The sequence below is a fragment of the Sedimenticola hydrogenitrophicus genome (assembly GCF_029017505.1).
Taxonomy (GTDB): domain Bacteria; phylum Pseudomonadota; class Gammaproteobacteria; order Chromatiales; family Chromatiaceae; genus Sedimenticola; species Sedimenticola hydrogenitrophicus_A.
Genome location: NZ_JAQGEI010000008.1, coordinates 113,868 through 155,333, shown reverse-complemented (window position 1 = coordinate 155,333; position 41,466 = coordinate 113,868). Strand labels below are relative to the sequence as shown.

The 41,466-nt window shown below is 61.5% G+C and carries 36 protein-coding genes (1 of these 36 cut by a window edge); 15 read left to right on the top strand and 21 right to left on the bottom strand.

All coding sequences use genetic code 11. From position 1 onward, the window contains the following. Positions 1-36: 36 nt before the first annotated feature. Positions 37-1,314 carry a nitrous oxide reductase family maturation protein NosD gene (gene nosD, locus O9K64_RS06980; RefSeq protein ID WP_275097352.1) on the bottom strand — a complete coding sequence of 426 codons (1,278 nt, stop codon included), beginning with the start codon at positions 1,312-1,314 and terminating at the stop codon, positions 37-39. Positions 1,315-1,737: 423 nt separating this feature from the next. On the opposite strand from nosD, the gene O9K64_RS06975 reads away from it, so the two are divergent. The 3 genes from O9K64_RS06975 to prsT all read left to right on the top strand — a co-directional run bounded on the left by O9K64_RS06975 (position 1,738) and on the right by prsT (position 6,920). Beyond that, positions 1,738-2,460 (top strand): SDR family NAD(P)-dependent oxidoreductase, encoded by a 723-nt coding sequence (locus tag O9K64_RS06975; RefSeq protein ID WP_275097351.1) that lies wholly within the window; start codon positions 1,738-1,740, stop codon positions 2,458-2,460. A 7-nt stretch (positions 2,461-2,467) separates the two neighbouring features. Next, on the top strand, positions 2,468-3,979 hold the full coding sequence (locus tag O9K64_RS06970; protein ID WP_275097350.1) for a B12-binding domain-containing radical SAM protein: 1,512 nt from the start codon (positions 2,468-2,470) through the stop codon (positions 3,977-3,979). Positions 3,980-4,142: 163 nt separating this feature from the next. After that, on the top strand, positions 4,143-6,920 hold the full coding sequence (gene prsT, locus O9K64_RS06965; protein WP_275097349.1) for an XrtA/PEP-CTERM system TPR-repeat protein PrsT: 2,778 nt from the start codon (positions 4,143-4,145) through the stop codon (positions 6,918-6,920). A gap of 61 nt (positions 6,921-6,981) precedes the next feature. Here prsT and O9K64_RS06960 read toward each other — a convergent pair whose 3' ends face one another. Together O9K64_RS06960 and pepN are read right to left on the bottom strand one after the other, a co-directional pair. Then, complete coding sequence (locus tag O9K64_RS06960; RefSeq protein ID WP_275097348.1) at positions 6,982-7,989, bottom strand: zinc transporter ZntB; 1,008 nt, start codon at positions 7,987-7,989, stop codon at positions 6,982-6,984. A 102-nt stretch (positions 7,990-8,091) separates the two neighbouring features. Continuing rightward, positions 8,092-10,728, bottom strand: coding sequence for an aminopeptidase N (gene pepN / locus O9K64_RS06955; protein WP_275097347.1), 2,637 nt, complete (start codon positions 10,726-10,728; stop codon positions 8,092-8,094). A 342-nt stretch (positions 10,729-11,070) separates the two neighbouring features. On the opposite strand from pepN, the gene grxC reads away from it, so the two are divergent. From grxC to fusA, 4 genes are all read left to right on the top strand, one after another. After that, entirely contained in the window at positions 11,071-11,355 is a 285-nt protein-coding gene (gene grxC / locus O9K64_RS06950; RefSeq protein ID WP_275097346.1) for a glutaredoxin 3, read from the top strand. Next, positions 11,352-11,744 carry an RNA-binding S4 domain-containing protein gene (locus O9K64_RS06945; RefSeq protein ID WP_275097345.1) on the top strand — a complete coding sequence of 131 codons (393 nt, stop codon included), beginning with the start codon at positions 11,352-11,354 and terminating at the stop codon, positions 11,742-11,744. Before grxC ends, O9K64_RS06945 begins: the two co-directional genes overlap by 4 nt. A 266-nt stretch (positions 11,745-12,010) precedes the next feature. Then, positions 12,011-12,454, top strand: a complete 444-nt coding sequence (locus tag O9K64_RS06940) for a hypothetical protein (protein WP_275097344.1) — start codon at positions 12,011-12,013, stop codon at positions 12,452-12,454. Between the two features lie 376 nt (positions 12,455-12,830). Beyond that, positions 12,831-14,888, top strand: coding sequence for an elongation factor G (gene fusA, locus O9K64_RS06935; protein WP_275097343.1), 2,058 nt, complete (start codon positions 12,831-12,833; stop codon positions 14,886-14,888). 393 nt (positions 14,889-15,281) lie between these two features. Here fusA and O9K64_RS06930 read toward each other — a convergent pair whose 3' ends face one another. From O9K64_RS06930 to dsrA, 14 genes are all read right to left on the bottom strand, one after another. Continuing rightward, the gene (locus O9K64_RS06930) at positions 15,282-15,605 is read right to left on the bottom strand and encodes a HesB/IscA family protein (protein ID WP_275097342.1); all 324 of its coding nucleotides are present in this window, start codon (positions 15,603-15,605) and stop codon (positions 15,282-15,284) included. Between the two features lie 119 nt (positions 15,606-15,724). Next, on the bottom strand, positions 15,725-17,119 hold the full coding sequence (locus O9K64_RS06925) for a cobyrinate a,c-diamide synthase (RefSeq protein WP_275097341.1): 1,395 nt from the start codon (positions 17,117-17,119) through the stop codon (positions 15,725-15,727). A gap of 257 nt (positions 17,120-17,376) precedes the next feature. After that, complete coding sequence (gene nrfD, locus O9K64_RS06920; protein WP_275097340.1) at positions 17,377-18,582, bottom strand: NrfD/PsrC family molybdoenzyme membrane anchor subunit; 1,206 nt, start codon at positions 18,580-18,582, stop codon at positions 17,377-17,379. Between the two features lie 19 nt (positions 18,583-18,601). After that, positions 18,602-19,375 (bottom strand): sulfate reduction electron transfer complex DsrMKJOP subunit DsrO, encoded by a 774-nt coding sequence (dsrO, locus tag O9K64_RS06915; protein ID WP_275097339.1) that lies wholly within the window; start codon positions 19,373-19,375, stop codon positions 18,602-18,604. A gap of 2 nt (positions 19,376-19,377) precedes the next feature. After that, a complete protein-coding gene (locus O9K64_RS06910) occupies positions 19,378-19,911 on the bottom strand; it encodes a sulfur reduction protein DsrJ (protein ID WP_275097338.1) in 534 nt (177 codons plus the stop codon). An 8-nt stretch (positions 19,912-19,919) separates the two neighbouring features. Beyond that, positions 19,920-21,875 (bottom strand): NAD(P)-binding protein, encoded by a 1,956-nt coding sequence (locus O9K64_RS06905; protein WP_275097337.1) that lies wholly within the window; start codon positions 21,873-21,875, stop codon positions 19,920-19,922. A gap of 87 nt (positions 21,876-21,962) precedes the next feature. After that, positions 21,963-23,507: a sulfate reduction electron transfer complex DsrMKJOP subunit DsrK gene (dsrK, locus tag O9K64_RS06900; protein WP_275097336.1), complete on the bottom strand. Its 1,545-nt coding sequence runs from the start codon at positions 23,505-23,507 to the stop codon at positions 21,963-21,965. 53 nt (positions 23,508-23,560) lie between these two features. After that, positions 23,561-24,280 carry a respiratory nitrate reductase subunit gamma gene (locus tag O9K64_RS06895; RefSeq protein WP_275097335.1) on the bottom strand — a complete coding sequence of 240 codons (720 nt, stop codon included), beginning with the start codon at positions 24,278-24,280 and terminating at the stop codon, positions 23,561-23,563. Positions 24,281-24,639: 359 nt separating this feature from the next. Further along, positions 24,640-24,972, bottom strand: coding sequence for a TusE/DsrC/DsvC family sulfur relay protein (locus O9K64_RS06890; RefSeq protein WP_275097334.1), 333 nt, complete (start codon positions 24,970-24,972; stop codon positions 24,640-24,642). A 213-nt stretch (positions 24,973-25,185) separates the two neighbouring features. After that, positions 25,186-25,494, bottom strand: coding sequence for a sulfurtransferase complex subunit TusB (tusB, locus tag O9K64_RS06885; RefSeq protein ID WP_275097333.1), 309 nt, complete (start codon positions 25,492-25,494; stop codon positions 25,186-25,188). A 12-nt stretch (positions 25,495-25,506) separates the two neighbouring features. Next, positions 25,507-25,896 (bottom strand): sulfurtransferase complex subunit TusC, encoded by a 390-nt coding sequence (gene tusC / locus O9K64_RS06880; protein ID WP_260291327.1) that lies wholly within the window; start codon positions 25,894-25,896, stop codon positions 25,507-25,509. Between the two features lie 16 nt (positions 25,897-25,912). Further along, positions 25,913-26,305, bottom strand: coding sequence for a sulfurtransferase complex subunit TusD (tusD, locus tag O9K64_RS06875; protein WP_260291328.1), 393 nt, complete (start codon positions 26,303-26,305; stop codon positions 25,913-25,915). A 26-nt stretch (positions 26,306-26,331) separates the two neighbouring features. After that, positions 26,332-27,405 carry a dissimilatory-type sulfite reductase subunit beta gene (gene dsrB / locus O9K64_RS06870; protein WP_260291329.1) on the bottom strand — a complete coding sequence of 358 codons (1,074 nt, stop codon included), beginning with the start codon at positions 27,403-27,405 and terminating at the stop codon, positions 26,332-26,334. A gap of 102 nt (positions 27,406-27,507) precedes the next feature. Further along, the gene (gene dsrA / locus O9K64_RS06865) at positions 27,508-28,752 is read right to left on the bottom strand and encodes a dissimilatory-type sulfite reductase subunit alpha (protein WP_275097332.1); all 1,245 of its coding nucleotides are present in this window, start codon (positions 28,750-28,752) and stop codon (positions 27,508-27,510) included. Positions 28,753-29,419: 667 nt separating this feature from the next. On the opposite strand from dsrA, the gene O9K64_RS06860 reads away from it, so the two are divergent. From O9K64_RS06860 to O9K64_RS06845, 4 genes are all read left to right on the top strand, one after another. After that, positions 29,420-29,596 (top strand): sulfur relay protein DsrC, encoded by a 177-nt coding sequence (locus tag O9K64_RS06860; protein WP_275097331.1) that lies wholly within the window; start codon positions 29,420-29,422, stop codon positions 29,594-29,596. Between the two features lie 29 nt (positions 29,597-29,625). Continuing rightward, positions 29,626-30,330: a hypothetical protein gene (locus tag O9K64_RS06855; protein ID WP_275097330.1), complete on the top strand. Its 705-nt coding sequence runs from the start codon at positions 29,626-29,628 to the stop codon at positions 30,328-30,330. Positions 30,331-30,343: 13 nt separating this feature from the next. Further along, the gene (gene cas6 / locus O9K64_RS06850) at positions 30,344-31,003 is read left to right on the top strand and encodes a type I-MYXAN CRISPR-associated protein Cas6/Cmx6 (RefSeq protein ID WP_275097329.1); all 660 of its coding nucleotides are present in this window, start codon (positions 30,344-30,346) and stop codon (positions 31,001-31,003) included. Between the two features lie 280 nt (positions 31,004-31,283). Further along, positions 31,284-31,628, top strand: coding sequence for a TusE/DsrC/DsvC family sulfur relay protein (locus tag O9K64_RS06845; RefSeq protein ID WP_275097328.1), 345 nt, complete (start codon positions 31,284-31,286; stop codon positions 31,626-31,628). A 343-nt stretch (positions 31,629-31,971) separates the two neighbouring features. On the opposite strand, the gene O9K64_RS06840 is transcribed toward O9K64_RS06845, so the two are convergent. From O9K64_RS06840 to glgP, 3 genes are all read right to left on the bottom strand, one after another. Continuing rightward, positions 31,972-32,637 carry a potassium channel family protein gene (locus O9K64_RS06840; RefSeq protein ID WP_275097327.1) on the bottom strand — a complete coding sequence of 222 codons (666 nt, stop codon included), beginning with the start codon at positions 32,635-32,637 and terminating at the stop codon, positions 31,972-31,974. Further along, positions 32,634-34,106, bottom strand: a complete 1,473-nt coding sequence (locus O9K64_RS06835; RefSeq protein WP_275097326.1) for a TrkH family potassium uptake protein — start codon at positions 34,104-34,106, stop codon at positions 32,634-32,636. The genes O9K64_RS06840 and O9K64_RS06835 overlap by 4 nt, the downstream gene beginning before the upstream one ends. A gap of 77 nt (positions 34,107-34,183) precedes the next feature. Beyond that, positions 34,184-36,697 carry an alpha-glucan family phosphorylase gene (gene glgP, locus O9K64_RS06830; protein ID WP_275097325.1) on the bottom strand — a complete coding sequence of 838 codons (2,514 nt, stop codon included), beginning with the start codon at positions 36,695-36,697 and terminating at the stop codon, positions 34,184-34,186. Between the two features lie 253 nt (positions 36,698-36,950). On the opposite strand from glgP, the gene O9K64_RS06825 reads away from it, so the two are divergent. The 4 genes from O9K64_RS06825 to soxZ all read left to right on the top strand — a co-directional run bounded on the left by O9K64_RS06825 (position 36,951) and on the right by soxZ (position 40,506). Next, positions 36,951-37,505, top strand: coding sequence for a hypothetical protein (locus O9K64_RS06825; protein ID WP_275097324.1), 555 nt, complete (start codon positions 36,951-36,953; stop codon positions 37,503-37,505). Positions 37,506-37,737: 232 nt separating this feature from the next. After that, positions 37,738-39,183, top strand: coding sequence for a M48 family metalloprotease (locus tag O9K64_RS06820; protein WP_275097323.1), 1,446 nt, complete (start codon positions 37,738-37,740; stop codon positions 39,181-39,183). Positions 39,184-39,635: 452 nt separating this feature from the next. Next, complete coding sequence (soxY, locus tag O9K64_RS06815) at positions 39,636-40,112, top strand: thiosulfate oxidation carrier protein SoxY (RefSeq protein WP_275097322.1); 477 nt, start codon at positions 39,636-39,638, stop codon at positions 40,110-40,112. Between the two features lie 79 nt (positions 40,113-40,191). Next, positions 40,192-40,506: a thiosulfate oxidation carrier complex protein SoxZ gene (gene soxZ, locus O9K64_RS06810; RefSeq protein ID WP_275097321.1), complete on the top strand. Its 315-nt coding sequence runs from the start codon at positions 40,192-40,194 to the stop codon at positions 40,504-40,506. Between the two features lie 97 nt (positions 40,507-40,603). On the opposite strand, the gene O9K64_RS06805 is transcribed toward soxZ, so the two are convergent. Next, positions 40,604-41,466: the 3' portion of a hypothetical protein gene (locus O9K64_RS06805; RefSeq protein WP_275097320.1), read on the bottom strand. 76 nt of this gene lie beyond the right edge of the window; only the last 863 of its 939 coding nucleotides appear in the window; its start codon lies beyond the right edge, outside the window; its stop codon occupies positions 40,604-40,606.

Sequence of the window (41,466 nt, the reverse complement as noted above, 5' to 3'; positions counted from 1 at the left end):
TAAAACGAACCGCATCAATCGGCTGGCGCGGCACCCTCAACAGAGGCCGCAGGCGCCGACGCCCGGCTCCCCCGGGCGCTCCACCAGCCGCTCATCGCCGCGCTGGAAACGGGGAGTGTCATCCCGCACCAGCAGCCGGGGCTCGGTGAACGGCGCCAGCCGTTCGAGAAAGTCCAGCAGGCTGAAGGTCGGAGTGGCGATAAAGAACTGGGTACTGGGATAATCCAGCCATAACTGGTCGGCGAAGGCGTACAGCCGGTACGGGGTGTCGCCGGTACCGTCCCGGTCGCGGTCGAAACCGGCATAGTCGCTCCAGAAATTGCCCTGCCAGCGATTCTTCATGGCGCCGCCGCCGTTACGCACCGCCACCGGGATGTAGTTGTCGTGGAAGCGGTTGCCGGACAGCCGGTTGCCGCCCCGGTCACTGAGAAAACGGATCCCCACGGCGTTATAGGCGAGCAGATTGTCCCGCACCCGGTTGGGCTGCGTCTCATCTTCCGGCGACAGATCCAGGGCGATGCCGATGGTAACATTGAGTATCCGGTTGCCCTCGATCACGGCGTTGGAACTCTCCTTGAGCCCGATGCCAACACCGGTCACGTCGCGGATCTCCGCCACCAGGTTATCCTCGATCACCAATCCGTTCGCCTTGAGGGCGAAAATTCCCGCCTCATTGCCGACAAACCGGTTGTCGCTGATCCGGATATCCCGGGAGTTGACCACATGCAGCGAATAACGGCCGCCGGTCACGGTGTTGTCGCTCAGGCTGTTGTCGTGGGAGTCGAGCACGATCAGGTCGCGGGCATCCTCCACCCGGTTCTGCAGTACCTGGTTGCCGCTGCTGTACCAGATGCGGATGGCATCGCCGCGCTGCGCCACCTCGTGTGGCTTGGAGCCGATACGGTTGCGCCTGACGATGCCGTGTTCGGACTGATGCAGGACGATACCGAACAGGACATCATCCACGCTATTGTCCTTGATCACATTGAACCTGCCCGAGACCCGGATGCCGGCATCCAGCTCGTTATGCCGGTCACCCGACCCGGTGATACGCAGATTGCTCAGGCGGGCGCCGTCGGCCTCGATGGTCACCACCGTGCCCTGCCCGCCACCGTCTATAATCGCCTGACCGCCGCCGTCAATGGTCAGCGGCTTGTCGATCAGCACCGGGCCATCGTAGCGGCCCGCCGGCAGTTGCAGGGTGGCGCCGGGCCGGGCCGCATCGATCAGCGGCTGCAGCGGCGTGCCCGCCGCCAGGGAGAGCGGCAGCAAGAGGCAGTAAAGCGACAGGCACTGGGCAAAGCGACGCGGCAAAGGTAACCTCTCAGGCCATGGGCTCCGCTGACACAAGCCCCGGGGGTTTGTCAGACTTGAGGGAAGGGAGCGGCGCAGCATAGCAGTCGATGTTAAAACATTATTTGATATGAGTTAATTCTACTTTGTCAGCTTGACTCGGACCGGCTTCCTCAGGGCTTTCGGGGGGAACGATTCCAAGACCGTCGGCGGCAGGAGGAGTGGTACAGGGATGTACCGTTTACGGAGCCGAGGATGCCATGCCGCCGCCGAGCCCCCAGGGATGGGTTTACGGCGTGTCTTGGAATCCTTTCACCCGGAAGCTCTCCGCACAGCACCAGAATCTGACAAAGTAGAATTAAGCGGCTTGGCAGCGGACACCGGAGAGAACCCGGCAGCGACCGGCCGTTCCCACAAGATGCGATTTGATATGGGTGAAACAGCATGAGCAGAACAGTATTGATCACCGGCAACAGCAGCGGACTGGGACGCGGCCTCAGCGAGGCCTATCTGGAGCGAGGCTGGGAGGTGTATGGCGTCAGCCGTCGCGGCTGTCGCGACCTCACCGGCAAGCTCCGGGATATCCGCTGTGACCTGACCGATTACGCGGCGGTGCCGCTGGCCCTGGAGACCCTGCTGATGGGCATCGGCCACCTGGATGTGGTGATTCTCAACGCCGGTATCCTGGGCCGGGTGCAGGACATGGCCGACACCAGCCTGGCGGATATCCGGCAGGTGATGGATGCCAACGTCTGGTCCAACAAGGTGCTGCTGGACTGGCTGCTGGGGTCGGGCATCCGCATCGACCAGATCGTGCTCATCTCCTCCGGAGCGGCGGTCAACGGCAATCGCGGCTGGGGCGCCTACGCGATCTCCAAGGCGGCCCTCAACATGCTCACCCAGCTCTATGCCCACGAGTTCCCCCACAGCCACCTCAGCGCCCTGGCGCCGGGACTGGTGGATACCGCGATGCAGGACGTGCTGTGCGATCCGGACCAGGTGGATGCCGGCCGGTTCCCCTCGGTGACCCGGCTGCGGGCCGCCCGCCATACCGCCGACATGCCGTCACCCGGCGAAGCGGGCCGGCGCATCGCCGACGCCATCCCGGGCCTGAAGCGACTGCCCAGCGGCAGCTTCAGCGACCTCCGCAGCCTCGACCAGGGCTGATCGGCCGATGCCGGAGATCATCCTCGCCACCCTGAATGCCAGGCATATCCACGCCTCGCTGGGGCTGCGCTACCTGTACGCCAACCTGGGTGACCTGCAGCCACGCGCGGCGATCCGCGAGTTCACCATCGACCCCTGGCCGATCGATATCGCCGAGCGCCTGCTGGCCGAGCGACCGCGCATCATCGGCCTCGGCGTCTATATCTGGAACGCCGAACGCAGCCGCGAACTGGTGGCCCTGCTCAAGCAGGTCAGTCCCGAGACCCTGATCGTACTGGGCGGACCGGAGGTGAGCCACGAATGGCAGGATCAGCCGATCGTCGCCCAGGCCGACTATCTGATCACCGGCCAGGGCGACCTCGCCTTCGCGAGGCTGTGCGAACGGTTGCTGCGCGGCGAGCGGCCGGCGCAGAAGGTGATCGAGGCGCCACCGCCCCCGCTCGAGTCGCTGCAGCTGCCCTACGCCTACTATACCGAGCAGGATATCGCCCAGCGGCTGATCTACGTGGAGGCCTCGCGCGGCTGCCCGTTCAAATGCGAATTCTGCCTCTCGGCCCTGGACCGGAGCGCCCGCCCGTTCACCCCGGACAGCTTCATGCAGGCCCTGGAGCAGCTCCATCAACGGGGCGTCAGGCATTTCAAGTTTGTCGACCGCACCTTCAACCTCAATCCGCAGCGCAGTGTCGCCCTGCTGGAGTTCTTCCTGGAACGCCTGGATGAGCGGCTGTTCCTCCATTTCGAGGTGATCCCGGATCATCTGCCGCAACGCCTGCGCGACACCCTGAGGCGTTTTCCGGCCGGCTCACTGCAGCTGGAGATCGGCATCCAGAGCTTCAATCCGGAGGTGCAGGGATTCATCAACCGCAAGCAGGACAACGAGCAGAGCCGGGCGAACCTGCAGTGGCTGAGGACCGAGACCCGGGCCCACCTGCACGCCGACCTGATCATCGGCCTGCCCGGCGAGGACCTGGAGAGCTTCGCCCGCGGCTTCGACCAGCTGGCGGCCCTCGCCCCCCATGAGATCCAGGTCGGGGTGCTGAAACGGCTCAAGGGCTCCCCCATCATCCGCCACAGCGAGCCCTACCGCATGCGCTACAATCCGGCCGCCCCCTACAATGTCCTGAGTACCGACCGGATCGACTTTCCCACCATGCAGCGGCTCAACCGCTTCGCCCGCTACTGGGAGATGATCGCCAACTCGGGGCGTTTCCGGCAGACCCTGCCGCTGCTGCTGGGCGAGCAGCCGTTCGAGCGTTTTATGCGCTTCAGCGACTGGCTGTTCGACACCACCGGACAGGTCCACCGCATCGCCCTCAAGCGGCTGTTCGAACTGCTGCACGACGCCCTCACCGGGCCGCTGTCGGTGCCAGCAGCACCCGCAACCCAGGCACTCGAAGCGGATTTCAGCCGCTCCGGCATCAAGGGACGCCCGGCATTCCTGCCGCGTCAATGCGGTCGCGTGGACGACGCGGCCGCGGCGCGCGACCGGCATAGCGCACGTCAGGCACGGCACCACTAAGGGCTCGCGCAGCCCCGGGGTGTTGGTGTATTTGGTGTATAATGACTCCCTAGTGCGTCCTCTCACCCCTGCACGCACAACCCTCCGGCAGGGAACGAATCAGACAGCCTGCGGATCAACAATCAGAACAACGATTCGCATCGACAATAAGGAAGGTCGTCCCATGAAGCAAATCCGTACTCCTAGGACCCGTGCAAGAATAAGCGCCTGCATGCTCCTGCTCACCGCCTCACTGCTTCACGCGGCGACCACGGAAGAGTATATCAAGGAGGCCGAGGCCTACCTGGAAAAGGGCGAGGCCCGGGCGGCGGTGATCCAGCTGAAAAACGCCCTGCAGGAGAACCCCGCCAGCATCGAGGCACGCCTGTTGCTGGGCCGCATCTATCTGCAGGCCGGTAACGGGGCCTCGGCGGAAAAGGAGTTCGAACGGGCCAAGCGACTGAACGCCGCGAAGAGCTACTGGGAACTGCCGCTGGCCCGCGCCTACCTGATGCAGGGCAAGTTCCAGGAGGTCCTGGACAACCTTCAGGAGGAACCCGGCAGTTCAGTGGAAAACCGCACCGTCATCTGGCTGCTCCGGGGTGACGCCTATCATGGCCTGCGCCAGTATGCGCAGGCGCGTGACGCCTACACCACCGCCAGCCAGCTCAATCCCCAATCGCAGCAGGCGATGCTTGGGCTGATCATGAGCGATATCGCCGAAAACCGCCGCGACGAGGCGATGAGCAACCTCGACGCCCTGCTCGCAAACCACCCGGAAAACATCCCCGCCCGGGTGATGCGCGGCGAGATCCAGCAGCTGACCGGTAACCCGGATCTGGCGCGTGCCGATTTCGACCAGGTACTGGAGCAGCAACCGGGGAATATCCGAGCGCTGCTGGGCCGGACACAGATCAACCTGACCGGCGGCGACGTGGCGCAGGCAAAGGCCGACATTGAAAAACTGGATACACTGGTGCCGCGCCACCCCCAACTGCTCCATATGCGCGGCGCCATCGCCCTGCTGGAACGGGACCTGGACAAGGCGGAGACCCTGCTCCAGCAGGCCCTCAGCGCCAGCCCGGAGAGTCTGCCGACCCTGACCCTGCTGGGCGCGGTGAGCTTCTACAAGGGAAACTACGAAGCCGCTAACCGGCATCTCTCCATGGCGCTCAAGGCGCAGCCGGCGCTGCTGCCGGCGATCAAGCTGCTGGCCTCGGTGCAACACAAAATGAAACGCCCCGACGCGATCGTAAAACTGCTCGAGCCGGCACTCGAACGCTATCCCAACGACGCGCAGCTGATGGCCATGCTCGGTACCGCCTATATGCAGGTGAAACGGTTTGAGGAGGGTTCGGCGCTGATGAGCCGGGCCATCGAGATCAAGCCGGACCTGGCGGCCTACCGCACCCAGCTGGCGCTCGGACTGATGGCCCAGGGCAAGAGCGGCGAGGCGATCGAGCAGTTGGAGAACACCATTGAGATGGAGCAGGAGTTTATCCAGGCGGATGTCCTGCTGGTGCTCTCCCATCTGCACAAAAAGGACTACGCCAAGGCGCTGACGGCGAGCCGGGCGCTGGAGGAGCGGGCGCCGGAAAATCCGGTGGGTTACAACCTGAGCGGCCTGGCCTATATGATGTCGGGTGACGAAAAACAGGCGCGACAACGCTTCCGCAAGGCCCTGGAGATCGATCCGAACTTCATCACCGCCGAGACCAACCTGGCACGCCTGGCGGTGCAGCAGGGTGACCTGGCGCTGGCCCGGCTGCATTACCGGAACGCACTGAAAAAGTCGCCCCGGAACACCACCGTATTGATGGGGCTGGCGGATATCGCCCGACGCGGCGGCGACCCCGAGGAGATGCATGCGCTGCTGGAGCAGGCCCATAACGGTGAACCGAAAAGCCCCAACCCCGGACTGATCTCGGCGCAGGCCTATCTGGCGGAAGATAAACCGCTCAAGGCCCTGCGCATGACCAGCCAGCTCTCCGCCGCCTTCCCCGACGATCCCTCGGTCCTGCTGGTCCACGGCAAGACCCAGCTGGCGGCGGGCGATGCGATCAATGCCGTCACCACCCTCCGGCGACTCACCGAGCAGACACGAAACGTCGAGACCCTGCAGTTGCTGGGCAACGCCCAACAGGCGGCCGGTCAGCGGGACGAGGCCCGCCGGAGCTACCAGCAGGCGCTACGGGAGAAGCCGGGATTTACCCCGGTAGTCATCAGCCTGTTCACGCTTGAACTGAGCGCCGGACGGCATGAGGAGGCCCTCACCCATGCCAAATCTATCCAGCGGGCACTGCCGGACAATCCCCTCGGTTATGAGTTCGAAGGCACCACCCATGCCATGCAGGGGCGGAACGAACAGGCGATCGCCCTGTACGAGAAGGCCTATCAAATGCAACCCAGCGACCGGCTGGCGATACCGCTGGCACTGCAGTATGCCCATGCCGGCAATGCCCCGCGCGGCCTGGAACTGCTGCGCGAATGGGCAACAAAAGAGCCCGACAACCTGAAGACCCGGCTCACTCTCAGCGGCATGCTGCTGGAGCAGGGGCAGCCGGAAGAGGCGATCCGGGGCTACGAAGCGGTCCTGCAGGTCGACGAAAACAACCTGGTGGCGCTGAACAACCTCGCCTGGATCTACTCGACCCGGGGAGACCGGCGGGCCGTCGACCTGGGCAAGCGCGCCTACGATCTCGCCTCCACCCGCCCGGAGATCGTCGATACCTATGGCTGGATCCTGGTGCAAACCGGCGACCTTGGCAAGGGATCAGAGATTCTCAAGCAGGCCGCGGAGCTGAGTCCCGAGCATCAGGAGATCATCTATCACCTGGGCTTCTCCCTGCATAAACAGGGCAACCGCAGCGAGGCGGAGGCCACCCTGAAACGGGCCATCGCCATTGACGACAGCAGCGAACTGGCACAGTCCGCCAGGCAACTGCTGGAGAGTATGCGCTAGGCGGACGGCGGCGGGAGTTTCAGCCGGGAAGGCACGGCCTTCCCGGCGCCGATGCTTCAACTCAGAACCAGCGCCGCCAACGAAAGAACAGTAGCAGCCCCACCGCCACCAGCAACATGCCGACCACCACCAGCGGAAAACCGAGCGAGCTTTCGGCGCCGGGAATCCCACCCACGTTGATCCCCAGCAGGCCGGTAACGAAGGAGAGCGGCAGGAAAATGGCGGCGATCACCGAGAGGATGTAGATGCGCTGATTGGTCTGCTCGGTTAGGCTGCTGACCAGGGACTCGTGCACCACCCCGGCACGCTCCCGCGCCGCATCCAGGTCCTCCACCAAGCGGGTCAGGCGATCGGCCGCCTCGCGCAGGTATAGCAAGTGTTCACCCGACAGCAGCGAGACGCGTTCCGTCGACAGCCGGTTGAGCGCCTCCCGTTGCGGGGCAAGGAAGCGCCGCAGGGTGATCGCCTGGTGGCGGATACCGGCCAGCTGCTCCCGCTGTGCCGGCCCCGCGGCGGTCACTACCGCCGCTTCCAGGTCATCCACCCTATCGTACAGCTCATCGATCACCACCCCCACCCGATCGAGCAGCAGGTTCACCAGCATGACCAGAAAATCACCCGGTGATTCGGGGCCGCCGCCGCGCCCGATCAACGCACGCAGGTCATCCAGCGACAGCAGCCGCCGCAGCCCCAGGGTGTAGATCCGCCGCTCACCGATCCACATCCGCAGACTGACCATATCCTCCGGTTCCGCCCCGGGGTTGAGATTGACGCCGCGCAGGAAAATCAGCAGGCCGTTATCGGTCGGCACACAACGCGGACGGGTCTCCGCCTGCAGCAGCGCCTCGACGGTCAGTTCCTGTAGCCCACTGTGCTGATACATCCACTCCTGTACGCTGGGCCGGGAATAGTCAAGATGCACCCACAGCCACTCGGGGTCCGCCGGAGGCGTGTCTGCGACCTGCCCCCAGGCAACCTGCCGGCCACCGCCCTGCCCGTCCAGCAGCCAGCTTTGGCTTGCGTCCTCCAGCGCTTGCGTGTCGTCAACCGCGGACGGTTCATCACTCATGTTCTGGCACCTGTGGTTCTTGTTGTTCTGATACCGCTGATTGCAGGATAGCATGACGCCGCCCACCCGGCCGCACGCCGGGGAAGCGGGGCGGCGGCGAAACTACTGTTCCAGGCTTTTCGAGGCGACCTCGAACACATCCCGGGAGACCCCCTCGGCCTTGAGGATGCGCTCCAGCTGTGCCTGCATCAGCTGCTGGCGGGCCGGGTCATAGCGCCGCCAGCGGGCCATCAGGCGTACCAGGCGCGAGGCCACCTGCGGATTGAGTCCGTCCAGTTCCAGCACCCGGTCCCCCAGGAAACGGTAACCGCTGCCATCGGCGGCGTGGAAACACACCGCGTTACCGGAACAGAAGGCTCCGATCAGGGCGCGCACCTTGTTCGGGTTGGCGATGGAGAAGGCGGGGTGCTGCAGCAACGCCTGGACCTGTTGCAGGGTGTCGCTACGCTTGGAGAGCGCCTGCAGGCTGAACCACTTGTCCAGCACCAGCGGATCGTCCCGCCACTGCCGATAAAACGCTTCCAGCAGCTGCGCCGTCTCCGGGGTGTCCCGGTCGGCCAGCAGGGCGAGTGCGGAGATCACATCGGTCATGTTGTTGCCGGTCCGGTACTGGTCGACACAGCGTTGCCGGATGGACTCCTCCTCCAGCTGCATCAGGTAAGCGAGGGCGAGATTGCGCAGGCTGCGGTGGCCGATGGAGGCGGCGTCCGGCCGATAGGTTCCGCTCACCGCATGGGCCTGGTAGACCGCCAGCAGCTCCTCGCGCAGTTCACCGGCCAGGGTGGTTTTGAGCCGCTCCCGGGCACGGTGGATGCCCTCCACGTCCACCACCGCCATCTGGTCCCCCAGATAGCTCTCGGACGGGAGCGTCAGCACCTCGGTCAGCAGCGCCGGATCGGTCGCGCGGTCGCTCAGCGCCGCACGGAACGCCTCGATGAAGCCCGTCGGTACGGCGCCGTCGGGATCGGCCACGCCCTGCAACAGCACGCGCTGGGCCAGGGTCTGGGCGGCATCCCAGCGACAGAAACCGTCGCTGTCATGGGCCATCAGGAACATCAGCTGCTCGTCGCTGTAGTCGAATCGCACCTTCACCGGCGCCGAGAAGCTGCGCAGCAATGAGGGTACCGGGGCCTCGGGGAGATCTTCAAACAGGAACCGCTGGCGGCGCTCGCTCAGCTCCAGCATGCGGGTGCCCTGGACGGTGTCGGTTTCCCCCGCCAGCCGCAACCCCATATCGCCCCCCCGGCTGTCCAGCAAGCCCACTGCCAGCGGGATCAGGAACGGTGCCTTGTCCGGCTGGCCGGGGGTGGCCGGGCAGTGCTGTTCGACGGTCAGGCTGTAGGTCCGCCGGCCGGCATCGTAGTCGCCCTGGATGCTCAACTCCGGCGTGCCGGCCTGACTGTACCAGCGCTTGAACTGGCTGAGGTCGCGCCCGCCGGCATCCGCCATGCACTGCACGAAGTCATCGGTGGTGACCGCCTGTCCGTCGAAACGCTCGAAGTAGAGATCGGTGCCGCGCCGGTAGGCCTCGGGGCCCAGCAGGTTGGCCTGCATGCGTACCACCTCGGCACCCTTTTCATAGACGGTCACGGTATAGAAGTTGTTGATCTCCATGTAGGAGTCGGGACGCACCGGATGGGCCATGGGGCTGGCATCCTCGGCGAACTGGTGGGCGCGCAGCAGCCGCACGTCCTCGATCCGCTTCACCCCGCGGGAGCCCATGTCGGCGGAGAACTCCTGATCGCGGAACACCGTCAGCCCCTCTTTCAGGCTGAGCTGGAACCAGTCGCGGCAGGTGATGCGGTTGCCGGTCCAGTTGTGGAAATACTCGTGGGCGATCACCGACTCGATACCCTGGAAATCCCGGTCGGTGGCGGTGGCCGGGGAGGCCAGCACATACTTGGAGTTGAAGATATTCAGCCCCTTGTTCTCCATCGCCCCCATGTTGAAGTCGTTCACCGCCACGACCATATAGATATCCAGGTCGTACTCGCGGCCGTACTGCCGCTCATCCCAGCGCATGGCCTGTTTCAGCGAGGCCATGGCGTGATCGCACTTCGCCACATTCTCCGGCTCCACGTAGATGCGCAGCGCCACCTCCCGTCCCGACGGCGTGGTATGGCTCCCCTCGATGGCGCGCAGATTCCCCGCCACCAGGGCGAACAGGTAGGCCGGCTTGGGGAACGGATCGGCCCAGGTGACCTGGTGCCGTCCCTCATCGAGCTGGACCGTCTCAAGCGGATTACCGTTGGAGAGCAGCACCGGATAGCGCGCCTGGTCGGCGATGATGGTGGTGGTAAAGCGGCTCATCACGTCCGGCCGGTCGAGGAACCAGGTGATCTTGCGAAACCCCTCCGCCTCGCACTGGGTACAGAACATGGCGCCCGATTTGTACAGCCCCTCCAGGGCGGTGTTGTGCTGCGGGCGGATGCGCACCTCGCTCTCCAGCACGAACCGGTCCGGCACCCCCGCTACGCTAAGCCCCTCGTTATCCTGGACATACTCCGTGGAATCGAGCGGCCGACCGTCGAGGGCGAGGGTGAGCAGTTCCAGCTGTTCACCGTGCAGCCGCAGCTCCGCGGGGCGGCCTTCGGCGGCCGGATTTCTGCGCAACTCCAGCCGCGAACGCACCCGGGTCTCCTCCTCACCCAGTTCAAACCGGAGATGGACCTGATCGATGAGAAATTCCGGGGGCTGGTAATCCTTCAGGTAGATGGTGTTGGGGGTGTCTCTGAGCATGGCGTTCCCTTCTGGCTGTGCGTAACAACTGTCGCTGCAATAGATCAGGATTCTATCCTACTATTCAACCCCGGGTGGAATAGCGGTATTTAGCCCGAATCTTTCACAAATTTGCACAGATCTCGCTTGTCTCTTGCTTCCACAAGAAATATTCCCTCAGTCGGCCGTAGTCACTGATACGCCGCTCCTTCGGGAATTTCCTTGTAAAAACAATATCCGGCGCGATCTCGGCACAAATTTATGAAATCTTCGGGTTAGGCATATCATGCATACGCACTCGCTAGACCCCCCTTATGGCGCTTGGTACGATAGCCCAAATCCTCTGCAATTTAGAGACTGAACATGCCAAAAATCGTGCTGTACACCACCGCCATCTGTCCCTACTGCATGCGTGCCAAATCGCTGCTCAAGCGCAAGGGGGTGGAGTTTGAAGAGTTTCGCATCGAGGGCGACCGCGAGCGTATGCGCGAGATGATCCAGCGCAGCCGCCGCAACACCGTGCCGCAGATCTTCGTCGACGACTACCATGTGGGCGGCTATGACGACCTGGCCGAACTGGATGTGATGGGCAAGTTGGACCCGCTGCTCGGTCTGGAGCCACAGGGCGAGCCGGACGTCATCACATGACCAGCCCGGAGATGCGCCTGGACAAATGGCTCTGGGCGGCGCGCTTCTTCAAGACCCGAAAACTCGCCATCGAGGCGATCAACGGCGGCAAGGTCCACCTCAACGGCCAGCGCACCAAACCGGGTAAATGCATCACCATCGGCAGCCGGCTCACCATCCACAAAGAGTCCCTGGAGTGGCAGATCGAGGTCCTGGAACTGCCGAAACAGCGCCGCCCGGCCAGCGAGGCGATCCATTTCTACCGGGAAGACGAGGCCGGCCGGGAGCAGCGGCTGCGGCAGATTGAGGAGCAGCGTCTGTTGCGGGCCGCGGCGCCCCGTCCCGCCGCGGGCAAGCCGAGCAAGCGCGACCGGCGCATGATCCACAGTTTTACCGGCAAAGACCGCTAGTACTCTGTCAGGGTGATATTGACGTATTCAGTTGGCCTGTCCGCGTTCCTGGCAAGGCGCGGCTCGCAGCGAATGGCCCGGTCCTTTGCAAGAGCCGCAACACGGCCAGGGGCGCGGACAGGCCAACCCGAAGGGCGCCCCTGTGGTGTCCCGCCGTTGCGTTGCGCCGCTTGACAAGGACCGGGCCATTGCCTGCACGACGCGCCTTGCGGCAAGACACCACAGGGGCGCTGAACTAGTCAATATCACCTTGACAGAGTACTAATATGGATCAGGATGCCTATCGCAAGACCTACGAGCGGATCAACGAACGCGCCTGCCTGTTCGAGAAGTGCCTGTTTGCCGGGCATGCCGGCTGCTCTCGGTCGGAGCGGTTCAATCTGGCGGAGCGGGAGGGCATCCATTGCGATTCGGACAGCGCCCAGGCCCAGTGCGCCGAACTGCTGGTGCTGTTACGCCACCACAGCCGCTTCGCCCTGAAGACCCAGGACGGTAACGGCGTGCTGAATCACGCCCAGGCACTGCGCATCCAGGTGGGCGGCCTGCGCGGGCTCGACCAGGTCGTGGAGCAACGCCGGGAACCCGTTCGCTTTGTCCCGGATGTCCACGCCCTGGTCTGCCGCGCCCGCGCCCGCTTCGGCACCCTGGAGCGGCTCCCCTTCAACCGCATCATCCAGCAGATCGCCGCCTTCAAGGGGCGCCGCGGCTGACACCCCTTCCCCGTTCCCTGCCACGCCACCCAGCGTCTACACTCAGAAGAAACAGATCGGCATCCCCGCGCCCACTTGTTGATCCGGGTCATGGCATCCCGGGCCGTCTTCCAGTGGGATAAGGACCTGTCAATAAATAACTATTACATCTTGCTGGTCTTTTCGTCCGCCTTCGGCGTTACGGCAAGACTTACATAGAACGACTATGCGCGCCTTGCCGTGCGACGTGAACGGATTCACTAATGTCGCGGGGGCAGGGATGCCCAGGAGCGGCCTTGAAGGCAAACAAAAATCCGGCGCAATATGTAACAGTTATTTCTTTCCAGGCCCTAACGAGATTCAAGAACGCCGTTATTTCACTTCCGAGGAGAGAATAATGCCTGCCTATACCACCCAGGATATCCGGAATATCGCCCTGGTGGGCCAATCAGGCGCCGGTAAAACGACGCTGGTCGAGGCCCTCTTGTATCACGCCGGCGTGATACAGAACCAGGGTTCCATCGAACGGGGCGACACCGTCTGCGATTTCGATCCCCAGGAGAAACGCTACGAGCACTCGCTGGATACCGCCCTGGCCCATCTGCACACCGGGAACACCCAGGTCAATCTGCTGGACACGCCGGGACTGGTCGACTTCTTCGGCCGCGCGTTTGGCGTCCTGCAGGCGGCGGAAACCACCGCCGTGGTGATCAATGCCGAAACCGGCATCGAGCCGGCCACCCTGGCGATGATGGAGCATGCGAAAACCGATGGCCTGTGCCGCATCATTATCGTCAACAAGATCGACGCCGACCATCTGGACCTGGAGGCGCTGCTGAATCGTATCCGCGAGACCTTCGGCGATGTCTGCCTGCCGCTCAACCTGCCGGCCGCCGAACAGGGCAAGGTCGTGGACAGCTTCTTCACCCCGGATGGCGAGCCGACCGCCTTCTCCTCCGTGGCCGAGGCGCATACCAATATAGTCGACCAGGTGGTGGAGATGGATGAACAGCTGATGGAGCTCTACCTGGAACAGGGCGAGGAGCTGAAACCGGAACAGCTGCACGACCCGTTCGAGGCGGCGCTGCGCGACGGTCACCTGATCCCGGTCTGTTTCGTTTCGGCCAGGAACGGCTCGGGGATCCGCCAACTGCTGAAGATCATCACCCGGCTGCTGCCCGATCCAACCGAGGGCAATCCGCCCCACTTCCTCAAGGGTGCCCCGCCGCACGCACAGTCGGCGAAGGTACGCCCCGACCCCGACCGGCATGTGGTTGCCCATGTGTTCAAGGTGAGCAACGATCCGTTCCGCGGCAAGCTGGGCATGTTCCGGGTCTACCAGGGGACGGTCACAACGGCTACCCAGCTGTTTATCGGCGACTCGCGCAAGCCGTTCAAGCCGAGTCACCTGTACCGCATTCAGGGCAACAGCCAGACCGAGATGGCCCAGGCGATCCCGGGTGATATCTGCGCTGTGGCACGAATCGACGAGATCTTCCGCGACGCCGTGTTGCACGACTCCCACGACGAGGACAATTTCCACCTGCAGCCGGAAGAGTTTCCGGTGCCGCTGTTCGGCCTGGCGGTGATACCCCAGAAGCGGGGCGACGAGCAGAAGCTCTCCGACGCCCTGCTGAAGATCGCCTCGGAGGATCCCTGTCTGGTGATCACGCATGACTCCCAGGCCAATGAAACCGTGGTCCGCGGCATGGGCGAACTGCACCTGCGGGTGGTGCTGGAACAGCTGGAGGAGCGCTATAACGTGCACGTGGAGACCCGCCCCCCCAGCATCGCCTACCGGGAGACCATCGGCGGACCCGCGGACGGGCATCATCGGCACAAGAAACAGACCGGGGGTGCCGGGCAGTTCGGCGAGGTGTCACTGCGGGTATCCCCGCTGCCACGCGGCGAGGGCTTTGTGTTCGTCGATGAAGTAAAGGGCGGGGTGATACCCGGCCAGTTCATCCCCGCCGTCGAAAAGGGGGTACGGCTGGCACTGGAAGAGGGCTATATCGCCGGCTACCCGATCCAGGACCTGCAGGTGACGGTATACGACGGCAAATACCACACCGTCGATTCCAAGGAGATCGCCTTTGTCACCGCCGGCAAGAAGGCCTTTCACAACGCCCTGGAGAAGGCGCGGCCGATTGTGCTGGAGCCGGTGGTCAACATCAGCATCACCGCCAGCGGCGACGCCATAGGCGACATCACCGCCGACCTGTCGGTCAAGCGGGGACGTATTCACAATACCGAGATGATGCCGGACGGCCGCATGCTGATCAGTGGCCAGGCGCCGCTGGCCGAGCTGGACGGCTACAGCACCCGCTTGAAATCGATGACCGGCGGCCAAGGGACGTACGAGATCAGCTTCAGTCACTACGACCCGGTACCGGAAAACATCCAGCGCAACCTGGCGGAAAAACACCAGCAGCGGGTGCATCATCTGGAGGAGTGAGCGTGGCTTGGCGTGTCAAACGCGATCCTGATTACCCATCTGGCCAGCCATACCCGGGAGAAGTATCAGCCGCGAGGAGTGGTGTAAGGATGCACTGTTTACGAACCTAAGGATGGAATGAACGCAAATAAGCCCATTGGAATAGCAGGCTTACATCTACGGGATACAAACCATAATGCCCGGGGTAGGATGCCGGTGAGCTTGCGAACCGCATCATTCGCGGTAAGGCTTGATGCGGTTCGTGCCTCACCGGCATCCTACATCGCCGGCAAGCACCGTAGCCTGGATAAAGCCGCTACTCCTCCATCAGGATAAACCGCGCTATTCGCGTTCATTCGCGGCTTTAACAATCGGCAATCGACCCTGGCTGTGTGTGATGGGTCATCAGGAAAGCTATTTGGAGCGTGTCTTGGCCGCCGGCACGTAGTTGGCGTCGTTGGGGTTGAGAAAAATAAACCGCAGCTCCCCGTCATCCAGTTGCGCATAATCCATTACCGTTTCATCCAGCAGCGGGGCATACTGTGGCTCCATCACCACCTCGATGCCGTTGCTGACGACACGGATATCCTCCTCTTTGGCCTCATCGAAGCCCATGAGGTAATCGATGCTGCCATCCTCTTTCATCCGGGCGGCCATACGCAGCGCCATACCCTCGGTACCGCCCTGTTCCGCGGCATTGCGCACCTGCTCGGCGGCAGCTTCTGTGATTTCAAACATGCGAATACTCCATACTGCTGTAAGGGTGATCCGTGAGTGAGATTACCCCGGTTATACCTGCCCGTTCAATTATCTGTTTTGTCGCCGGCACTCATCCCTCATCAGCCCGCATCTTGCTGTTATTTTGTCCTGCTGTCCCGGCATCGGATTACATGTGCCAGAAACCGTTCAATCCAGTAATTGCCACCCACATCCCGCAGGTGGGTGTAGCTGGCCAGGAGATTTTTATAGACCACGCCATCGTTGGTTCCGTCAATGCCGGTACCCCGTGTCACCTTGAAGGCGAAGCGGATCTCCGGGTCCAGATTCTCCAGCGCCGAGTAGTGGAACTCGTGGGCGGCGATGCCGCCAGCAGCACCAGAAGCGCAGCCCGGCACTGTCGGCCAGGGACTCGCCTCGGTCTCCTCCAGCCGGACATAGCCGCGGCCCTGGGGGCGCTCATACATCACCACGTCGCCGGGAATCGCTCCCACCATCTCACACTGTTTATCCTTCCATGTCAGACGCCGGGACAGATACATCAGTCCGCCACACTCGGCATAGACCGGACCACCCTGTTCGATGAAATCCCGGATCTCCCGGCGCAATGAGACGTTGGCCTGGAGTTCCTCCATCACCATCTCGGGAAAACCACCGCCGATGAACAGCCCGTCCATCGGCGGCAGTTGCGGGTCATTCAGGGTATCGAAGGGCACCAGCTCGACACCCTGGTTGCGCATCTTCTGCAGGTCACCCGGATAATAGAAACCAAAGGCCCGGTCCCGCGGATAACCGATACGCAACCGCTCGGCCGGCAGCTGGATTTCCGGCTGTTCGACATAATCCAGCGCCGGCACATCGGCGGCGATGGCGAGTATCCGGTCGATGTCCACCTGTTCGGCAATCTTCTCCCCCAGCCGGGCTATCTTCTGCTCCGCGAGTTCACTCTCGTTGCTCGGCATCAGCCCCAGGTGGCGCTCGTCGATCACCAGATCGGGGGCGCTGTGCACCGCGCCCACCACCGGCAGGTCGGTATAGTGGCCAATCACATTGCACAGCTTGGCCTCGTGCCGACTGCCACCCACCTTGTTCAGGATCACCCCGGCGATGCGCACATTGGGATCAAACGCCTGGTAACCGAGGATCAGCGGGGCGATACCGCGGGTCATGCCACGGGCATCGATCACCAGAAACACCGGCGCCTGCAGCTGCGCCGCCAACGCGGCGTTGCTGTTGCTGCCATCCAGATCCAGGCCGTCATACAGCCCCTTGTTGCCCTCGATCACGCCGATCTCCGCCGTCGCCATGGCGCGACCAAACTCGTCATTGATCTCCTGCTGCGACATGGTGAAAAAATCCAGGTTCACACAGGGCCGACCGCTGGCGGCGGTGAGCCAGAGCGGATCGATGTAGTCGGGGCCCTTCTTGAAGGTCTGCACCTGCATGCCGCGGCGACACAGGGCCGCCGTCAGACCAATCGACAAGGTGGTCTTGCCTGAGGATTTGTGGGCGGCGGAGATGAAGAAATAGGCCATAGGATTGGGTCAGCTCGGTCAGGGATTATCAGGCTGCGTCCCGGACAAGGCGACAGCTTGCCTGAGTATAGTCACCCTTCCGCTTAGGTCTGTCAAAGCAGGGAAAAAGCAATTGCGGAGCGGGTTAGGTTATTGCGGTTGAGGCCGCTCCCACGCTCTTGTAGGAGTGGCTTCAGCCGCGCTGCCATCCCCACCGGATCACCCGACCGCCAGCACGCGTATCCAAACGGCGGCAAGTGCGACGGCAGCCTTGGTGATCAGGCGCAATCACCCTCGGCCGGATCTTCCAGGCTTTCCGGCAACACCCGTAGCATGCGCGCGCCGATCGCTACCAGGGTCATGGCGACCGCGACCCCGGCGATACCCAGCAGGGCCTCCGCCAGCGACGGCGTGTAGGCGGCCACGACACCGTCAAAGAAGCTGCTCTCCAGCACCTCCTTGCCCGGGAACAGGTTCATCGGAAACGCCTGTCCACCGATCACGATCACATAGACCTGGAAGAAACCGCCGACCAGCACCATCAGGGACGCGACCGCGAGGGCAAGGCGGGAGTGGCCAAAGGCCGGCGAGTAGAGCAGGAACAGCGGAATGATCCCGCCGATCACCACCTGGCCGATCCAGAATAGGCTGGTATAGATCCCGCCATCGAGCAGGATGAAACGCTCCACGCCGTGATGCTGGGTGACATACAGATTGGTCAGGTGGTAGACCAGGGCAAAATAGAGCACTGCGCCGACAAATACGCCCAGCAGGTTCTTCAGTTTGGCCAGCCGCAGCTCGCCGATGGTGCGATCGGCCCACCAGTAGGCGGCCATCAGGGTGATGATGAAGAACGCCAGTCCGTAACTGAACGACATGATGATGAACATCGGCGCCATGATGGCGGCGTCATACGCCTCACGCGCCACCAGGAAACCGAAGATGGAGCCGGTACCGGTGGTCAGGGCCAGACGCCAGAAGAAGGCGGCAAAGCCGATGGGCCGTTTGTACTGAGCGAACTTGCGATCCATCATGGCCCAGAGATAGAGCCCGACAATGGTGAAGAAGCCGGTATAGAGAATGATGTTCCAGGCGAAGATCGACTTGAAGTTGTAGGTGGTCATGGCCACGATCAGGCGATCGGGCCGGCCCAGATCGAGCAGCAGCACCACCAGGCCGCCGGCCAGCAGACCGATCGACAGCAGCCCGGAGAAACGCCCCAGCGGCTTGTACATGGGACCGCCGAACACGGAGCCGATGGAGGCGACATTGAGCGCCCCGGAGGCGGCCACGATCAGGAAGATGGCGAACACATGGGGCAGCCCCCAGACGATCTGATTGCTCATGCCGGTCACGAAGTGACCGTTATGCTCCATGAAGAAAGCCGCTCCCATCCCCACCAGTATGATGAAGAGCAGGAAGGCCAGTCCGCCCCAGTAGCGGGGGGAACTGCAGTAGAGCTCGCGGTATTGCATTTTTTTCATCGACTTCTCTCCCGAGCGCTCAGATATTGGTATAACGCACGCCGGTGTTCAGTTCGAGATCGGCCCGAATCTGACGACTGTGGTACGCCTTCAGCGCCCTGGCGATTTCGCTATCCGGATTCTTCAAATCACCGAACAGGATGGCCTGGTGACCCTCCCGGTTGCAGGCATCCTGGCAGGCGGTGGTCTGATCACCGGCATCGAGCCGCTGCACACACAGGGTGCAGGATTCGACGCAGCCCTTGCCGCGCGGCGTGCCGGTACGTTGCGACGCCACGTCCTGGTGAATGAACGAGCGGGCCTTGTAGGGACAGGCCATCATGCAGTAACGGCAGCCGATACAGGTATGCCGATCCACCAGCACCAGGCCATCGGCGCGTTTGAACGAGGCACCGGTGGGACAGACATCCACGCAGGGCGGGTGTTCGCAGTGCTGGCACATCATCGGCAGATTGGTGATCTCGCCGGTCAGGTTATCCTTCAGTTTCACCTTGCGGACCCACTGCGGCCGCTGGGCGTCCCACATCGCGTCGGACTGGCCCGCCGGACGCTCGATCAGATCGATGCCGTTCTCCTGGTTGCAGGCCGCGACGCAGGCACTGCAGCCATCGGCACACTTGTTGGTGTCGATCAGCATGCCCCAGCGCACCTTGCTGGAGACGCCTTCGTCGGAACCGGCATTGGCCATCGTCAGCATCACCCCGGGGGCAATGCTGGCAGCACCCGCCGCCAGCACCGTCTTGCCGATAAAATCACGCCGCCGCAGATCAGGCTGGTCACTGTTATGGCTCATGATCAGTTCCCCCTGCTCGTGGTATGGGTCGCGGCATGAAGACGCGCCAGTTCGTCCCGGCTCAGGGACAGCGACCGGTCGACGGAGGGCAACAGGCCGAGCGCCCGCAACTCACCGGCGCCACCGCCGACCCCGGCACTGCTGTTGCCGTTGGCGCCCTCCGGTGTCTTGCTGTGGCACTGGAAGCAGGTCAGGTTGACCGCCACATAGCTGTGGCAGGATTCACAGAACTGGCCCTCGGCATTTACCGGCTTGTAGGTGCCCGCGCTGTCCCGCTCGGCATGACACTGAACGCACTCGGCCAAGCTGAAACGGGTGTCCCGAATGCCCTTGCGCACCGTCGCGTCGCGGTCATGCTTGAGATAGTCCATGTGGTTACGCCGTATCTCCGCGGTCGGTGCCACACAAGTCTCCAGGCCTGCCGCCTTGGAACCCTCAGTAACGGCGCTGTCGCCGACGACACCGGTGGCGAGGAGCAGCAACGCTCCCCCCAGGGCCATCCGCGCGAATCGCCTAAAGCCGGTTAAACTACCCATTACCGCTCCTATTCACCAAGACCCATCTGGATGTAACCCGTCGGACAGACGTCGCTGCAGACGTGGCAGCCGATACATTTGTTGTAGTCGGTATCGACATAGCGGCCGGTGGTCGCCTCGGTTTTCTTCACCCGGAACACCGCATCCTGGGGGCAGAACACCACGCAGTTGTCGCATTCGAAGCACATGCCGCAGCTCATGCAGCGCTTCGCCTCGGCCACCATCTGCTCCTCGCTGTAGGGGTGCATACGCTCGCTGAAATGCCCCAGCACCACCTCGGCGGAGGGTACCTCCTCGGTGCGCTTGTTGCGCGGGGTGAACGAGAAGTGACCCAGGAACAGGTCGCTGGAGGGGATCACCTCCTGCTCGGCCCGGTTCTCGAAGTTGTGCACGGCATATTTGGCACCATCGGTGCCGCGCTGATCGCCCACCTTCGAATCAAACAGCTCCGGATCCTTGCCCACCTCGTGCAGTTTTTCCAGCAGATCGAAATGGTGTACATCCACCTTGGGACGTTTCACCAGCTCCTCCTGCTTGAGGTAGCGGTCGATACTCTCGGCGGCAATCGAGGCCGCGCCGATAGCGGTGGTCAGCAGGTGCGGGCGGACGATATCGCCGGCCACGAAATGACCCTGCTTGCCCGGCACCTGGAAGAACTTGTCGGCGTCGATCAGGTTGCGCTCATTGGCCATATCCTCCAGGCCGCTCATCTCGCCGCCCTGGCCGATGGCGGAGACGATCAGGTCCGCCTCCAGCACCCGCTCGGTACCCTCGACCGGGATCGGCTTCATGCCGTCCATGGTGCAGTCGCACACCTTGAGGCCGGTGGCACGGCCATCTTCACCGACGATCACTTCCAGCGGCATGACGCCGTCGAGGATGGTGACACCCTCGGTGGTGGCATCGTGCACCTCGTGCTCGGCGGCCATCATCTTGTCCTTGGTGAACAGCGAGGTCAGGGTGACGTCGGAACCCTGGGCATCGGCGGTCACCGCCACATCATGGGCGACATAACCATCCTGCACCACCAGTTCGGGACGATCGGTCGGATTCTGGTGTTTCACATGCCCCAGGCGGCGGGCCACGGAGACCACGTCGATGGAGGTATCACCGCCGCCGACACAGACCACCTTGTCGGCGGTAACCTTCATGCGGCCCTCGTTAAAGGCCTTGAGGAAGGCGACACCGGTAACACAGTTGGAGGTGCCTTCCCAACCGGGGACCGGCAGGCCACGGCCGCTCTGACAGCCCAGGGCCCAGAGCAGCGCGTCAAACTCTTGCTCCACGTCGGCCACCGACACATCCCGGCCGACCCGGGTCTTGAGGCGCAAATCGACGCCCATCTCGACAATCCGGTTCAGTTCCGCGTCCAGTTTGTCGCGCGGGATGCGGTAGCCGGGGATACCGTAGCGCATCATGCCGCCCAGCTCCGCGTTTTCGTCGAAGATGGCGACGCCGTAGCCCATGCGGCGCAGCTGGTAGGCGGCCGCCATACCGGCCGGTCCGCCACCGATCACGGCCACTTTCTTGGCGATGTCCGCACCCGGGGTGAACTTGTAGCCGTTGGCGATCGCCGAGTCACCGATATACTGCTCGACGGCATTGATACCGACGAAATCCTCCACGTCATTGCGGTTGCAGCCGTCCTGGCAGGGTGCCGGACAGACCCGGCCCATCATCGACGGGAAGGGATTGGCATCGGTGGAGCGCCGGAACATGTACTCATCCCGTTCCACACCTTCCGGCGGCTTCTCCTGGCCCCGGCCAATCGCCAGGTACCCACGGATATCCTCGCCGGAGGGACAGCTCCCCTGACAGGGCGGCGTCTTGTGGATGTAGGTCGGGCACTTGTACGAGGTATCTTCGCGGAAGATCTTCTCGCTAAAATCGTCCCACTCGTTGTCGCCTTCCTTATATCGGCGGTAACTCAGTTTTGTGTTCATCTGTTCCGTAGGAGTTGCCATGGAATTCTCTCCTCAACCTGTATAATTCTTAAAACACCGCCAGCATTCGGATACCGGCGCGTTATACCTCAAGACTTTCAACAACCTTTACGCTTCGCCGTCCGCCTCATCGTCGGAATCGGCGTCTTCCTCATCGCTGTTCTGGCCGGTGAGGATAATGGCGTTGCTGACCAGCTGGTGGACACTGACAATCTGGTCCATCTCCATGCCGTAGTACGGCAACACCTTGGTAAACTGGCTCTTGCAGATGGCGCAGATGGCGGCCATGTGCGTCACGCCCTCGTCCTTGATCACATTCTGCAGCGCCGTCATCCTCGGCAGCGCCCCCTTGACCCGGATCTCCATCAGGTCATCGGTCAGCAGACCACCACCGCCACCGCAGCAGAAGGTCCTCTCGCCGATGGTCTCGTGATCCATGTCGACATAGTTGTTGCAGACCGCCTTGATCACCGCGCGGGGTATATCGAACTGGCCGCCCGGTTTGTCGCCCATGCGGGTGGCGCGGGCCACGTTGCAGGAGTCGTGAAAGGTCAGGGTCATGTCGTCATTGGCCGACTTGTCGAACCGCAGCTTGCCCTGCTGGATCAGGTCATAGGTGTACTCGCAGATATGCTGCGGCACCGGATAACGCGGATCCAGGAAATCAAAGGGTCCGGCCAGGGTATTCAGGAACGCGTAGGCGACGCGCCAGGCGTGGCCGCACTCGCCGAAAACGATCCGCTTGACGCCCAGTTCCAGGGCGGCCTGGCGGATACGCAGGGCGACCCGGCGCATGTTCTCGTAACTGCCGATGAACATGCCGAAGTTGCCCGCCTCGGAGGCGGTGGTGCTCATGGTCCAGCTGACGCCGGCCTCGTGGAACACCTTGCCGTAGCCGATCAGGCCGTCCACGTGGGGTTCGGCAAAGAAGTCGGCGGACGGGGTCACCAACAGGATCTCGGCACCCTTTACGTCCAGCGGATACTTGACCGCCACGCCGGTTTCATCAAAGACATCCTCCTCCAGCCCCTCCAGGGTATCCAGAATGGCCGGACCGGGGAGTCCCAGGTTGTTGCCCTTCTCGTGCACCTTGGCGATGATCTCGTTACAGTACTTCTGGCCGTAGCCGACGCTGTCGAGGATCTCGCGCGCCGCCATGGAGATCTCGGCGGTGTCGATGCCATAGGGGCAGAACACCGAGCAGCGGCGGCACTGGGAACACTGGTGGTAGTAGCTGTACCACTCGTCCAGGGTCTCCCGGGTCAGGTCCTTGGCGCCCACCAGCCAAGGGAAATACTTGCCAGCAAAGGTGTTGTAGCGGCGATAGACCTTGCGCAGCAGATCCTGACGACCCACCGGCATATTTTTCGGGTCCTTGGTGCTGAGGTAGTAGTGGCACTTGTCGGTACAGGCACCGCACTTGACACAGGCATCCAGATAGACCTGCAGCGAACGATAGCGTGAACGCAGATCATCCAGCTTCTCCAGCACCTTGTCATGCCAGTCATCTACCAGCTCACCGGGGAAACCCAGGGGCGTATTGTGATCCGGTTTGGCAACATAGGGGCTGAGATGCGCCATGGTGCCTTCCACGAGTTCCGGCACGTCCACATACTCATGGAGCTCCGGTACATCGAATTCCGCCTTAGCCATGTAATACCCTCTTCGGCTATCAGTCGTTTGTTGGCAGTCGTTTGCTGCTGCGTTTATTCTTCCATCGCCTTCGCCCAGTCGGCGAGGTGACGCTTCTCACGGGGGTTGTCCACCTGATTACGGGTCGGGCTGAAGAAGATGCCCGGTGCGTGCAGCAGCTTGCTGAACGGGAACAGGATCATCAGCAGCGCCACCAGGGCGAGGTGGACCAACAGTGTAAAATCGATAGGCAAGGTGCCGATACTGAAGCCCATCAGGCCGGTGAAGAACTGTTTCACCATGACGATATCGGTATGGGCGACGAACTTCATCATCAGGCCACTGATGCCGATAATGATCAGCAGCAGCAGCCACAGATAATCGGATGGGGCGGAGATATAGCGTACCCGGTCGACAAAAATACGCCGGATCAACAGCCCGCCGAGCCCGGCCAGCATGGCAAACCCGGCATAGACACCGAACGGCTGGATCAGCTCGATCGGCAGCCACACGGGATCCATGAAGTAGCGCAGGTGGCGCAGCAGCACGACGAACAACGCCATATGGAACAGCCAGCCGAATATCCAGGTCCACTTGGTACTCTTGAACAGGCTTTCAAAGAACACCACTTCGCGGAACATGCGCATCACCACGCCAGTCTGGGTCACCGGGGCCGGGGTGGTAGGAATCTTCAACGGAGCCGGGGTCCTGGCATACTGGGCAATCTTTGTTGCCAGACCAATCACCAGCACGGCGGTCGCTACGATAAACAGCAACGCATAGACAGTGGACATGTTCCTGCGATCCTCAAGCTATTCTGATAGCCGGGAGACGTCTACTCCCGGCATTCCAACCACTTCAACGAAGTGCGTCAGGGTCGTGGTAAAAATAAAGTATTCCAAGATCGCACAGCTATCGGTTTGCTCACAAGGCGTGCAAAGGGGCGCATAGCGGGCCTATGTAACCCTTTGCACAACGCAGTGAGCAGGCCGAGAGCGAAGCGAGATGGGATAATTTATTTTTTTCGCGGCCCTCAATCTGGAAACCTCGCTTTCCGTTGCACGAAGCCACCTTCTCCAGCGCGGAGAAGGCCGCCCCGACGCACCCTCCCGCGCACCGCGGGGAGGGTGACTATTTCCCAACACGTACCGGTTCAGATACAGCCGGTCGGTTTGGGCAGACCGGCAAAGCGGCAAGCCTGCTTACCGGGGCCGTAGGGGAACAGGGCATACAGGTACTTGCTGTTGCCTTTCTCCTTGCCCAGTTTCTTGCCGACCGCCTTGGTCAGAACGCGTACCGCGGGAGCGATCTGGTACTCTTCATAGTACTCGCGCAGGAAATTAATGATGTCCCAGTGCTCTTCGGTCAGCTCCAGGTCATCCTCTTTGGCCATGACTTCTGCCACACCTGGCTCCCAATCGGACAGATTGGTCAGGTAACCCTCTTCATCCGTCTCAAAAGACTTGCCGTTGACTTCAATTGCCATGATTCACTCTCCAGTAAAGTACTCGTGTAAAAAATTCAGTTGGTTGTGACCAGGAGTCTGTCGGACTTAACACTGATCTGCTGCGGAAAATCCGGATTTGGCCATATTTTCCGATCTTTCTCGTTTAATAGGTCCACTATTGGCCTCGAAAGATCGAAAAATCTGTCTCAAATCGGCTTTCCCTCGCTACGATCGGTCAAGCCCGACAGACTCCTACAGCCACGCATTCACCTTGTCATGCGCCGCCGCCAGATCAACAAAGCCGGCATAATCGACTACCTCTATGCCTTCGATCACCCGATCTTCCGCCATACCGCGGGCCTTCAGATCCGGGCCCAGAACGTACAACTTCATCTTCTGGGCGGCCTCTTTCATCCGAGGCTCTTTCGCCGCGCCCTTGAGCGCGGCGTAAATACCATCCTCGATCAGCAGCAGTGCGCTGCCCTCGCTGGCCAGGCTCAGACAGCTGTCGAGGGAGTTCTTCTCGTAAGGTGATTTATTTACCGTGTGTAAAATACTCATCTTGCCCACCTCTTAGAAACTGAAGATGACGTCTTGGTCATCCATAAGGTCCGCCAGGGCCTCATCGCTCAGGACTTCCACATCGACAATCAGGTCATCCTTGCTGATGCCGCGCGCATCCATCGCGGTTTTGGAGACGTACAGCTTCTCGACGTCATACATCTCCAGCGCCCGGTAGGTGGGTGAGAAGTTCTTCATGCCGATTCCAGCGGTCTCCTGACCCTTCTTCAGCTGGTAGATACCGTCGTCGCTGAATACCAGGCTCACGTCCTGATCAAATGCAGCGGCAATCAACACCACCTCCAGCGACTCCAGGGCGTATATGGAACCATACGGGGCACGCCGGTTGACGAACATGAATTTCTTGACGACCTCGTCGTCCATCATCTCTTCTTCGGACATCTCTCTACCCCTTCACTTAGTCGCCGAACACAACCAGACGCTCTGCCTGGATGCCGGCCTCTACCAACTGGCCAAGACCCGAGATGCGGAAGCCGGGCGCGATGTTCTCGGCATCTTTGCCGTTACGCTTGGCTTCGCCCTCATCCACAATACCGCGCCGCTGCGCGGCCGCCACACAGACCACCAGGTCCAGGTCGTACTGCGCGGCCAGCTCGCTCCAGCGATTGACGATATTACGGTCGTCCTGGGGCGGCGTGGTCAGTTTGGTCGCGTTGTTCACACCGTCGTGGTAGAAGAAGACGCGGAAGATCTCGTGCCCCTTCTCCAGTGCGGCCTTGGTGAACTGATAGGCCGAATCAGCCGCCTGGTGCTGATAAGGACCTTCGTTTACTTGAATCGCAAATTTCATTATCGATTCCCTTATAGCCAATCAACTTAGAAGCGGATGTGTGCGGATGCATTCAGATTCGCACGACTTCCACGCCAGTTATCGATATGGTACTTGGTGAACGGCAGTCCGGTCTTCTCAAAGAAACGCGGCCAGCCGATACGCTCCGCCCACTCACCGATACGCTCGTAGTCCTTGGCATCTTCCTTGTAGACACGGAGGATGTTCTTGACTATCGCCGACACTTCCGGCCAGCGTGGCGGGTTGTTGGGGATACCCGCGGCGACCAGCTTGTGGAAGGTCGGCTTGGAGCGGGCATTGGAGTTCTTGCCACCCACCCAGATGGCGAATTTGGAGTGCTCCGGATCGTTGATCTGCATCGGCGGACAGGGCGGGAAGCAGGCGCCGCAGCAGATGCACTTGCGCTCATCCACTTCCAGGGTCGGCTTGCCGTTGACCACGGCGGGGCGAATCGCCGCTACCGGGCAGCGGGCCACCACCGAGGGGCGCTCGCAGACGTTGCCGACCTGATCGTGATTGATCTTGGGCGGCTTGGTGTGCTGGATATTGATGGCGATGTCGCCCTGGCCACCGCAGTTGATCTGGCAGCAGGAGGTGGTCAGACGTACCCGGTTGGGCATCTCTTCGCGAATGAACTCTTCGTGCAGCTCATCCATCAGCGCCTTCACCGCACCGGAGGCATCGGTTGCCGGGATATCGCAGTGCAGCCAGCCCTGGGTATGGGAGATCATGGAGACCGAGTTACCGGTACCACCGACCGGGAAGCCCTCTGCCAGCAGCTTGTCGATCAGCGGCTGCACCTTGGACTCTTCCGAAACCATGAACTCGATATTGGAACGGATGGTAAAGCGGACATAGCCTTCCGCGAAATCGTCGGCGATATCCATCAGCTTGCGAATGGTGTAGACATCCATCTGACGCTGGGTGCCGGCACGCACGGTCCAAACCTCATCACCACTGTGGGCCACGTGATGCAGAACGCCGGGACGCGGACGGTCATGCCACTTCCAGTTGCCGTAGTTCTTCTTCAGGACAGGGTGCAGATAGGGCTCGATCTCTGGTACGCCTGTCTCGTCGGGCATGCGAGGTGCTTCAGCCATTGTTACCTCCAAAAACTCTTAGTATCTGAATCTGTTGTTGATACCGGAACCGGTCCGGTTCGTCGGCCCGCCGCCCTGCGGCGGGCCTTCACCTTTAAAAAATCACTGGGCAGCCTGACGCTCTTTCCACTTGGCTGCCTCGTCATCCCAGCCATCGGTACGGATGTACGGGTTGGTACGCGGCTGATTGATCATGTTGGGATCGATTTCCAGACCCAGGCCTTCCAGGAAGTTGGTCAGGCCGATACGCTCGATCATCTCACCGGTGCGCTCGTGCTCCAGGGCGTTCTCGGCAAAGAACTCGAGGATCTCGGTGCTCAGCTCTTCCAGCCACTCGAAGTCCTCGTCGCTCTCCAGCTTGTGGAAGGGGATGATCACGGTGCCCATCAGATCGCCGATCTTCAGGGTACGCTTGCCGCCCACCAGGATGCTGACCCCGCGGTCGTCACCCGGGGAGAGGGCCTTGGTCATGACGTTGATGCAGTGCATGCAGCGCACGCAGTTGGGGTTGTCCACCGCCAGGGTGTCGTCATCGTTCAGCGACAGCGCCTGGGTCGGACAGCGGGTGATGACGTTGTCGATCACGTGCTTGCGCCCCTTCTTGGCGACGAACGCCTGCACCTCGGCCTGATCCACCTTCATGTCGTCACGCCAGGTGCCGATCATGGAGACGTCGGCGCGCTGGATCGAGTTCATGCAGTCGTTGGGGCAGCCGGAGGCCTTGAACTTCAGCTTGTACGGCAGCGCCGGGCGGTGCATGTCATCCAGGTTGGCGTTGACGCAGGTGCGCATGGCGCGGGCCTCGTCGTAGCAGGACTGCTCGCAACGCGCGGAACCGACGCAGGACATGCCGGTGCGCACCGCCGGGCCGGCACCGCCCATGTCGAAACCCATCTGGTTGAGGGCGTCGAAGGCCGGTTGGACGTTGTCGGTGGTGCAGCCCTGGAACATGATGTCGCCGGACTGGCCATGGAAGGCGATCAGGCCGGAGCCGAATTTCTCCCAGATGTCGCAGAATTCGCGGATGGTTTGGGTGTCGTAATGCATGCCCGGAGGCGGCATGATGCGCAGGGTGTGGAATTCGGCGGCGGCCGGGAACTTGGGTTTGTTGTTCTCGTCCTTCAATTCGGTAAAGCGGGGAATAACACCACCACCATAACCGATCACGCCGACCGTGCCGCCCTTCCAGTAACCCTTCTTGGTCTCGTAGGAGGTCTCCAGCTGGCCGAGCAGGTCAACCATCATATCGTTGTCTTTGGCCAGGCGCTTGAGTCCGCTTACGAAGCTCGGCCAGACGCCGCTCTCCAACTGATCAAGCATGGGGGTATCATGCATCGGTTTCGCCATCAGTTATTCTCCCATTGATCTCGATTTATATAGTGCTTACCTGCTCACCCTCGGTAGCGGCGGCATGTTGAACCGACAACCTTTGCTGAGCGGGAAATGCGGGACCTGTCACCCGGCTTGGGCCACACATCCTTATTCCAGAACATGGAGAGCATTTTAGGATTCACTTATGCAGCAAAAATACCCCGCTAATGGGGGGGAGCGGTATAGAAAGGCATATCCACTATGGGATATATGATAATTTGATAATATATGAAAACAATAAGCAACTAACTTTCTATATCCATATAAATCAACCAGTTGCGACCCTATTTTTTATCGGTTTTGATTTTGTTTGGCCGGTTTTGATAGTGCAGTGCAGCATATCCCCTGTGCCAATTTGGGCTTGCTTGAGGCACAATCCCTGGGGTTCAATAATTGTCCAAGCGGATTACTTGGGTACTTAGGGCCTGCGCAAGAATAATTCCGTAGTACCGAGGGCGTTCCTGGGCCACGCCGGCAAGGCACGCTTTGCAGGCAATGGCTGTTCCCTTGGCAAAAAGCGTAACGCCGCCAGCGGGGCCCAGGGGCGGCCGAATACAGGAACTTATCTTGCGCGGGCCCTTTTAGGCCCCGGATTCGGACCGCATGATACGCCCTGTCACCCTACTGATATAGAGGTACCCCCATGCTCCTGTTGAGTGAGGTCCTGATACAAAGTCCCGAGGTGGACTCTTTTGCGGAGCTGATCGAGGTGATCAGGATCCGCCGCCAGTCGGAGATGTTTTTCCGCATCGATGTCAAACCCCCGTTCAGTGACACGCCTGAGGATTGGGAGGATCGCCTGGAAGCCGCCTTTACCTAAGCCGTCCCTACTTTAAGGAAACCTATCGCGTGAAATACCTGCAGACCGAGACCATCATGGGTGATAACGACTCCGCCGAGGATGCGGTACCGTCCATCCAGAAGATAGAACTGCGACTGGCCGACCTGCAGCAGCGGCTGGCCGATCTGGACAGCAACGCCCCGCAGGCCGAGCGGCTGCAACTGGAACTGGACAGCGGCTATGCCCTGCTGGAGCTGAACCGGTTTGACGAGGCAGCGGCGCTGGCCCATAGCCTGTTTGAGCGCGCCCTGGATGCCCGGCTCTGGCAACATGCCGTCGAGGCCTGCGACATCCTGTTTCAGTCCGAGCAACCCGACTCGATCGTCGCTCTGGCGCACGGTATCTGGCTGGGCGTCACCTTCCCCATCGACCCGGAGCTGACGGTCGCCATGTTGCAGCACCTGATTGACGAAACCCCCGACCGCTCCGACGGGGCCGCGGTCGCGGCGGCCGTGGCCAACTACATCGTCGACCTGCGGGCCGACGAACAGAGCCGGGAGAACCTGCTGTTCTTTACCAATCAGCTGCTGGGACAGGTGGCGCGCCGCCACAGTCAGGTGGAGGAGCAGGAGATCTTCAATTTTTGGGTGCACCAACTGGAGTTGGATCAGCCGGATAAATTTCTGCCGCGCCTGGCAAAGGTCCTGGAAGTTCTGGTGAACGACCGCTGGTGGTTTGACCGGGACGCCCTGCGGGCGTTGATCCCGGACTGATCGGGAGACGATGATGTATTGGGAAGAAGAGAGCAACGACGAGGGCTTCAGCGTCCCCGAAGCGGTGATCGATCTGCAGTTCCGCATCGGCTGCCCGACGCTGCCGGTCGACCATGCCTGGCCGCTCGCCCAGGCGATTCAGCAGCATCTTCCCTGGTTTTTGCAGGAGCCGCGGGTGGGACTGCACCTGATTCACTGTGCCGAATCCGGTAACGGCTGGGAACGGCCCGAAGACCAGGGTGCGCTGCTGCACCTCTCCAAGCGGACGCCGCTCATTCTCAGACTGCCGGTGGAGCTGGCCGCCGAGGCGGGAAAACTGGCGGGAAACACCCTCGACATCGCCGGCCATCCGATGGAGATCCAGCAGCCGCGCCAGAAACCGTTGGCCATGACCCGTTTTCTCTATGCGCGCCATATCGCCGCCGATCCGGGGATAGCGGAAGAGCAGTTCATCGCCTGGGCGGTGGATGAACTGCAGGGGATGGGGCTGCGCTTCAAGAAGATCCTGTGCGGCAAGGCGCACACCCTGGAAAGTCCGGACGGCCCGATCCACACCCGCAGCCTGATGGTGGCCGAACTCTCCTATGAAGATGCCATCACCCTGCAGGAACAGGGACTGGGACTGCACCGCACGCTGGGATGCGGCCTGTTCCTGCCGCAAAAATCCTTTTGACCAGGTAACTACTCACCCGGTCCGTAAGTGATTGGCCTGCCTTGTTGGCCGATCTTGGTCCAGCCATCGTGTGAGGCCAACAAGGCAAGCCAATCACCCCGTGAGTAGTTACTTGATCAGTACCCAAACCCTTCGTAAAAAACTATTTTATTTTTTACGGCAGCCCCTATAACATATAAGTTTTCGTTAATATCCTTAATTGACCGCCATCAAGATTCCCGTGACACCACCCGACCTGAGGTGACTGGGGATGGCGCTATAACAATACCGGAGGTAAGCAATGTCCTACGAACTGAACGGCAACACCATAGAGGCCACTGACAACGGCTATCTGGTGAATCACGAAGACTGGAGCACGGATCTGGCAGGCGTTATTGCTGAAGCGGAAGGCATTAACCTGTCGGACAAGGCCTGGGAAGTGATCAACTTTCTGCGCGACGAGTACTTCAACAATAACGGCAATCAGCCCAATGAGCGCAACATGGTCAAACACTTCAAATCGGTGTGGACCGAGCTGGACAAGGTGGATGCCAAGACCCTGTATGAACACTTTCCGATGGGCCCGGCCAAACAGGCGGGCAAGATCGCCGGCCTGCCGGAAACCAAGCGCAAGGGCGGGTACTAAGGGCTCGCGCAAGAATAAGTTCCGGTATTCGGTCGCCACTGGACCCCGCCGTCGGCGTTACGCTTTTTGGCAAGGGAACAGCCATTGCCTGCAAAGCGTGCCTTGACGGCGGGGCCCAGTGACGCCCTCGGTACTACGGAATTATTCTTGCGCGAACCCTAAGCTGCCAACGGCAGTGATGCCAACGGTAGTGATGATAGCAGAGCGATTCCTGTCATCACTGCCGTGTTTTTCCGGCGCTTGACCATCTGTCGCTGGCGGACGGCACTCATAGCTTCATCCTGATCGCCGTAGCGGAAATCCACTGCCCAGATGCAGCCCAAACTATCCCGCGGGCCGGGCATCACTCGTCCTCGCCCTCCGCCTTCGGCCCCCAGCGCGCTTCCAGCTCCGCCAGCACCTTGCTATGGGAGATGATTACCACCTCATCCCCTTTCTGCAGTCTGCTGTCGGCATCCGGCAGGATCAGGTGCTCGTTGCGATACATGAATATGACCCGGCTGCCGTGCGGCAGATTCAGTTGATCGACGGTGTCTTGATCCCGCTCATGCACGACGAATGAGAAGATTCTCGCCTCGCCCTTGACCACCGCCGACACCTCCAGCGCGTTCTGTCCGGCGCACATATCCGCCAGATAGCGGGCGATGGTAGAGTCCGGGACAATCACGTCGGTCAGCCCCAGTTCGATACAGATGTGCTCATAGGAGGGATCTTCAATCCTGGTGATAACACGCTTGTACCCCAGCGAGCGTCCCACAAGGCTGGTGATGATATTGTGCTGGTCGTCGCCGGTAAGACAGAACAGGAAATCGGTCGATGCCGGGTCGGCCTCCCGCAAAATGGCCGGTTTACTCCCATCTCCATGGATAAATCCCGCCTCAAGATCGCTACTCAGCTCCTCGATACGTGACTTCTCTTTCTCGACAATCACCACCTCGTAGCCAGCGTCGAGTAGTTGCCGGGCGGTCAGGCTGGTGAGTTCGCCAGCGCCGATAAATACCGCTCTCATTGCACCTCCTTGCGTCGGCCAAACCAGTTGCGCGGATACAGGACCACCAGTAAGGCGATGATTTCCAGGCGTCCGGCCAGCATGTCAATACAGAGCACGCCCTTGAGCAGGGGTTCCAGTCCGGGGCGGGTGATGCCACTGCTCAATCCCACCGTGCCGCTGGCGGATACCACCTCGAACAGGGCATCGAGGGGATCATAGCCCATCACCACGAACGGTAGCCAGGAGACCACTACCAAACCGATAAAAAGAATGATCAACTGCAGGGCTCGCAGCACATCATCGGACTCCAGCTTGCGTCCGGCAAGATAGGGTTCGGCCACCGCATGCGGCGGCATTCCGGTTCGGCGAATCATCAATTGCAGCAGGCGCAACAGGATGAGAAGGCGCAGCAATTTAAACCCGCCGGCTGAAGAACCGACACTCCCCCCCAGCAGCATTGAAACGATCATCACCACCTTTGAGGCGGCGTCCATCCCGGTGATGCTCATGGTGCTGAAACCGGTGGTCGTCTGGGCCGAGACGCCCATCATAAAGCCGTGGTACCACGACAGCTCCCGCCCCTGGAGCCAACCCAGTCCGCTCAGCAACATGCCAATCACAAGAGCGGCGGCCAGCAGGCCGCGCAACTCCACGTCGCTCAGCAATACACCCAGGCCAGCGCGCCGGCCGGCGTGCGCCGCCCGCCAGTACAGGGGCAGCGAGACCGCGCCCAGAAAAGCGATCAACATCACCGCCACAGCGGCCGGACGGGATGCCAGTCCGGCCAGGCTGTCCGGATAATTGGAAAAGCCGCCCGTGGAGACGGCCGACAACACCTGCAGTAGTGCCTGGAAGCCGGTACCGGTCAGCGCCCAGACCAGTGCCAAGCCAACCAGGGTCAGCGACACGTAGACCATGAGACTATGACGCGCATGGGTGCGCGCGGTGGCCACGAGCGTCTCGCCGCTGCCTGCCGGATCAGAGAGCCGCCGGGCCGCGGCCTGATGCCCCATGAGCAACGCGACCGAGAGGACGACGAAGCCCAGGCCACCATACCACTGCATCCAGGCACGGGTGAACAGCAGCGTGGTGGAGCGCATCTCAATGTGGGTCAGGGTGGACAGTCCCGTCGTGGTGACACCGGACACCGTCTCGAACAGGGCGTCCACGAACGGCACCCCCGATCCCATGATCGGCCAGGACATCAGCAGGGAGGCACCGAGAAACGCCAGCGCTGTGACCGTGAGGGCCTCGTTGCCCTGGATGTGCGGCGGTGCCGGCAACCGCGCAAACAGGCCGCCCAGCAGAAACAGCGCGGTGCACAGCAGGCCATAGCGCCACAGCATCGCGTCATCTCCCGCGACCAGGGCCACGACCATGGGGACCAGCGTCAATAGCGCCAGCAGCAGTGCCAATTGCCCCAGGTATTTCAGCACCACCGGGCCGCGAATCGCATAGGTCAATACCGTGCTTCGCTCATCCGACATCACTGTTTCCTGCAGCGGAAAATAGGATTGTGGGTAATCGACCGCATCGTATCACACCGGTAAATCCCGGCGAGCCCTTAGCGGTACCACGAGATGAAATTGGCCTCGAGCGGCACCCGCGCCTCGGCATGCAGCGGCACAATGCGGGCGGTGTAGGCCTCGACCGGCCGGTCGGCCGGCACGCTGCCGCGATAGATATAGGCCGTGGCGGTCACGGCCAGCGATTCGCCGCGTTGCAACGCCTGTTTGACCGGCTGGCGGCCCGGCGCCGGATCGGCATACAGCTCCACCGACACCGCCTGCGGCGGCATGTCGTCGAGATAAACCTGGACCTCAAAACAGTAGCCGCTCTCGGTCCGGTTCGATACGACATTGCCAAAATGCATTCGCGCCCAGTGCTGCTGCAGCTGGCCGTACCACTGGTGCAGCTCATTGGCCACCTCGACTGTGCGCCGCCGGTAGGCTTCGGCCAGCGGGATGTAGTGCATCTCCACGTATTCCCGCAACATCCGGTTGCTGGAATATTGCATGGTCAGCTGCACCATGCTTTCACGCATACGGCCGACCCATTCCCGCGGCACCCCCGATTCATCACGCCGGTAAAAACAGGGAACCACCTCCTGTTCCAGTAGCTGGTAGAGCTGCTCCGCCTCCGCCCGGTCCCAGCCGGCAACGTCATCGTGTTCGCGGCTGTCGCCCAGCGCCCAGCCCACCTCCGGGGTGTATGCCTCCGCCCACCAACCGTCCAGTTCCGACAAATTGATCCCCCCGTTGACCAGCACTTTCATGCCGCTCGTACCGCTGGCCTCCCAGGGCCGGCGCGGTGTATTGATCCAGACATCCACGCCCTGAACCAGCTGCCCGGCAACCACCAGATCGTAGTCTTCCACGAAGGCCACCCGTCCGCGTAACTCGGAACGCCCGAAAAAATCCTGCCACTGACGCAACAGCCGTTTGCCTTCCATATCCTGCGGATGAGCCTTGCCCGCGATCACCAGTTGGACCGGCCGGTCACGGTGACTGAGCAGGCGCAGCAGGCGCTCCGGGTCCTGCAACAACAGGTTGGTACGCTTGTACTCGGCGAAGCGGCGGGCAAATCCCAGTGTCAGGACATCCGGCTCCAGCGCTCCGGCACCTTCGCCTGCCTGTTCACCGGAGGCACCACGCACCCGCAGCTGGCGCACCAGCCGTTCCCTCAGAAAGGCGACCAGCCGCTGGCGCCCCTCCATACGAAAGCGCCACAACTCCTCATCTTCCAGTTGTCGCAGTGCCGCATCGAGCGTCTGCAGGGTGCCGCGCCAGCGCGCCTTGCCGCAGGCCCTGGTCCATAATGCATCCGCCGCCGCCGAGTCCCAGCTCGGCATGTGCACGCCATTGCTGACATGACCCACCGGCACCTCATGGCGTGGCCAGCGGGGAAACAGGGATTGCAGGATACCCCGACTCACCTCTCCGTGCAGACGGCTGACCCCGTTGACGGCTGCCGCCCCGCGTACCGCCAGGTAGGCCATGTTGAACGCTTCACCGGCATCGCCGGCGTGGCGTCGCCCCAGCGCCAGGAGCTCCTCCATCGGTACCCCCAGCTGTGTAGCGTAGTCCTTAAAGTATCGGGCAAACAGCCGTGGGGGAAAACGGTCAAAACCCGCGACTACCGGGGTGTGCGTGGTGAACAGATTACCCGCCCGCGTGGCGCACAGGGCCACTTGGAAGGATTCGCCTGTGCGCCGCATAAAGTGGCGGGCACGTTCCAGGATCGCCAGCGCGGCGTGCCCCTCGTTGAGATGGCAGACCGGACAATCGATTCCGAGCTGCGCCAACAGGCGCCAGCCGCCGATCCCCAATACCATCTCCTGTTGCAGGCGCAACTCCGGCCCGCCGCCGTATAGCTCACTGGTTATTCCGCGATCGCCCGGCCCATTGAGCAGCGTATTGCTGTCGAGCAGCAGCAGGGTGCGGCGCCCGACCTGTGCGCGCCAGCTACGCAGACTCAGTGTCCGGCCCGGCAATTCGATCCGAACATGGACCCATTCACCATCGTCACCACGCAACGGCACCACCGGCAGCATGGTCGGATCGTTGTAGGGATAGAACTCGATCTGCCCGCCCTGGGCGTCCAACGCCTGACGGAAATACCCCTGCTGGTAAAGCAGGCCGATGCCGACCAGCGGCACATCCAGATCGCAGGCGGTTTTCAGATAATCGCCCGCCAACACCCCCAGCCCCCCGGAATAGATCGGCAGTGACTCACTGAGGCCGAACTCCATGCTGAAATAGGCGATCTGGCCGCTGAAGGTGGCGCCGTAGCGGGACGTGAACCAGGCCTCCGCCTGGAAATGTTCCTCACGGGCGGTGAGTTGCCGCTGTAACGCCTGGAGAAAGGTTTGGTCATGTGCCAACTCGTCCAGACGCCGATCGGACACGGATTCGAGTATCAACCAGGGATTTGCCGTCGCCCGCCACAGGTCGGGGTCCACCGCGCGCCACAGGTCGTCCGCGCCATGGTTCCAACTCCAGCGCAGATCCAGGGCCAGGCTGGCGAGGCCGTGCAACGCTTCCGGTAGGCCGCGGGGTAGATAATGACCCATCTGCATGTGGTGATTCCTTATACCAACACGACGAAGTCCGCTCGCGACGAGCGGCCTCAACCATTAATCATCGCGGGGCACACGGGTTGCCCTGGAGCGCTATCCCATTGCATGTCTCCGCTTAACGATAGATGTTAGTGATTGGAGGCTCGACATACCATGCCCTGAGTCACCCACGGCGATGACTTTGTGCTATATTAATCCGAACTAATATTTGATGATGGCGTGCTTATACGGCACGCCCGACAGGGGTATCGGCATGGCCTTGAGGCTAAAGAGCCAGTGGCATAAAGAGGATTCGGAGCGCACCCTTGCAGAGATCGGCGGTGCCATCGCCTTCAGTGCCTGGCGCCTGGGCGTCGACAAGGCGGTCAACCTGCACAGCAAGCAGTTTGCCTATCGCGACGATACCCAGCGTCTGGCGGTGGTGGCGGAATATCTGATCTTCCAGGCCCTGGCGGTCGAGCGGATGCTGTTTGAGTCGATCTCCGATGATCAGCGCCGCGAGCTGGTCACCGCGCTGGTGCTGAAACTGGCGGATCATTACGAAGAGAACAGCCGCTCCATGCTGGGAGAGGGCGACTACCGTTCCCCCTTCATAGAAACCTTCAATCTGCGCGCCAGCGAGTATGCGGAGTTCGGCTATACCGATGAGGGCCCCACCTACCCCTTCCTGCGCCACCTCGGTTACGAGATCCAGCAGGCCATGGGGGAGAGTCAGGTCAACCGCTGGGTGATCGACCAGGTGATGGACAGCGATGCACCGGCGCTGCTGAAACAGCTCACCCGCGTGGTCAAGGACCTCTTCAGTTAAACCGCCACGCCCCCCCGGCGTCGGAGGCATCGCCCGGCCTGCGCCCCTAGCCGCCGAATCCTGTTATATTGCCTGGGAGTCTGTCAGAAGAGCGAAACTTGACCCGATAACAGGGAGTAGCGTGCATCCAACCGTACCACACCGCACAGTGTCGGCTGAACTATTGTCCACAGCCATTGTCTTTCAAGGCATGTTCGCGACACGGCAGAAAATATCACTGGCAGCGACGTTATTGACCGTCTGGTTATGCCTGCTGCTCGTTCCCGCGCCTGCAGCCCGCGCCGCGGAAGAGCTTGCCCTGCCGGATATAGGCAGCCCCTCGGGCAATGTGCTGACCCCGGCCGAGGAGCGCCGCCTGGGACGCGCCTTCATGCGCAGTATCCGCAACTCCCTGCCGGTGATCCAGGACCCGCTGCTGTCCGCCTACATCCAGTCATTGGGAGCGCGGCTGACCAGCGCCAACGAGGATGCCGTCGGCAATTTCGAGTTCTTCCTGATCAACAGCCCGCAGATCAATGCATTTGCCGGGCCTGGGGGCTATATCGGCGTCTATGCCGGACTGATCACCACCACCGAATCCGAGAGTGAACTTGCCTCGGTGGTCGCACACGAGGTGGCCCATGTCAGTCAGAAGCATCTGGTAAGGACCTACGACGCGGTAAACCGTATGTCGCTGCCCGCGGCGGCGGTGGCGATTGCCGCGGTGATCATTGGCGCCGCCACCGACAACGCCGATGCCGCGGTCGCCGCGGCCACCGGAATCCAGGCCGGGATGATGCAGCGGGAGATCAACTTTACCCGCTCCCATGAAGAGGAGGCCGACAGCATCGGCATAAAGACCCTGGCGGCGGCCGGATTTGACCCAACGGCCATGCCGGTGTTCTTCTCGCGCATGGGCAAGGCCTCGCGGCTCTATGACAACGGCAAGCTGCCGGAATTTCTCCGCACCCATCCGGTCACCAGCAATCGCATCGCGGATGCCTATGGCCGGGCCGGCGACTTCCCCTATCAACAGCGCCGTGACTCGCTCGCCTACCACCTTGCCCGGGAACGACTACGGGTGATGGCGTTCAACAATGCGGCCGAAGGCATTGCGTTCTACAGCAAGGCCCTGGCCGATGGAAGATACCGCAACGAAGCGGCGCATCGTTACGGTTATGCCCTCTCCCTGACCGCCGCCCGGCGCTATGCCCAGGCGGATGAGCTGCTTACCGGACTGCTGCAAAAGCACCCGGACCAGATCGAATATGTCGCAGCCAAGGCGGAACTTGAGAAACTCTCAGGACAGGCGGCGCTGGGCGTGGAGACGCTGAAACGGGGGCTGAGCGAACATCCGGGAAACTACCCGCTGTCGATCTACTATGCCCAGGCGTTACTGGACCTGGGCAGGCCGCGGGAGGTGAAACCGATACTGGAGCGGCAACTCGACGGACGACCCGACGACACCCTGCTCTACAAACTGCTGGCCCAGGCATCCGGCGATGCCGGGGATAAGACCCAGGGACACCAATACCTGGCCGAGTATTACTACCATACCGGGGCACTGAATTCGGCGGTCATGCAACTGGAAATTGCACTGAAGGACAGGAAGCTGGACTACTATGAAAGCGCCCGAATGGCGGCCCGGCTGAAGCAGATCCGTACGGAGAAACAGGATCTTGAGGCGCGCGACAGATAGATACCGAGTTAGTAATAACCCTCTTTTCCATTGTGAATGCATGGGTTATGCTTGGCTCTGCCCTACGGCACCAGCCTGACGGAACGCACGAGCAAATAATAATCATAATCCGTCGACCCGCTGGCCATGGACATTATCGGAGGTAATACACACAGACCTTTCAATCGAGGTCGATCAGGAGTGGTTCCGCAGCACATAAACCGTTTATGTGTTCATATCCCTTGCTTATGAAAATGCCCCGCACGGAGGCATGGATCAAGCAGCCGATTGAGACACAACCGCGACACTCCACTGGATGTCACACAACAGGTGCCGCACGAATAATTCCCGCATGCCGGGTCACACCCCGATCCGCACCCCCATTGAACCCGGAAACCCGGTCTGAAAACCAGACGTATACCGCCTCTTAACGACAGACAAACACCATCCCTCTGTTGAGACAGGAGATAGAAATGAACACAGATTTGAAACGACGCATGTTACTGCGAGGCACGATTGCCGGCAGTGCGATCGGCATCGCAATCGGTGCGGGCCTGTTGACCCCAAAGGCCGTGCTGGCCGCCTGGCCAAAAGAGGCCTTTACCGCCAAGGATATACCCGGCGCGCTGCATTCGCTAATGGGTGCGGACAACGCGGAGGAGAGCGGCGAAATCAATATCAAGGCACCCGATATCGCCGAGAATGGCGCGGTGGTGCCGGTCACGGTATCCACCACGCTGCCCGACGTTGAGTCGATCGCCATTATCGCCGCCAACAACCCGGTTCCGCTGATTGCCAATTTCAACCTGCTGGACGGTGCCGAGGGCTTCGTCTCCTCGCGCATCAAAATGGGCAAGAGCGGCGATGTCATCGCCGTGGTCAAATCCGGCGGCAAACTCTACCGGACGAGTAAAGAGGTGAAGGTCACCATCGGTGGCTGTGGCGGGTAAGCACCCGTCCCGCCGGTGAGATCACCCGGGCCCCGGATCAGAACGGCCCGGGTCAGCACAAATTCATGAGGACTGAACAATGGCAGAGAACTCCATCAAAATACGCGCCAAACTGAAAGATGACGTGGTCACCGTCAAGGCACTGATGACCCACCCCATGGAGACAGGTAACCGCAAGGACAGTAAGGGTGAAACCATTCCGGCCCATTTTATTCAGGAGATCACCTGCTCCGCGGCCGGTAAAGAGGTGATCAACGCCCAGTGGAGCGGCGGCATTTCCAAAAACCCCTATATCTCCTTCAAATTCAAGGGCGGCCGCGAGGGTGATGATCTGACCCTGACCTGGATGGACAACAAGGGTAACAGTGATTCCGCGACGGTTAAGGTCGGCTGATCCGAGACGGTGCCGGGGCTTACAGGGAGGTTTGCACCGGCAACCCCTCGCCGGCACGACGGACGGGTAAGTCGGGGTTGTTTTTTGGACCGAAAAGTCAGGAACTCCGGGTATCCGGATCATCCAGCACATCGTCCAGGTTGATCACTTCATCATCCTGATCGGTCGCCGTCGCCGCCTCCTCCTCACCTGACGCGGCAGCGTCCGGTTTGGGCGCTAACACCACCGTTTCATCCAGATCGCTTGTCTCGGCAGGCGCCTCCGCCGCCAGATCCTCCTGCGAAAGCTCCAGCATTCCCAGCGCTTCATCCAGCGCCTTCAGCTCATCCGCGTCGTCCGCAGTGTCGCCGCTATCCGGCGCCTCGCCCTCATCCGCGGATGCCTGCTGGAGCAGCTCATCCAGCAGCTGTTCATCGGCGACGACGGCCGTCTGCACCGCATCGGCGCCCTCCTCGGACGCGCCTATCTCCTGCATCTTTTCCCTGTCCAGGCTGGCATCCACACCGGAGGCAAACATCCGGGTGTATTCACTCAGCATGTTCCCCATGGTGTCCATGGTCAGTTGCAGTTCATCCGCCAGACGCTGATTTTCCGCCTTCAGCAGAATCAGTTCCTCGGTGTGATCATCCAGCTCGTCATCACCCTCGGCCGGTTCCGCCCGCTTAGGGATTTCAAGCGTCCGGTAGGCATCGACCGAGCCCTCGTAATCGACACACAGGTTCTGAGCGGCCTCTGTATTGCGTCTCAGATACACATCGATCAGGGCCTGGTAGAATGCCTTCTCTCCCCGGGCAATCTTGCGGGTGGTCTCCTCCAGGTTGTCCCCGGAGAGTCCAAACCGCGCCTCCAGGAGCTTGCGTGTCTCCGACTCACGCCGACCGCTGTCCTCCCTGATTCTGGCAATGAGATTCCTGATCGCCGCGCGATCGCGCCGACGTTTGGTGAGGGCGAGAAAATTCA

Coding starts and splice junctions, on each gene's coding strand:
- tusB (WP_275097333.1), bottom strand. CDS start 25,494: ATGAGTATTTTACACACGGTAAATAAATCACCTTACGAGAAGAACTCC.
- O9K64_RS06910 (WP_275097338.1), bottom strand. CDS start 19,911: ATGGGTAGTTTAACCGGCTTTAGGCGATTCGCGCGGATGGCCCTGGGG.
- soxZ (WP_275097321.1), top strand. CDS start 40,192: ATGGCAGAGAACTCCATCAAAATACGCGCCAAACTGAAAGATGACGTG.
- prsT (WP_275097349.1), top strand. CDS start 4,143: ATGAAGCAAATCCGTACTCCTAGGACCCGTGCAAGAATAAGCGCCTGC.
- O9K64_RS06895 (WP_275097335.1), bottom strand. CDS start 24,280: ATGTCCACTGTCTATGCGTTGCTGTTTATCGTAGCGACCGCCGTGCTG.
- dsrK (WP_275097336.1), bottom strand. CDS start 23,507: ATGGCTAAGGCGGAATTCGATGTACCGGAGCTCCATGAGTATGTGGAC.
- dsrA (WP_275097332.1), bottom strand. CDS start 28,752: ATGGCGAAACCGATGCATGATACCCCCATGCTTGATCAGTTGGAGAGC.
- O9K64_RS06845 (WP_275097328.1), top strand. CDS start 31,284: ATGTCCTACGAACTGAACGGCAACACCATAGAGGCCACTGACAACGGC.
- cas6 (WP_275097329.1), top strand. CDS start 30,344: ATGTATTGGGAAGAAGAGAGCAACGACGAGGGCTTCAGCGTCCCCGAA.
- O9K64_RS06970 (WP_275097350.1), top strand. CDS start 2,468: ATGCCGGAGATCATCCTCGCCACCCTGAATGCCAGGCATATCCACGCC.
- O9K64_RS06945 (WP_275097345.1), top strand. CDS start 11,352: ATGACCAGCCCGGAGATGCGCCTGGACAAATGGCTCTGGGCGGCGCGC.
- O9K64_RS06960 (WP_275097348.1), bottom strand. CDS start 7,989: ATGAGTGATGAACCGTCCGCGGTTGACGACACGCAAGCGCTGGAGGAC.
- O9K64_RS06890 (WP_275097334.1), bottom strand. CDS start 24,972: ATGGCAATTGAAGTCAACGGCAAGTCTTTTGAGACGGATGAAGAGGGT.
- nrfD (WP_275097340.1), bottom strand. CDS start 18,582: ATGAAAAAAATGCAATACCGCGAGCTCTACTGCAGTTCCCCCCGCTAC.
- O9K64_RS06825 (WP_275097324.1), top strand. CDS start 36,951: ATGGCCTTGAGGCTAAAGAGCCAGTGGCATAAAGAGGATTCGGAGCGC.
- tusC (WP_260291327.1), bottom strand. CDS start 25,896: ATGTCCGAAGAAGAGATGATGGACGACGAGGTCGTCAAGAAATTCATG.
- O9K64_RS06940 (WP_275097344.1), top strand. CDS start 12,011: ATGGATCAGGATGCCTATCGCAAGACCTACGAGCGGATCAACGAACGC.
- tusD (WP_260291328.1), bottom strand. CDS start 26,305: ATGAAATTTGCGATTCAAGTAAACGAAGGTCCTTATCAGCACCAGGCG.
- O9K64_RS06905 (WP_275097337.1), bottom strand. CDS start 21,875: ATGGCAACTCCTACGGAACAGATGAACACAAAACTGAGTTACCGCCGA.
- O9K64_RS06975 (WP_275097351.1), top strand. CDS start 1,738: ATGAGCAGAACAGTATTGATCACCGGCAACAGCAGCGGACTGGGACGC.
- O9K64_RS06840 (WP_275097327.1), bottom strand. CDS start 32,637: ATGAGAGCGGTATTTATCGGCGCTGGCGAACTCACCAGCCTGACCGCC.
- O9K64_RS06930 (WP_275097342.1), bottom strand. CDS start 15,605: ATGTTTGAAATCACAGAAGCTGCCGCCGAGCAGGTGCGCAATGCCGCG.
- O9K64_RS06835 (WP_275097326.1), bottom strand. CDS start 34,106: ATGTCGGATGAGCGAAGCACGGTATTGACCTATGCGATTCGCGGCCCG.
- grxC (WP_275097346.1), top strand. CDS start 11,071: ATGCCAAAAATCGTGCTGTACACCACCGCCATCTGTCCCTACTGCATG.
- glgP (WP_275097325.1), bottom strand. CDS start 36,697: ATGCAGATGGGTCATTATCTACCCCGCGGCCTACCGGAAGCGTTGCAC.
- O9K64_RS06925 (WP_275097341.1), bottom strand. CDS start 17,119: ATGGCCTATTTCTTCATCTCCGCCGCCCACAAATCCTCAGGCAAGACC.
- soxY (WP_275097322.1), top strand. CDS start 39,636: ATGAACACAGATTTGAAACGACGCATGTTACTGCGAGGCACGATTGCC.
- dsrB (WP_260291329.1), bottom strand. CDS start 27,405: ATGGCTGAAGCACCTCGCATGCCCGACGAGACAGGCGTACCAGAGATC.
- fusA (WP_275097343.1), top strand. CDS start 12,831: ATGCCTGCCTATACCACCCAGGATATCCGGAATATCGCCCTGGTGGGC.
- pepN (WP_275097347.1), bottom strand. CDS start 10,728: ATGCTCAGAGACACCCCCAACACCATCTACCTGAAGGATTACCAGCCC.
- O9K64_RS06860 (WP_275097331.1), top strand. CDS start 29,420: ATGCTCCTGTTGAGTGAGGTCCTGATACAAAGTCCCGAGGTGGACTCT.
- dsrO (WP_275097339.1), bottom strand. CDS start 19,375: ATGAGCCATAACAGTGACCAGCCTGATCTGCGGCGGCGTGATTTTATC.